The sequence below is a fragment of the Streptomyces sp. NPDC017890 genome, from assembly GCF_044328675.1.
Taxonomy (GTDB): domain Bacteria; phylum Actinomycetota; class Actinomycetes; order Streptomycetales; family Streptomycetaceae; genus Streptomyces.
In genome coordinates this window covers 1-40,841 of the sequence record NZ_JBIRHU010000013.1, presented here as the reverse complement: position 1 = coordinate 40,841, position 40,841 = coordinate 1, and the positions used below count along the sequence as shown (strand labels likewise).

The window sequence follows — 40,841 nt, the reverse complement described above, 5'->3', positions numbered from 1 at the left end:
GTCTGCGGCTCCACCACCGTCCAGGGCGCCACATCCCCCACCGGCTCGAACCGGTACTCATCGACGACATCACCGGTATTACGCACCCTCAGGCGCACGGAGGTGCTGCTGCCGGGGTCGACGGTGGCGGACGCGGGCTCCAGGGAGGTCCATAGGGTCACGCGGAGACGCTACGTGTGTTCTGTCGCGTGGTCAGGAGCCGTGCGGGCAAACCCTGTTGCCCGGCACGCCCGCTCGTGCGGCGGTCGGGGCTACTCCACGTCGTCCGCGTGGTCCGTGGCCGCTCGCTGGGCGACGACGGACGGTGCGGTCTGCGCCCCCGCCGCGAAGGCCGCGCCGTCGGCCGCCGCCGTCCGCTCGGAATCCTGGCCCGGGTCGGTCACGGTGACTCCGGCGCCGTTGTTGTTGCCGGTCTCGCGGTTGCCCCGGAGGTTCTTGTCGACGTGGCCCAGCTCGTGGCCGATGAGGTCCTTCCGGCCGGCCGCCTGCGGCCCGAGGAAGACGTGGGTACCGACCGTCATGGCCTGCGCGCCCAGGGCCACGGTCGCGCGCTGGGCCGTCGGGTTGTCGTGGATGCGGGCGGGCGAGAGGTCGTTCTGGTAGAACGCCCCCGCCTCGGAGAGCAGCGATCCGGAGAGCGGACGGCTCGGAGTGGCCAGGGCCGCGTCCAGGAGCCGGCGCTGGCCCGCCGGGCTGCTGTCCTCGACGCCGCCGTGCCCGCAGCCGGCGCCGTGCACGTGCTCGTCCTGGTCGACGAGGCGGGAGACGACCCGGTTGCCGACGGAGCGCTGGAGTGCCAGGGCCGTCGCGGGGGTCATCGGTCCGCCTCTCGCGCCGAGGGGCGCGGTCACCGCCCGGCGCGGGGCCGGACCGGTCCTCGCGGCCTTCTCGCCGGCGGCTTCCTCGTACGCGCGCACCATGCTCCCCTCCACACCTGACGGTTGGCCACCCAGCCTTACCGGTGTGCCCCGTTCCCCGGCAGGTCCGCGGGGGCAGCAAGAGGGGCAGCGACGGCGGTGGTGACTCAGGCGGAGGAGAGCTGGTTGGTGATCTCCTTCTCCCAGGCGCCCTGCAGCTCGGGCTTGTTGAGCGACTCCTCCCACTCCTTCTGCGGCAGCTTGTGCTGGACCGGGCCGGCCTTGAGGACCACGAGCAGCGCACGTGCCGGTGTACGGATCTCGGCGGGCACGTTTCTGCCCACGGGGACGTCCGGTCCGGCCGCGAGCGCGTACAGCTTCTGCGCCATGTGGTGGCGCTGGCCCTGCTTGACGGATTTCGTCACCTTGAAGAACTCCTTCAACGCGTCGCGCCGTCCGACGCCTTCGGCCGAGGACGCCCCGGGCATCTCCGTCTCACCCTGGGCCAGCGTGGGCCGGGCCCACCTGTCGGGGTGCCGCGCCTCCTCGTACCGGTTGCTGCCCGCCCTGGACCCCTTGTAGACGGCGTTGCCGAGCAGGAGGGCCGCTGCCACGCCGGCCACGGCGGGCGCGGCCGGGCCGCTGACCGCTCCGGCGGCGCCCGCGATCGCCAGGCTGCCACCGGCGGTACGCACCGAGTTCCCTCCCAGGTTGGCGACGCGCTTGCCCAGTTTGGTGTGCTGCTTGTGCCGGGCGTACCGGCCCACTTCGGCGAGGTGGGCGTGCAGTTGCCCGGTGAAGCCGTTGACCTGCCGGACGTACTTCCTGAGGTCCTCGTCCCTCTTCACCGCGAAGTCGAGCAGGTGGCGCGGCGGCTGGGCCTTCACCCGGTCCAGCGCCTCCTGCGCCTGCCCCAGCCGGTCGAGTACGTCCTGGAGCCGCGCCGTGGTGTCCGGTGCCCCGCCGGGGGCCGCCTCGACGGTGCTCCTGAGTTCGCGGTCCTTGTTGTAGGTCTTCCAGATGGCGGCGGCATCACGGGTGGCGATCAGCGCGGAGAAGAACACGGTGGCGCCGCCGGTCATCTCCGCGAGAGCGGTCACCCCGCTCAGCTGGCCGGCGTTCCTCGCCGCGGCGTTCCCCACACTGCCGACGTCCCCGACGACCATGGCGGCGTTCTGCGCCGCGCCGAGGGGCTTGCCGTTCAGGTCCTTCCTCGGCTTGTGGGACTCCGGGCCCGTGCCCTTGCGGTCCTTGAACGCGGCGGCCAGCGCACGCAGGTCGTTGAAGAGTCCCAGGGAGTCGGTCGCGAGGTTGATTCCGGCACCGACCTGCCCCTGGACCGCGCTGGCCTCCACCTGGCCGGTGTTCCCCGTGGCCAGGCCCTGCGACCGGACGCCCCCCTCCACCGGGGCGTTGATGCGGGTGGCCATCGTGTCGGGCACGTCGAGGACCTTCTTGGACTTGTCGGCCTTGGAGGTACCGAGGATCTGTCTGAGCTTCTCGTTGGCCTCCTTCAGCTTGTCCCGGGCGGCGAACAGGCCCTGTGCCCCACTTCGCTGCCGGCCCTCCGCCGCGCCCACCGCTTCCGGCTGCCGGCTCTGCTCCGCCGCGCCCACCGCTTCCGGCTGCCGGCTCTGCTCCGCCGCGCCCACCGCTTCCGGCTGCCGGCTCTGCTCCGCCGCGGCCTCCCCTGCCTGCGGCCGGCGCTTCTCCGCCGCGTCGGCCGCCCGGTCCGCCCGTTGACGCCGCTCCGCCATCGCCTCGTCCGCCTGCGGCCGCTGTTCCTCCGCCGGAGCCGCTCCTTGCGACTGCCGGCGCTTCTCGGCCGCCGCGGCCGCCAGGTCCGCCCGCCGCCGCCGCTCCGCCGTCGCGGCGTCCTCCTCCAGGGCCGGGGCGGCGGACGCGCGCTGTATCACCGCGGCCACGGCTCTGTTCCCCGCCGTGGCCTGCAAGGAGGCCAGGGCGGACTGCGGCCTTTGAGGGAGGCGCCGAGCCGGATCGGCAGCGCGCCGAGCCTGATTCCCGTGCGGGCGGTCCAACATCGGTAGCTCCTCCTGTGGGGTCGGTCCGGTCCGCGGCCCTCATCGGGCGGCCGGCACCCCTGCCCGTCTCCCCGCCCGCATCGGCGCCGTCCCCGACCGGGCTCCGACCTGACGCCGCACCCCGTTGCGGCCGGACGGATCCGCGATCCGGACGTGGCCAGGAGATGGCCAGGAGATGGCATCCTGGCGAACTGACAGCCAACACTGGCTGTTGAACCAGAAACCGCAGCCGTCCACCAGAGAAGGACGAGGAGTCTGCCCCAACGGGCACGACCCGGGGCAGCGGGAATGCCCCCACTCCGGCACCCGGGGACGTTTCGATGACGGCAACGCGCGCGTGAGGCTGAGGGGCGTCCTGTCTCGTACCCCGAGGAGAGCAGAGCATGCCGTCCTACCTGTCGCCCGGCGTCTACGTCGAGGAGGTGGCCAGCGGCTCGCGCCCGATCGAGGGAGTGGGCACGTCGGTGGCAGCCTTCGTCGGGCTCGCGCCCACCGGCCCGCTGAACGAGCCCACGCTGGTGACCAACTGGACGCAGTACGTCGCGGCCTTCGGTGACTTCACCGGCGGGTACTACCTCGCGCACTCCGTCTACGGGTTCTTCAACAACGGCGGGTCCGCCGCCTACGTCGTCCGGGTCGGCGGCTCGGCCGAGGACGCGGCCGGCGACTCCCTGGACGCGGGCTCCGCTCCCGCCGCCGTGTCGGGCGCCGCCGCACCGGCCGCGCTGCCCGCCGCCGAGCCCAGGCAGCTCGGCACGTTCGCCGTGACGGCCACCGCCGCCGGCCAGAGCGGCCCACTGTCCGTCGAGGTCGCCGACCCCGAGGGCGAGGGCCCCGCCGAGCGCTTCAAGCTGATCGTCAAGGACGGCGACAAGCCGGTCGAGACGTTCGACGTGAGCGCCAAGAAGGGCAACCGCTCCTACGTCGTCACGCAGGTCAAGGAGCGTTCCAAGCTCATCACCGTGACGGAGGCCGCGCCGTCCGCGCAGCTGGCCCGCCCGGAGAACCAGACCCTGACGCTGCCCGCGCCGCCGGCCGCGGCCCCCGCCGTACCGGCCGGGCAGGACCGCAGCGCCGGGCACCCCGGACCGGCCCAGTACCTCGGTGACTCCGCGGACCGCACCGGCTTCGGCGGCCTGGAGGCCATCGACGAGATCTCCATGGTCGCGGTTCCCGACCTGATGGCCGCCTACCAGCGCGGCGCGATCGACATGGAGGCCGTCAAGGCCGTCCAGCTCGGTCTCATCGCCCACTGCGAGCTGATGGGCGACCGCGTCGCCATCATCGACCCGCCGCCCAGCCAGAACGCCCGTCAGATCCGCGTCTGGCGCCAGGAGACGGCCGGTTACGACTCCAAGTACGCGGCCATGTACTACCCCTGGATCAAGTCCTTCGACCCGGCCAGCGGCCAGTCCCGGCTGGTCCCGCCGAGCGGTCACATCGCCGGCATCTGGGCCCGCAACGACTCCGAGCGCGGCGTGCACAAGGCCCCCGCCAACGAGGTCGTCCGCGGCGCCGTCGACCTCGAACTCCAGATCACCCGCGGCGAGCAGGACCTGCTCAACCCGATCGGCGTGAACTGCATCCGCTCCTTCCCCGGCCGCGGCATCCGCGTCTGGGGCGCCCGCACCCTCTCCTCCGACCCGGCCTGGCGCTACCTGAACATCCGCCGGTACTTCAACTACCTGGAGGAGTCGATCCTGCTCGGCACCCAGTGGGTGGTGTTCGAGCCGAACGACCACAACCTCTGGGCGCGTATCCGGCGCAACGTCTCCGCGTTCCTGGTCAACGAGTGGCGCAGCGGTGCCCTGTTCGGCTCCCGGCCCGAGGAGGCGTACTACGTCAAGTGCGACGAGGAGACCAACCCGCCGGAGTCGGTGGACGTCGGCCGCGTGGTCTGCGAGATCGGTATCTCCCCGGTCAAGCCCGCCGAGTTCGTGATCTTCCGGCTGGCCCAGTTCTCCAGCGGCAGCGGGGAGCTGGAGGAGTAGGCCGTCCGCCTGCGTCGTGGCCCCGGTACGTCACCTCGTACGCCATCGTCAAGAAGCATAGAAGGACAGAGAACACGTGAATCCCGCCCAGGGTGACTCCCTTACTTCACATAATTTCGGCCTCCAGATCGACGGTGTGATGGTCGAGTACCTCTCCGAGGTCAACGGCATCTCCATCGAGCAGGACGTCATCAAGACCTACCAGAACACGCCGCAGGGCAGCCTGGAGGTCGCCCTTCTGCCGGGTACGACGAAGGACGGCCAGTGCACCGTCGTGCGCGGCATGACCCAGTCCCCGGCGTTCACGTCGTGGATCAACGACTCGATCGCCGGTCAGATGAGCACGGCGCGTAAGAACGCCTCCATCATCATGATGGATTACCAGAGCAACCCGGTGAAGCGTTACAACATGCGCAACGCCTGGTGCAGCAAGATCGACGCCAGTGCGCTGAAGGCCGGCGAGGCCTCGCAGCTCACCGAGACCGTGACCATCGTCTTCGAAGAGCTGGTCATCGAGTAATGCGTCGTTCGGCTGCCGGGGCGTCAGCCCCGGCCCCCCAGAACGCGGCGGCGGGAGCGGACTTCCCCCGTTCGGCTCCCGCCGCCGCTCCGGCGGAGACACCGGCCGGTCCTCCGGCCGGCCCGCCCGTCGACGTGGCCCCGCGGCAGCAGTTGCGGACCGAGTTCCCCTTCGAGCTGCCGCGCGGGTACGTCGACGACTCGGGCACGGTCCACCGGGACGGTGTGATGCGCCTGTCGACGGCACGGGACGAGCTGATCCCGCTGCGCGACGTGCGGGTGCAGGAGAACCCGGCGTACCTGTCGGTGGTGCTGCTCGGCCGGGTCATCACCCGGCTGGGCACGCTGGCGATGGTGCACGACGGGATCGTGGAGAACATGTTCGCCTCCGACCTGGCGTTCCTCCAGGACTTCTACCGCCAGATCAACGCGGAGGGCCACACCCGCGCGGCCGTGCAGTGCCCGCACTGCACGGAGCCTTTCGAGGTGGAACTCGGCGGGAGCCGCCTGGGGGAATCGTGACGTACGCGACCGACCGGCTGCACGAGGAGATCGCGTACGTCGCCTACCACTTCCACTGGAGCCTGGAGGCGATCCTGGACCTGGAACACCAGGACCGCCGCCGGTACACGGACCAGATCGCGTCGCTCGTGACGCGTGGCACGGCGGAGGGCTGATCGGTGGGATTCCTGGACCGGCTGCGGGGACGCCGTGACGGCATCGGCGAAGGGCAGGGCACGCCCCCTGCCGAGGCCGCGGGCCCGGACGGGGCCGGGAGTACGGCACGTACGCCCGACCCCGCGTCGCCCGTGGCCGTCGCCGCCTGGACGGGCCTGCCGCCGATCCAGCGGGCGACGGGCGCGTCACCCGCGGGCGTCGCCGACGCCGGGTTCGGCGGGCGGCTGCCCACGTGGCAGAACCCGTCGTTCACGGGGACCCCGTCCCCCGGGGTGCTGAACCCGGCGGCGGGCGACAGCATGCTGTCGGGCGCCCTGGGCACGCCGGCCCGCCCGGCGGGTCCCGAACGTCCCGCGCAGCCGCTGCCGTCGGTGTCCCCGCCCGGCGCGCCCGCGGTACAGCGGATGCCGGTCGCACCGCTGCGGGCGATATCCGGGACGACCTCGTCGCCCACGCCCGCGCCCACGGCTTCCGCACCGGGTACGCGGACGGGCCCGGCCACCGCACCCGCACCGGCGACCGCCGTCGCGGCGACGCCGGTGCAGCGGTCGCACTCCGCCGGGCCGGCGTCGTCGGTGGCTTCGGCGTCATCGGCGGCTTCGGCGGGCGCACCGGCGCCCAGGGCGCCCCGCGGCGTCCGCGTGACGCCGGTACCGCCCGCCCCGCCCCGTCCCCGGAACCCTCTGACCAAGGCCCCGTCCGGGCCGTCGGCCGTGCAGCGCCGGGCCCTGCCCGCGACCCGCCGGACGTCGGACGCCGGGCCCTCCCCCTCGGCAGCGTCGTCGTCGGACGGCGACCGCGGGGACCCCGGCTCGGCACACCCCCGGGGCACCTCCCCGAGCCGCCCGTCCGGCGACGGGACAGCCGCGCCGACGGCAACCGACGCCCCGGCGGCGCCCTCATCGGGCCGCGACGCCTCGGCCGGCCTTCCGGTACAGCGAGCGGTGCACGGCCCCGGTGCCGCACCCGCCGCCGGTGCCCGGGGCGGCTCCCCCGCACCGGCCGCTTCCGGCGACGGCGCTTCGACCGGTACGCCGGCCCAGCGAGCGGTGCCGCGACCCGGCACCCGGACCTCACCCACCCCGGGCGACACCCCGGCACCCAGCACACCCGTACAACGCGCCGTACCGCGGACCGGCAAGCCGACGGCTCCCGCGGCAGGCAGCGACGCGACCCCCGCTGCTCCGGCCCAGCGTGCCGTACCGCGGTCGGGCACGACGCCGACCACCCGCACCGGTCCCTCCCACGGGGCCGCTCCCACCGGCGAGCGCCGGGCCACCCCGCCGGAGGCCACGGCACCCGGCGCCCCCGTGCAGCGGGCGGCGCCGCGACACCCCGGCCCGGATACCGCCACCCGCGCCAACCCCGCGCCCGCCGCCACCCGCGCCAACCCCGGGCCCACCGCCTCCCGGTCCGGCAACCGGGCGGCGTCCGCACCCGGGAACGACACGACGACCGGCACGCCCGTGCAACGCGCCGTGCCGCAGCCCGGCCCCGCACAGGGCGGCGCGGCGGGCGACCTTCCGGTACAGCGGACGGCGTCCCAGCCCTCCACCGGCGCCACCTCCGCACCCGCACCCGCACCCGCCCCCGCGCCCAAGGCCGGTCCCACCACCGGCCGGACGGCCACCCCGGCCACCCCGGCCACCCCGGCCGACAGCGGCACGACCGGCCTCCCGGTGCATCGGGCGGCGTCCCGGACCGACGGCGGCACCCCGCGCACCGGCAGCGCGGCGACACCCTCAGCGTCACCGTCATCCTCGTCAAAAGCCACCCCGGTCGGCGACAGCGCGGCCGGCGCACCCGTCCAACGGTCCGTGCCCCCGCGCGACCAGCCCGCCGCCCCCGCCGTGCGAGCGGCGTCCGCGCCCGACGGCGGCGCGTCGACCGGCGCCCCGGTGCAGCGGGCGGCCGCCCGCACCGACCGCGCCACCGCGGCCCCCGGCACACGCGACGACAGCCGCGGCGACGCCCCCCGGACCGGTACGGCACCCGGAACCCCGCCGGTACAACGCGCCGTGGCAGGGACCACACCCGCGCGGGGATCCGGCAGCGGCGGCGGCGAAGGACGGCCCACCGCGTCCCGGCCGGCCGGCACCGACCTGCCGTCAGGCGGCCACACGGGGCAGGGACATCACCCGGGCGCCCGCGGAACCACTCCGTCCGGCGGCACCATCGGGACGGCCGGAGTACAGAGGTCCGCGACGCCTCCCGCGTCGGCGAACCGTCCCACCGCGGCCACCGGCCGTCCCGTCGCCCCGACCGGCACGCAGCCCTCGGACCGAAGCGGCACACAGCCCTCGGACCGAAGCGGCACACAGCCCTCGGACCGAAGCGGCACGCAGCCCTCGGACCGAAGCGGCGCGCAGCCGCCGGTCCAGCGGCAGGCGGCAGCCCCCGGCCTGCCGAAGTCACCGCAGCCCGCGCCGGCCCGCCCCGCCCCCAACGCTCCCGACCCGGGGATACCCGGCACGGCACCGCGGTCACCCGGCGGCCCCGTCGGCCCCGCCGCCGTCACCTCTCGCACGGCGCCGCCCCCGGTGCAGCGCGCCACGGACCGGCCGGCGCCAGCGCCGAACACACCCGACGCCGGGCCGACGCCCGCCGCTCACCGCGACACCCAGGTCGCCCCCGCCCCGTCCGCCCCGCCAGTCCTGCCCGTCACTTCCGCACCGCCCCTCGTCCAACGGTCCCTCCCGGGGCCCACCGAGTCGGCCGGACCGGTCGGACCGGCCGCCGTACCCCTCACCGAGAAGGCGGCCACCCCCGCCCCGGCACGCCCGGTGCAGCGCAGCGCCACGGCGCCCCGACCCGGCCTCGGCGCCCCCACCTCCAGGCCGGTCACCGCCGTACGCCCGGACACGGGCCCTCCGGCCACCCCGCAGGCATCCCCCGCCCCCGCCCCGGCACCGGCCGCCCCGGCCCCTCGCCGTTCCCCGCTCGGCGCTCCCCTCCCCAAGGCACCGGCCGGCACCGCGCCGCTGACAGCCCGCTCCCCGGCCCCGGCCTCCAACGCCCCCCGCACCGAGGGACGCACGCCCCCGCCGGTCCAGAGGGCCACCGCCGCGACCGCCCCCTCGGCGCCGCCCCCCGTGCCCACACCGCTCTCCCCCGCCACGGCCTCGACACCCCCGGCGTTCCCCGGAGCGGCCGCTGTCGCGCCGCCCCTCGCGCCGCCCTCCCCCACCCCCGCTGGCCCCACCCCCGCGCCCCCCGCACTCCCCGCACCCCCGGTGCAGCGCGCCCACGCCACCCAGCCCACGTCCGCCAGGGCCGCCGTACCCCTGCGCCGGCCCACGCCTCCCGGCGCCACCGCCACCCGGACCGCGCTCCCCGTGGCTCCCCTCACTCCGCCCCGGCCGGCGACGCCCGTCCCACTCCCCGCCGCCGGCGCACCGGCGGCGGCGCCCGCGCAGGCCGCGTCGGAGCTCCCCGTACAGCGCGTGTTCGGCCGCGGCCGCACCACCGGCGCCCTCGCCGCGGCGGCGGCGTCCACCGTGGCCGCGAGCCTCGGCCGCTTCCGGCACTCGGCGTCCTCGCAGCACACGCCGCCCGCCGACCCGCCGTCCGGCCCCCCGGCCGACCCGCCGCCCGCGTACAGCGCGTCCCCGCCCGGCGGCCCGCCCCCGCACACGGCCGTCGCCGCCTCCTCGGGCGCGGCACCGGCCGACCCGCCGCCCGCGTACACGGCGGTCCCGGACGGCGGGTTCGACCCGCGCGAACTGACCGACTTCCAGCTCGACGAGCTGGTGCACCGGATCATCGGCCGCGTCACCCGCCTCGTCCGCACCGAACTGCGGATGGACCGCGAACGGATCGGCAGACTCCGCGATCCCCGCTGACCGGTCCCCTCCCGACCGGCGACCCCCCGACCGGCCCCCGCCGCCGACGCCGACGCCAGCCGAGCCGCCACGGCACCCGACAGAAAGGCCCACCCCCGATGCCCCGCCAGGATCCGGGCTCCACGATCTGGTTCACCCTCACCATCGACGGCGAGAGCCTCGGCTACTGGAACGGGTGCGACGGCCTGTCGACCCAGGTGGAGATCGAGCAGCGCCAGGAGGGCGGCAACAACGGGTTCGTGTGGCAGCTGCCCACCCGGGTCTCCTTCTCCAACATCCGGCTGACCCGCCCCCTCACCCCGGAGACGGCGAAGGTCGCCAAGTGGATCTCCTCCATCCAGACCGGGATCAACCGGCCCACCGCGCAGATCTCGGCGTTGCGCGCGGACGGGTCGCTGGTCGCCCGCTGGGGGCTGATCGACGTACTGCCCGTCAGCTGGCAAGGGCCCAGCCTCGACCCCAACAGCCCGGCCGTGGCCACGGAGGTCCTGGAGATCGCCCACCACGGGTTCACGGACTGACGGCGCCACAGAGCAGAGAGGAAGACCCATGGCCAAAGGCAGCAAGGGCGCCGGCAAGAGCCTCGTACGCGCCAACCTCGCGATCCACGAGCCCCCCACCGGCACGACCACCACACCCGGTGCGCTGAAAGGGAGGTTCGCCTTCGAGTTCAACCCGGCCCAGCTGGCCCTCACCCAGCGGACCCAGTGGAAGGCGACGCCGACGGCGGCCGTGCGCAAGGCGGCGAAGCCGCAGTTCATGGGCGCCGAGCCGCGGGAGATGACCCTGGAGATCTTCCTGGACTCGTCCATGAAGCCCACCGGCAACACGGTGCTGAAGAAGGTCGAGTCCCTGCTGGCCTGCTGCGAGGTGACCACCCAGAGCCTTGGCAACAAGCAGCCGTCGCCGCCCTGGGTGGTCTTCGAATGGGGGTCGTTCTCCACGGCCCGGTTCACCGCCTACGTGGCGTCCGTCGAGGCGTCGTACACGCTCTTCAGCACCACCGGCGTCCCCATCCGCGCCACCTGCCAGGTGCATCTGGTCGAGATCCCCGGCCCGACCCGCGGGCAGAACCCGACCTCCGGCGCGCTCACCGCGCAGCGCGTGCACCGGGTCGTCGCCGGCGACTCGCTCCAGTCGCTGGCCTGGCGCGAGTACGGCAGCGCCAACTCCTGGCGGGCGATCGCCGAGGCCAACGGCATCGACGACCCCTCCCGCCTGACGACCGGCACCGAACTCATCCTGCCGGCCGCCGAGGAGGTGCCTCACTGATGGTGCGTCCCGCGTTCTCCAGCATCGTCGAGGTGCGGATCGGCTCCGCGAAGCTGCCCGACGACATCGCACCGATGCTCGTCGAGGGCTGGGTCGACCAGGGCGTCGGCGTGCCCGCGGCCTTCCGGCTCACCTTCCGCGACCCCTACCACCTGGTCCTCGACAAGCTGGCGGTGAAGTTCGGCACCAGGGTGGTCATCACGCCGGTCGCCGACGGCCAGGGCGTCGGCAAGCCGCTGCTGACCGGCGAGGTCACCGCTATGGAGGCCGACTACGACGGCGCCGGCAGCTTCACCGTGATCCGCGGCTACGACTTCGGGCACCGCATGATGCGCCAGCGCCGCGTGGCCGCGTACCGCAACCAGAAGGCCTCCGACATCGCCCGCAAACTCGCCGCGATGGACGGCGTGTCCATCGGCAGGATCCAGCCGACGAAGGGCATGTACGGGTTCATCAGCCAGTCCAACGTCACCGACTGGGACTTCCTCTCACGGCTCGCCGACGAGAACAACGTCGTGATGTACGTGGACGCCAAGGGGAAGTTCCGGTTCGTCACGGCGAACCCGTCCTCCGGCGCGCCCTCCCCGAACACCAAGGGTGACCAGAGCGCCTTCGTGCTCCAGGCCGGCCACGACATCCTGCGGCTGCGCGCCGCGGTCACCGCCGCCGACCAGGTCGGCAAGGTCGAGTCGCGCGGCTGGAACGTCACCACCAAGAAGAAGATCACCGAGATAGCGCCCGCCACGACCGACCCGGGCATCACCATCGGCTCCACGCCCGGGGAGGCCGCCGGCAAGTTCAAGGCCGCCAAGCTCGTCGAGACCGCCAACCCCTACGACAAGCAGGACGAGGTCCGGCACGCCGCGAAGGCCCTCGCCGCCGACGTCACGTCCTCCTTCGCCGAGCTGGAGGTCGCCGTCTACGGCAGCCCCGACCTGCGGCCCGGCGTGCCGGTCGCGCTCAGCGACGTCGGCAAGCCCTTCGAGGGCAAGTACACCGTCACCTCGGTACGCCACCACTTCGGCGACGGCAAGGCCTACGAGTCCTGGATCAACGTCAGCGGACGCCAGTGGCGTTCCCTGTACGGCCTGGCCTCGGGCGGCAGCGGCGGCGCCGACCCCGCGAGCGCCGCCCGGCTGCCCAGCGTCGCCAACGCCATCGTCACCGACGTGCAGGACCCCCTCAAGCAGGGCAGGGTCAAGCTGCAGTTCCCGTGGCTGGACGACACCTACGTCAGCGACTGGGCGCGCAGCGTGCAGATGGGCGGCACGGGCGGCGGCGGCGTCTTCCCCATGGACGTCGGCGACGAGGTGCTGGTCGCCTTCGACCGGGGCGCCCTCGACCACCCGTTCGTGATCGGCGGGCTCTACAACGGCCGGGACCTGCCGACCAAGGTGAACGACGTGCCCCTGCACGACGGCCTGAAGAAGCAGGCCACCCGGCACACCCTGTCCGACCGTCAGGGCAACCGCGTCGACCTGCTCAGCCAGCGGACCGGCGGGCGCAAGCAGGGCGTGAGGATCGCCAGCGGCAACGACAAGCTGACCATCAACCTCGACCGCACCAAGACCGAGATCACCGTCGACAGCAAGGGATCCGTCAGCATCACCGGCAGCCGCTCGGTGTCGGTGGAGGCGGGCACGGACCTCACCCTGGAAGGACGCCGGTCGGTGACGGTGAAGAGCGGCGGGCCGCTCCTCCTCCAGGGGCGGGGCCTGGTCAACCTCAAGTCGATGGCCGGCACGGTCAACGTGAGTGCGACGGGGGCCCTGCTGATGTCGGCGGCCGGCGCCGCCTCGATCACCGCCACCGGGATGGTGACGGTCACCTCCGTGGCCAACGTGAACATCAAGGCCATCAAGGTCGACCTCATGGGTGCCGTCTTCGTCAACACCATCAAGTACCCCCTCCCGGCATGACCGGCATGACCGGCACGACAGGCACGACCGGCACAACCCGCACGACAGGCACGACCCGCACGACCCGCACGACCCGCACGACCCGCACGACCCGACAACCGCACCGGCGCGCCGGGTCCGCGGCAAGCACAGGAAGAAGAAGGCAGGTGGCTCCCTGATGGCCGAACAGTTCGTCGGCTCCGGCTGGGCGTTCCCCATGCGCATCGGGCCCACCGGCGGGATCGCCCTCGTCAGCGGCGAGCAGGAGGTGGAGGAGGCCATGCGGCTCATCCTCGCCACCGCCCCCGGCGAGCGGCCGATGCGGCCCGAGTTCGGCTGCGCCATCCACGACCTGGTCTTCGCCCCGGTCAACGAGCAGACCGCCGGCCGCATCCAGCACGAGGTGCACGTCAGCCTGGACCGCTGGGAACCGCGCATCGAGGTCCACGACGTCGAGGTCTCCACCGGCGAGGGCCAGAACGTCCTCTACATCGACGTCCGCTACTCGATCCGCGGCACCAACAACCCGCGCAGCCTCGTCTTCCCGTTCTACGTCATTCCGTCCCACGACGAGCCGGACCTCCCCGGCGCTCCCGCCGGCCTCCCGGGCTCTCCCGAAAGCGACCGCTGATGCCCCTGCCCTCCCCCAACCTCGACGACCGGCGTTTCCAGCAGTTCGTCGACGACGCCAAGCGTTACATCCAGCAGCGCGCCCCGGAGTGGACCGACCACAACGTCTCCGACCCCGGCGTCACGCTCGTCGAGACGCTCGCCCACATGGCCGACCAGATCGTCTACCGCCTCAACCGCGTGCCGGAGAAGAACCACCTCGCCTTCCTCGACCTGGTCGGCATCACCCTCTTCCCGCCCTCCGCCGCCCGCACGGACGTCACCTTCTGGCTGTCCGCGCCGCAGGAGGACACGATCCTGGTGCCGGTCGGCACCGAGGTCGCCACGCTGCGCACCGAACGCGACGAGGCCGTCGTGTTCGCCACCGAGCGCGACCTGAACGTCGTCCCGTGCACGCTCGGTCACCTGGTGGTGCAGTACCGCGGCGAGGCCGTCACCGACCGCACCACGGACCTCGCCGAGGGCAAGGACGTCATGTGCTTCGCCGAGGCGCCCGGCCCCGGCGACTGCATGCTCATCGGCCTCACCGCCGCCACTCCGCACTGCGCGCTCGCCCTCGAACTCGACAGCCGCGTCGACGGCGTCGGCGTCGACCCCCGCCAGCCGCCGCTGGTCTGGGAGGCCTGGACCGAGGACGGCTGGCAGCCCTGCGAGGTCGACCGCGACGGCACCGGCGGCCTCAACCGCCCCGGCGACATCGTGCTGCACGTCCCCGGCGGCCACGTCCTGTCCCGCAACGGCGGCCACGAGGCCGGCTGGATCCGCTGCCGCGTCACCGAACCGCTGCCCGGCCAGCCCTTCTACACCACCTCGCCGACCATCCGCTCCGCCGAGGCCTACACCATCGGCGGCACCACCGGCACCGTCCACGCCGAGACCGTGTACGACGAGGCCCTCGGCGAGTCCACCGGCCTGCCCGGCCAGCGCCTGAGGCTTCAGCACGCCCCCGTCGTCGCCGACGACCCGCCCGTCCTCCTCCAGACCGCCGCCGACGACGACGGCTGGCAGGACTGGCAGGTCGTCCCGCACTTCGCGGCCTCCCACCCCGACGACCACCACGTCACCCTCGACGCCGCCATCGGCGAGATCGCCTTCGGCCCCGCCGTCCGCGAGGCCGACGGCACGCTGCGCCAGTACGGCGCCGTCGCCCCCAAGGGCGCCGTCATCCGCGCCCGCCGCTACCGCACCGGCGGGGGCAGGGCCGGCAACGTGGCCCGCGGCGCCGTACAGGTGCTGCGCACCTCCATCCCGTACGTCTCCGAGGTCGTCAACCGCGAGGCCGCCCGCGGCGGCGTGGACGGCGAGACCGTCGAGGAGGCGAAGCTCCGGGCGCCGATCACGCTGCGCGCCCAGGAACGCGCCGTCACCCTGCGCGACTACGAGGAACTCGCCCGCCGCGCCGCCCCCGAGACCGCCCGCATCACCTGTCTGGAGGGCGAGGAGAACGAATACGGCGCCCACGCCGTCCGCGTCCTCGTCGTCCCCCAGGCCGTCCCCGACCCCGGCGGCCGGCTTCGCTTCGAACAGCTCGTCCCCGGCGACGCCCTCCTGAGCCGCATCACCCGCCACCTCGACGAACGCCGCCTCATCGGCACCCGCCTCGCCGTCGGCCCGCCCTACTACCAGGGCGTCACCGTCGTCGCCACCGTCCACGCCTTCCGCGGCGTCGACGCCGACCGCGTACGCCGCCAGACCCACGACGCCCTCTACCGCCACCTCGACCCGCTCACCGGCGGCGCCGACGGCAAGGGCTGGCCCTTCGGACGCCCCGTGCAGACCGGCGAGGTCTTCGCCGTGCTCCAGCGCGTGCCCGGCGTCGAACTCGTCGACGAGGTCGTCCTGCACCCCGCCGACCCCCTCACCGGCAAGCGCGGCGACCCCACCGACCGCATCGACCTGCAGCCGCCCTCGCTGGTCTTCTCCTTCGACCACCGCGTCCGAGTGATCGGGGACGGCGCGTGACGGCCACGACGTACCGGGGTTCCGTCGACGGACTCGGCTCCTCGCTGCCCATCGGCAGCATGCTCCCGGCCGTCTTCGCCGACGACGACCTGGCCCAGCGGTTCGTCGGCGGACTCGACGACGTCATCGCCCCCATCCTGAACGTCCTGGACTGCTTGGACACCTACTTCGACCCCGCCCTCACCCCGGCCGACTTCGCCCAGTGGCTCGGCACCTGGGTCGGCGCCGAGACCGACGGCACCGAACCCGAGGACCGGCTGCGCGCCGCCGTCGCCGCAGCCGCCCGGCTGCACCGCGTACGCGGCACCCGGCAGGGCCTGTCCGAGGCCGTACTGCTCGCGTTCGGCGTCGAACCCGACATCACCGAGAGCGGCGGCGCCGAATGGAACGCCCGCCCCCTCGGCCCGTTCCCCGGCAGGCCCCGCCCCCGTCTGCACGTCGCCCTCCGGCTGCCCGACCCGACCCCGGCCGACACCCATCGCCTGGACGCCCTCGTCGCCGCCGCCCGCCCCGCTCACATGCCCTACACGGTCGAAGTGACCGCCTCCGAAAGGACCCCGGAGAGATGACCACGCAGAACTGCGCCGAATGCGGAACCCGCGCGGAACCGGGCCAGTCCTTCTGTGACGCGTGCGGCGCCGTACTCCGCTGGGACCAGCCCGGCGCCCGCACCACGCAGCCCGCGGCCTCCTCGGCCGACCAGAACCCCGGCTGGGACGCCTTCTCCCGCCCCGGCCCCGGCGGCACGGGGGTGCCGCCCGCCCGGCACGACCGCCCGGCGCCCGCCACCGGCGGACCGGACGACGACGACACCGCGGAGACACCCCGGGTACCCAACCCGCGCCACCCGGCGGACGCGACCGGACCCGACGGGCCGGCCGGGACCGACGCGGGGCGCCGCGGCGGGGACAGGGCGTGGGACGCCGCCGGTGCCGCAGGAGCCGCCGGTGCCGCAGGAGCCGCCGCCGGGGCCCGGGGCACCACCGGACCGACGGGGTCCACCGGAACGGGCGGCGCCCCCGCCCCCGCATCCGCCCCTCCCCGCACCCCGGGCGTCGACGAGACCGCCCCCACCACCCCCATGGCGTCCGCCCCGCCCCCGAACGCCCTCACCGACACGATGTCCGACCGCGCCCGTTCCCTCCTCGTCCCCGTCGCCGAACCGGAGGCCCAGGGCCCGACCCCGCCCCCCACGGTCGCCCCGGTCCTGCCCGGCCGCCCCGACGCCGACCGGCCGCAGGTCCGCGCCCCGGGCCACCAGCCGGACATCGCCAACGGACCGCCGTGCCCCTGGTGTTCCACCCCCAACCGCCCGGACCGCCACTACTGCGTGCGCTGCGCGATGCCCCTGACCGGCACCGGCGAAGCCTCCACCGCGCCCGCCCCCTGGTGGCGCCGCCTCTTCGGCGGCCGGCGCAGCGAGACCCCCTGGGCGGGCGACCGCCCCCGCCTGCGCCGCGTCTTCGACCGCATCGGCACCTGGATCACCGTCCTCGTCGTGATCACCCTGGCGGTCCTCGGCTTCGTCTACATCCCCGACGGCGTCCAGGCCACCCGCGACCACTTCGCCAAGCGCGCCCCGGTCTCCCCGGACCGGATCACGGCCTCGCGGTCCTTCACCGGCCACAAGCCGGAACTCCTCATCGACAAGCTCAGCAACACCTGGTGGGGCCCGGGCATCTCGGAGTCCGGCCAGGGCCAGTGGATCGAGGTCAGCTTCACCGAGCCGACCCGCCTGCTGGACCTGATCATCACCCCGGGCACCTCCACCAAGCCCGACAAGCTCAACGCGTCCGCGTTGCCGCACCGGGTCAAGGCGACGATCACGACGAAGGACGGCAAGACCACGACCCGCGACATCACCCTGGACCAGGGCCCCGGCGGCCAGCGGCGCCCCTTCCGCGTCGGTGAGGTCACCAAGGTCCGCTTCACCATCGAGTCGGCCCACGCGGCCTCCGCCAACAAGCAGGTGGCCATCGCGGAGATCGAGTTCTTCGGCCGGTCCAGCGCGAACCGCACCTGACCGCACCGGAAACACCAACGGCTCCCTGACTTTCGAAAGTCAGGGAGCCGTTTCGCTTTGAGCCCCCTGTCGGATTCGAACCGACGACCTTCGCTTTACAAGAGCGGCGCTCTGACCAGCTGAGCTAAGGAGGCACTCGCGCGGTGGCCCGCGCAGAGGCTGCTCCACTGTACACAGAGCCGGTGAACGATGGGGTTCGAAAATTTTGGCGAAGTTCACAGGCCCACAGGTACTGACAGACCAGGTGAACGCCAGGTACCGTCCTGCCCAGCTTCACCTGTGTGGACTACACCACACCACCTTCCTACAACGGATCGTCCGGCACGTTCCTGCCGGTAGAAGGGGGCCCATTCACCATGGCCACTGTTACGTTCGACAAGGCGACCCGCGTCTACCCGGGTTCCACGAAGCCCGCCGTCGACGGTCTCGACATCGACATCGCGGACGGCGAGTTCCTCGTCCTGGTCGGCCCTTCCGGTTGTGGCAAGTCCACCTCGCTCCGCATGCTCGCGGGGCTCGAGGACGTCAACGGCGGCGCCATCCGCATCGGTGACCGCGACGTCACGCACCTGCCGCCGAAGGACCGGGACATCGCCATGGTGTTCCAGAACTACGCGCTCTACCCGCACATGACGGTCGCCGACAACATGGGCTTCGCGCTCAAGATCGCGGGCGTCAACAAGACGGAGATCCGGCAGAAGGTCGAGGAGGCCGCGAAGATCCTCGACCTCAGCGAGTACCTGGACCGCAAGCCGAAGGCCCTCTCCGGTGGTCAGCGCCAGCGTGTGGCGATGGGCCGCGCGATCGTGCGTGAGCCGCAGGTGTTCCTCATGGACGAGCCGCTGTCCAACCTGGACGCCAAGCTCCGTGTCTCCACCCGTACGCAGATCGCGTCGCTCCAGCGCCGCCTCGGCATCACCACCGTCTACGTCACCCACGACCAGGTCGAGGCCATGACGATGGGCGACCGCGTGGCGGTCCTGAAGGACGGTCTGCTCCAGCAGGTCGACAGCCCGCGCAACATGTACGACAAGCCCGCGAACCTCTTCGTCGCCGGCTTCATCGGCTCCCCGGCCATGAACCTGGTCGAGGTCCCGATCACCGACGGCGGCGTGAAGTTCGGCAACAGTGTCGTGCCGATCAGCCGCGAGGCCCTGTCGGCCGCCGCCGACCGGGGCGACCGCACGGTCACCGTCGGCGTCCGCCCCGAGCACTTCGACGTGGTGGAGCTGAACGGCGGCGCGACCAGGGCTCTGTCGAAGGAGGCCGACGACGCCCCGGCGGGCATGGCGGTCTCCGTGAACGTCGTGGAGGAGACCGGCGCCGACGGCTACATCTACGGCACGGTCGAGGTCGGCGGCGAGAGCAAGGACCTCGTGGTCCGCGTCAGCAGCCGCGCGGTGCCGGAGAAGGGCGCGACCGTGCACGTCGTCCCGCGGCCGGGCGAGAGCCACGTCTTCTCGTCCTCCACGGGCGAGCGCCTCACCGACTGAGGTCCCGCACCCCGGGAAACCACACACCGGGAAACCACACGGCCGGGTGAAATCACCCCCGTTGACGGAAAGAGCCCCGCGGCCTGCTGCGGGGCTCTTTCCGTTGTCGACAAATACCCCGGCACAACGGACGTTTCGAGCAGTGAGCGTCAACGCCCTACCCGTTTCCCCCCTCCACTCCACCCCCTGAACGGGTGACTAAATGTCGCCAAATCATTACCAGGCGCTACCCTCACTCGCGTGAAGCACTCCGTGAAGCACTCCACCACCCGACAGACGCGACGCGGCCGGGGCCCCGCCCACCGGATCGGCCGCTCTCTCGCCTTCGTCCTGCCCGTCGTCCTGGTGCTCTCCGGGACTCTCGCGGTCACCCGAGTCAACTGGTCGGGGGATCCCGCGGACTCGGTGCTCGCCGCGTCGGAGGCCTCCTCGAAGGCCTCCACCCGGGCCGCCGCCCGCGCACCGCACGAGGTGCTGCGCGACCGGCTGCTGACCGAGCTGCAGGAGGAGGACCCGGGCGTCGCCCTCACCCACCTCCAGCAGGCCGTGGACGAGCGCCCGTCGCTGGGCGGCCACTGCGCGTCCATCGCCCGCTCCCTCGGCCGCGCCGCGGTCAAGGTCTACGGTCCGACGCGCGCCCAGTCGTACGCGCGCCCCGTCTGCGACACCGCCTTCGCCTCGGGCGTCCTGGCCGCGCACAGCTGAGACACCGGGCCGGCTCGGGCGGCCGGGACGACCGAGCCGGCCGGACACCCTTCGGGGGCCGGCGGGGCGCCGCGTACAGTGCGGGCATGACCGATCCGAACGCCGCGTCCCGCCGCCCCGTTCAAGCCGTCGTCCTGGCCGGCGGACAGGGTTCCCGGCTGCGCCCCTACACCGACGACCGGCCCAAGCCGATGGTCGAGATCCCGGGCACGGGGACTCCGATCATCGGCCACCAGCTCGCCTGGCTCGCCGAGGAGGGCGTGACGGACGTCGTGGTCTCCTGCGGCCATCTGGCCGAGGTGCTGCAGAAGTGGCTGGAGACCGCGGACCTGCCGCTCTCCGTCACCACCGTGGTCGAGACCGAGCCGCTGGGCCGCGGCGGCGGTCTCAAGTACGCCGCCGCGCACCTTCCGCACCCGGACCGGCCCTGGTACGCCACGAACGGCGACATCTGGACCCGTTTCTCGCTGCGTGACATGGCCGACTTCCACGCCGAGCGGGACGCCGTCGCGACCCTCTCCCTGGCCCGCCCGCGGCTGCCGTGGGGCGCTGTGCAGACGGACGGCTTCGGTCACATCACCGACTTCATCGAGGCACCGCCGTCGACCTTCGAGATCAACGCCGGTGTCTACGTCTTCTCTCCCGCCTTCGCCGCGATGCTCCCGGAGCGCGGCGACCACGAACGCACGACGTTCCCCCGCCTGGCCCGTGAGCGCCGACTGGCCGGTTTCCCGATCCCGCAGGGCTCCTACTGGCGCGCGATCGACACCGCGAAGGACCTGACGGAGGCGGCACGCGAGCTGGCGGCCCTGCGCGGCCGCTGAGCACCCCGACCGCCGCCCGTACCTACGCCGAAGGGGCCCCGCACGACCATCCGTGCGGGGCCCCTTCGGCGTAGGTACGGCAGCGTGCGCGCCCGTGCCCTGTGGGCTAGCCCAGGAGGCCGCCCACGAGGCCCTTGCCCGGCTCTCCGGTGGAGGAGGAGCCGCCGCCGTCGTCGCTGCCGCTTCCGGTGCCGCCGGTCGAGCCGCTGCCGCCGCCGGTCGTGGTGCCGCCGGAGGTCGGTCCCGACGTGGTGCTCGGCGCCTCGCGGGCCGGGGAGGACTGCCGCGGCGGGGCCTGGCCCGTGGTGCCCTGGGTCTGGCTGGGGGTGCCGCCGCCGGTGGCGGTGCCGCTGTCGCGGGTCGCTCCGGGAGTGGTCGCGGCGCCCGTGGAGGGCGTGTCCGAGCCGCTGGTGGCGTCCTGGGTGGGTGAGGCGGAGGCCTCCGGAGAGGTCTTCGGCTTCCGGGTGCCGGGCTCCTGCGGGAGCGGGGTGCCGGGCAGTTCGTTGCGCGGGGACTCGCCGGGCCCGGGGACGACCACGCGGTCGGCGTCCCGGACGGCACCGCCGAGCAGCGAGCCGACGAGGAGGGTGATGCCGGCGACGAGGAAGGTGACGAGGGCGCCGCGGCGCAGGACGTAGCGGCGCAGGTCCCAGATGTCGGCGCGGGGGCCGAGTCGGCGCCAGGCGCTGCCGGCGAGCCGGCCGTCCACGGAGTAGACGGGGGCGCCGGCGATGATCAGCGGCGACCAGGCGGCGAGGTAGATGATGTCGGGCGCGTCGTAGACGGGGACGCTCTTCCAGCTGACGGTGACGAGGAGTGCCGCGGACAGGCCCGCGCCGATGACGGCGCCGACGCGCTGCCAGCAGCCCAGGACGGTCAGGACGCCCACGATCACCTGGAGGAAGGCGATGACGAGTCCGGCGCCGACGGGGTGGGCGAGGGCGAACTGACGCAGCGGCTCGGCGACGTCCCACGGGTGCAGGGTGTTGAGCCACTTGACCATGGAGCCGCGCTCGCCGCCGTCGAAGTAGACGGGGTCGCAGAGCTTGCCCATGCCGGCGTAGATGGAGATGAAGCCGAGGAAGACGCGCAGCGGCAGCAGCACGACGCCGAGGTTCATGCGGCGGCCGGGGAAGTAGGCGTGCCGCGCCGGGTCGTCGGAGTGGCGCCTGCTGCGTGGTCCGGCCGGGTCCGGGTCGTCCTCGTAGCCGTCGTCGTACTCGTCGTACTCGTCGTAGCCGTCGTGGCCGGGGGCGGCGTCGAAGTCCTCGCCGGTGTAGGCGGGTTCGTCGTAGGCGCTGCCGACGGTGCGCATGGCGGGCAGCAGCCGGGTGCCGTCGGGGGCGGGGCCGCGCTGGGCGCCGACGAGTGGGGTCTCGATGGTCTGGGTGGCGGGGCCGTCGTCGTAGCCGTCGTAGCCCGGGGCGCCCTCGTCGAATCCGTCCCGGGAGATGACCCGGGTGGCTCCGGCGTCGGCGGCCTGGTCGTCGGAGTGGTGACCGGCTCCGGCCCGCACCGCCTGGAGCAGCCGGTGGGCGCCGGTGTCGTCCGGGTCGGACCGTCCGCTCCAGACGACGGCGCGGCGGCGCGGGGCTGCCGGGGCGGCGGGCCCCGCGGTGCCCGCGCGGGGCATCCGGGCGGCGTCCTGGGTGGCGCTCAAGTGCCGCGCGATCCGCGGGGACAGGGTCCGCCGCGCGGAGGCACCGAGCTGCACGCGGAAGCTCGCGTGATTGACGATGACCTGGGCCGGATCGCTCGGCACCTTCACCATGCTCAGCGCGGGAGCGTCGTCGATTCCCGACGAGCGGTCCCCCGTGGGTGTGCGGGGTGTTCTGGTGTCCACACTCATCTAACCGAGTGACGTGACGTTAGGACACTGCCTTGACCGCCCTGATCTGTCCGGACCGCGTCAAGCTTGTCCGGGGGGCCCGGAACACCCCGTGCGGGCGACCGCGCCGAACGTCCGTTCCCCGCTCGGCGCGCCGCCACTCACTCAGCTGCGCCGCCGCGCCGCCTCGTACAGCACGATCCCCGCCGCCACACCGGCGGCCCCATCCCTCTGCCGCACTCGCACGCTGCGCGGCTTCACACGGCTGCGCCGGCCTCCGACCGGCGGTCACCGCACCCCTGCCCCGCGTCAGACCCGCCGACGCGCCGCCTCGTACAGCACGATCCCCGCCGCCACACCGGCGTTCAGGGACTCCGCACCCCCAGGCATCGGGATCCGCACCCGGTAGTCGCAGGTCTCGCCGACCAGCCGCGACAGGCCCTTGCCCTCGCTGCCGACGACGATGACGACCGGTCCCGCCAGCGCCTCCAGCTCGCCCAGGTCGGCCTCGCCGTCGGCGGCGAGGCCCACGACCGTGACGCCGGCCTTCTGGTAGGACTCCAGCGCCCTAGTGAGGTTGGTGGCGCGGGCCACCGGCGTACGGGCGGCCGTGCCGGCGGACGACTTCCAGGCGCCCGCCGTCATGCCGGCCGCGCGCCGCTCGGGCACGACGACGCCGTGGCCGCCGAAGGCGGAGACGGAGCGGACGACGGCGCCCAGGTTGCGCGGGTCGGTCACTCCGTCGAGGGCGACGATCAGCGGGTCCGCGCCCTCGTCGTGGGCGGCGGCGACCAGGTCCTCGGGGTGCGCGTACTCGTACGGCGGGACCTGGAGGACGAGCCCCTGGTGGTTGAGCCCGTTGGTCATCCGGTCGAGCTCGGGTCGCGGCGCCTCCATGAGGTTGATGCCGCCGCGTTCGGCCGCGAGCTGGAGCGCCTCGCGCACCCGCTCGTCGTTGTCGATGAACTGCTGGACGTAGAGCGTCGAGGCGGGCACTCCGTCGCGCAGCGCCTCGAAGACGGGGTTGCGGCCGACGACGAGTTCGGACGTCGACCGGCCGCCCCCGCGCCGCTGGGGCGCGCGTCCTGTGGCGCGGCGTGCCTTCGCGTTGGCGGCGCGCTGCTTGGCGTGCCCCTTGCGCATCTCGGCGGGGGGTGTCGGCCCCTTGCCTTCCAGGCCCCGGCGTCGCTTGCCGCCGCTGCCGACCTGCGCGCCCTTCTTGCCGGACATGCGGCGGTTGTTCGCGGCCATGAGTTACCTGTCTCCGCTCTCTACGGGAGTGTGCGTGGTACTTGCGTTGTATGCAGTGTGCCGCCCGGAAGGCCGGGCGGCACAATCGATCTACGGGTCCCGAGGGCCCGGACTGCGGTGACCGGCCGGGGTTCAGCGGGAGCCGAGGCTCCAGCGGGGCCCCTGCGGGCTGTCCTCGATGACCAGACCGGACCGGCCGAGCTGGTCGCGGATGGCGTCCGCGGTGGCCCAGTCCTTGCGGGCCCGCGCGGCCTCGCGCTGGTCGAGGACGAGTCGTACGAGGCTGTCGACGACGTGCCTCAGGTCCTCGCCCTGCTCCTGCTCCCCGGCCCAGTGCGGGGCCAGCGGGTCGAGGCCGAGTACCCCGAGCATCGCACGGACCTCGGCGAGGCGGGCGACCGCGGCCTCCTTGTCGTCGGCGGCCAGCGCGCTGTTGCCCTGCCGGACGGTGGTGTGCACGACGGCGAGCGCTCCGGGGACGCCCAGGTCGTCGTCCATCGCCTCGGCGAAGGCGGGCGGCACGTCCGCGGCGGGCTCGACGGTCTGCCCGGCCAGTTCGGTGACGCGCTGCACGAAGCCCTCGATCCGCGCGTACGCCGACTCGGCCTCGCGCAGGGACTCCTCGCTGTACTCGATGGTGGAGCGGTAGTGCGGGGTGCCGAGGTAGTACCGCAGCACGACCGGGCGCCACTGCTTGACCATCTCGCTCACGAGCACGCTGTTGCCGAGCGACTTGGACATCTTCTCGCCGCTCATGGTGACCCAGGCGTTGTGCACCCAGTACCGGGCGAAGGCGTCGCCGAAGCCCTCGGCCTGGGCGATCTCGTTCTCGTGGTGCGGGAAGATCAGGTCGATCCCGCCCCCGTGGATGTCGAACTCGCTGCCCAGGTACTTGTGCGCCATGGCCGAGCACTCCAGGTGCCAGCCGGGCCGCCCCCGGCCCCACGGCGTCTCCCAGCTGGGCTCGCCGGGCTTGGCCGCCTTCCACATCGCGAAGTCCCGCGGGTCCCGCTTGCCGGTCTCGCCCTCTCCCGAGGGCTGGCGCAGCTCGTCGAGGTCCTGGTTGGACAGGGACAGGTACCCGGGCAGGGAGCGTACGTCGAAGTAGACGCTGCCGTCGGCCTCGTAGGCGTGGCCGCGCTCGATGAGGCCGCGCATCATCTCGACCATCTCGGTGATGTGGCCGGTGGCGCGGGGCTCGTAGGTGGGCGGCAGGCAGCCGAGGGCGTCGTAGGCGTCGTTGAACGCGCGCTCGTTGTCGTAACCGATGGACCACCAGGGGCGGTTCTGCTCGGCCGCCTTCCGGATGATCTTGTCGTCGATGTCGGTGACGTTGCGGATGAACGTGACGTCGTAGCCGCGGTACGTGAACCAGCGGCGCATGATGTCGAAGTTCAGCCCGGACCGGATGTGCCCGATGTGCGGGGCGGCCTGCACGGTGGCACCGCACAGGTAGATCGAGACGCAGCCCGGCGTGAGGGGGGCGAAGTCACGGATCTGCCGGGCGCTGGTGTCGTACAGGCGAATAGTCACGGGTCCAGGGTAGTAGGCGCGGGGCAGTGCCAGGGGCGTACGTGCCCGCTTGTTGCCCGACCGAGTCGGTGGGGCGGGCGGAGAGCAGCCCCTCACGGCACCGCCCCTCACAGTCACTCGCCCCGCGCCCCCGCGCTCATCCCGCCCGCGCCACCAACGCCGTGGCCACCGCCATCAGCCCTTCTCCCCGCCCGGGGAACCCGAGCCCGTCCGTCGTCGCGCCCGACACGGACACCGGCGCTCCCACCGCCGCGGACAGCACCCGCTGCGCTTCCTCGCGGCGCTTGCCGACCTTCGGCCGGTCGCCCACCACCTGCACCGCGACGTTCCCGATACGGAATCCCGCCGCCCGTACGATCCGCGCGGCCTCCGTCAGCAGCGTCACCCCGGACGCACCGGACCACTCGGGCCGCCCGGTCCCGAAGTGCTGCCCCAGGTCACCGATCCCCGCGGCGGAGAACAACGCGTTGCACGCCGCGTGCGCGACGACGTCCGCGTCGGAGTGGCCGGCCAGTCCGGGCCCCTCGCCCTCCCATTTCAGTCCGGCGCACCACAGGTCGCGCCCGTCCTCGAAGGCGTGGATGTCCGTACCGATCCCGACCTGCGGGAGCAGGGGAAGCCCGTCCGTCTCAGAAGCCATCGTTCAGCCTCCGGCGCGCCAGTACGGCTTCCGCCAGCACCAGGTCGAGCGGCCGTGTCACCTTGAACGCCTCTTCGTGGCCCGGCACGACCGTCACCGTCAGCCCGAGCTGTTCGATCATGCTCGCGTCGTCGGTGACGTCGCCGGTGACCGTCTCGTGGGCGCGTACCAGCGTCTTCCGGTCGAACCCCTGCGGTGTCTGCACCGCGCGCAGCCGTGCCCGTTCCGGGGTCGCCACCACCGGCTCCGGCTCGCCCGGGACGGCGGCGGGCTCGACCTGCTTGACCGTGTCGGCGAGCGGCAGCGCCGGCACGACGGCGGGCGCTCCGTCCCGTACGGCCTCGATCACGGCGTCCACGGTGTCGACCGGTACCAGTGGCCGGGCCGCGTCGTGCACGAGGACGGTGTCGTAGTCGGCCGGCAGCGCTTCCAGGCCCAGTCGTACGGACTCCTGCCGCGACTCGCCGCCCGGCACGACGAGGAAGTCCGTCCTCTCCGGCAGCGCGTGGGCGTCGAGCAGGCTCTTGACCTCGGCGGCTCCGTCGGGCGGGGCCACGACGACGACCAGGGTGACCGCACGGGAGGCGGCCATCGCCCGGACGGCGTGGATGAGCATGGGGGTGCCGCCCAGCGCACGGAGAGCTTTCGGGGCGCCCGGTCCGAGCCGTACGCCCCGGCCGGCGGCGGGAATCACGGCCGCGGTCCGGGTGTTCGCACGGGTGTCGGGGGGCATCTCGGCGGGCGAGGGACGCGATTCGTCAGACATCGGTTCCTGTCAGGTTTGTGTGCTCGACCTAGTTGGGTATGGCCTCACCGTGCCGGGCGCGACGCCTTGACCGGACCCTTCCGTGACCCTGGTCGAGCCAGCAGCCCGGGCCCGGCACGCCAGGACCGGGGGAAAGTCTCCCGGGACGATCGCCCGAAGACGAATTCCGAGGACGGACCCGGGTACGACGAACACGATCCGGGTACGGACATGCCGCAGCGCCCGGCGACAGCAGAAATGTCATCGGGCACCGCGGCATTCAGTGCGCTGAACCGAGCGGGCAGCGGGCTGCGCCTCGCCTCAGGAGGCGAGCACCTCGTCGAGCAGGGCCTCCGCCTTGTCCTCGTTGGTGTTCTCCGCGAGTGCGAGCTCGCTCACCAGGATCTGGCGGGCCTTGGCGAGCATGCGCTTCTCACCGGCGGAGAGTCCGCGCTCGCGCTCACGCCGCCACAGATCGCGTACGACTTCCGCGACCTTGATGACGTCGCCGGAGGCGAGCTTCTCCAGGTTTGCCTTGTAACGACGCGACCAGTTCGTGGGCTCCTCGGCATACGGCGCGCGCAGCACCTCGAAGACCCGGTCCAGTCCGTCCTGACCGACCACATCACGCACGCCGACGAACTCCGCATTGTCCGCTGGCACACGTACCGTCAGGTCACCCTGGGCGACCTTCAGCACCAAGTAGGTCTTGTCCACGCCTTTGATCTGGCGAGTTTCGATAGCCTCGATCAGCGCGGCCCCGTGATGGGGATAGACCACGGTGTCGCCAACCTTGAACGTCATGTGACAGGTACCCCTTCCGTGGCTATCCAGGGTAACACGGAAACGGCGTCTTCTGAATGGCGTTTTCGCAGGTCAGGGCATATCTCGGGGCTTGACAACAGCGACAGGAACGTGCTGCGCGGGGCGAGCGGAAGAAGGTATTCGCAGGTCGGAGCGGCTCTTCGGGCCGGGCGAAACGCGCACGTCACACACATCCGGAGGCTCACCCACCTGCCCGAAGGTTCCCATATGTCCGGTTCAAGACGTGCGACTTCCGCTACTCCGTTCGGTGACCGGGGCGGGGTTCCGGACCAATCCGGAATTGATCACGAGGTGTCCCGGACCGCCCTCGGGTGATCAATTTCCTGTCCGTCCGCGCATTCCTTCGCGGAAAATCCCGCGCGCTGATCGGCGGCCCGTATCGCGGGGGGCCTCTTATATGAATGGGGGACGAGTGCGGGCCGGCAAAGCGACTCGGGAAGAGGCCCTGGAAGGGAGCCCGGGAGGGGCCAGGGAGAGGCCGGGGAGAGGCCGGGGGGGGAAGGACGCGGAAGGGTCCCGGGAAGAGCCGGGGAGGGTCCCGGGAAGAGCCGGAGAGGGGCCGGGAAGGACCGCGGAAGGGCAGCGGAAGGGCAGCGGAGGGGTGCGCCACGTACCTCGGGCCTACCGCCTGCCGGGCGAAGACCGGCGGCTTGGGGGAGGGTCGGGTGCGGCGTCCGGGGAACGGCTCGGTAGCCTGTGGCCTGCTGACAGTCACTTAGGGCGGCTTTATCCGTTGCCGCCACCCCGCTCGAGTCCAAGGAGTTGCCGCCGCCGTGAGCAGCAGCCTTCGACGCGGTGCCCTCGCCGCCGCCGCCATCGCGTTCTCGATCGCCTCGCTCGCCGCGTGCGGTGCCGGTCACAACGCCCAGACGCTGGAGATCAAGCCGGACAACGCTGCGACGACCGTCGGTGACGTCCAGATCCAGAACGCGATCGTCATCACGCAGCCCGACCCGGAGTCGACCGGCCCGGCCGTGGTCTCCGCCACCCTGTTCAACAACGGCCGGACGGACCAGACCCTCGAGTCCATCACCGTGGACGGCGTCGGCGAGCCCGTCGAGCTGAAGCCCGCCAAGGGCGAGAAGGGCGGCGGCGACGGCCTGACCGTCCCGGCCGGCGGCACCCTGATCCTCGGCGGCGAGGGCAACGCCTCGGCCGTCGTGACCGGCAGCCGTGAGGCCGTCAAGGACGGCAACGCGCAGAAGGTCACCTTCGCCCTCAGCAAGACCGGCGACGTGAGCCTGGAGGCGTTCGTCGTCCCCGCCGAGAGCTACTTCTCCGAGTGGGGCCCGAGCGACGTACCGGCCGCGCCCGGCGCGTCGGCGCAGCCGTCGCAGGAGGGCTCCGGGGAGCCGTCCGACGGCGAGACCTCGGGCATCGCGTCCGACGACGAGTCGGCCCACGGGACCGACGAGGCCACCGGCACCGGTGAGTCCGCGGGCACCGGGGCGGAGACGGACGCCGGGTCGGAGACGGACGCCGCCTCGCAGGAGGGCACGGCCGGCCACTGAGCCCCGTACCACCGCTCACACCGCGCGAAAGGGCGGGACCTCCTCGGAGGTCCCGCCCTTCGCGGTACGTCCTGTCCGGACGTCACACACGGGCGCGGAGCCGGCCGTACTCGCCGTACCGGCCGCGCCGGCCGCTCTACGGCTCGAACTTGTAACCGAGCCCCCGCACGGTCACCAGGTACCGCGGCGCGCCCGGGTCGGGCTCGATCTTGGCGCGCAGCCGCTTGACGTGGACGTCGAGGGTCTTGGTGTCACCGACGTAGTCGGCACCCCAGACCCGGTCGATGAGCTGCATGCGGGTCAGCACGCGGCCGGCGTTGCGCAGGAGCATCTCCAGCAGGTCGAACTCCTTCAGCGGCAGGTCGACCTTGGTGCCGCCCACGGTCACGACGTGCCGGTCGACGTCCATGCGGACGGGGCCGGCCTCCAGCGCGGCGGGGGCGACCTCCTCCGGCTCGCCGCGGCGGCGCAGCACGGCACGGATGCGGGCGACCAGCTCACGGGAGGAGAAGGGCTTGGTGACGTAGTCGTCGGCCCCTATCTCCAGTCCGACGACCTTGTCGATCTCGCTGTCCTTGGCGGTCACCATGATCACGGGGACGTTCGAGCGGCCGCGCAGCTGACGGCACACCTCGGTGCCCGGCAGGCCGGGCAGCATCAGGTCGAGGAGGACGAGGTCGGCGCCGTTGCGCTCGAACTCGTCGAGTCCGTCGGGCCCGGTGGTCGCGACGGCGACCTCGAAGCCCTCCTTGCGGAGCATGTACGACAGGACGTCGGAGAAGGACTCCTCGTCCTCGACGACGAGCACACGGGTCACGGAAGGACCTCCGGGGCGGGAAGCGTTTCGTACGGGGAAGTGTGGGGGGAATGAGACGCGGGACGCCCGTTGTCAGCGATTTCTCCGTGTTCCACGTGTCCGAGGTCCCTCTGTTCGACCTGGTCCACGCGGTTCCCGTGGTCATCGCGGGCGGCCCGGCGCGGTGCGCGGTCACGGGCGGCACTGCCCGACTCCGGCAGCCGCAGGGTGAAAGTGGAGCCCTGGCCTTCGGCGCTCCACACCGTGACCTCCCCGCCGTGCGAGGCGACCACGTGCTTGACGATCGCGAGACCCAGACCGGTGCCTCCGGTGGCCCGGGAGCGGGCCGGGTCGACGCGGTAGAAGCGCTCGAAGACGCGCTCCTTGTCCTTGTCGGAGATGCCGATGCCCTGGTCGGTCACGGCGATCTCGATCAGGTCGCCGCCGGGGGCGCCCACGCGGCGGGCGGCTATGCCGACGCGGGTGCGGGCGGGCGAGTAGTTGACGGCGTTCTCGACGAGGTTGCCGAGGGCTGCGGCGAGCTGGCCGCGGTTGCCGCGTACGTGCAGATCCGCCGTTCCTCCGGCGGCCATGGTGATCTGCTTGGTGCCGGCCGCGTGCCGGCAGCGGTCGATGGCCTCGGCGACCAGCTCGTCCACCCGGACGGGTTCGGCGTCGTCGAGGGGGGCGTCGTTCTGGACGCGGGACAGGTCGATGAGCTCCTGCACGAGGTTGGTGAGCCGGGTCGCCTCGATCTGCATGCGCCCGGCGAACCGCTCCACCGCCTCCCGGTCGTCCGAGGCGTCCATGACGGCCTCGGAGAGCAGGGAGAGCGCTCCGACCGGCGTCTTCAGTTCATGGCTCACGTTGGCGACGAAGTCGCGCCGTACGGCCTCGATCCGCCGGGCCTCGGTGAGGTCCTCGACGAGCAGCAGCACCAGCCGCGACCCGAGGGGCGCGACGCGCGCGGAGACGGCGAGCGCCTCCCCCCGCCCGTTGCCCCGCCTCGGCAGGTCCAGCTCGACCTGCCGTATCTCCCCGTCCCGCCGGGTGTCCCGGGCCATCTGCAGCATGGGGTCGACGGCGAGCTTGCCGCCCCGGACGAGGCCGAGGGCGTACGCCGCCGAGCTGGCCTTGACCACCGCGTCGGCCTCGTCGAGGACGACCGCGGAGGAACGGAGCACCGACAGGACGGTGTCCACGCCGGGCGGGAGTACCGGATCGGTGTGCAGGGAGGTGCGGGTGGGGCGGCGCTGGTCGCGCTCGCTCCAGCGGAACGCCAGCATGGCGATGACGCCGGTGAGCACTCCGGCGATCGCTGCCGCTGCGGCGACCGCCGCGTTCACGTCCATGCGTCCAGGTTAGGCATGCCGGGCGGCCCCGCCCCAGCCATCGGGCTGCGACCTCGAACACTCGTCGCCCAGAGTTCACCTTGGAGCCAGGGATGGTTCATTTGTGGTGCCGGAAACGGACGCGTACGGGCCGGAACGTGTAAGCGTGGGGACACGGCAGGGGTGCGAAACGTTCTGCGAAGGCCGTGCGTGCCCCCTAAACGGACGTACGAGAGGGAACCCTGATGCGGGACGCGTACCACGAGGAACTGGATTCGATCGGCGACAGTCTGGTGGAGATGGCCCGGCTGGTCGGATCGGCGATCGGACGCGCCACGACCGCGATCCTCGACTCCGACCTGAAGCTCGCCGAGAACGTGATCGAGGGCGATCAGAAGGTCGACGAGCTCCACCACGAACTGGAGGCCCGGGCGATAGCACTGCTGGCCCGGCAGCAGCCGGTGGCGACGGACCTGCGCATCGTCGTCACCTCACTGCGGATGTCGGCCGACCTGGAGCGCTCGGGCGACCTGGCCCAGCACGTGGCGAAGCTGGCCCGGCTGCGCTACCCGGAGCGTGCGGTCCCGCACGACCTGCACGCGACCATCCTGGAGATGGGCCAGCTCGCGCAGCGCCTGATGGCCAAGGCTGCGGAGGTGATCATCACCAAGGACGTCGACCTGGCCCTCCAGCTGGAGCAGGACGACGACGCGATGGACCTCCTCCACCGCACCCTCTTCCAGCACCTGATGGACGACCGCTGGAAGCACGGCATCGAGACGGCCGTGGACGTCACCCTCCTCGGCCGCTACTACGAGCGCTACGCCGACCACGCCGTCGCGGTCGCCAAGCGGGTGGTCTACCTGGTCACCGGCGAACACGCGGACGACTTCCAGGCGGACATCCAGCCGCCGACGCAGGTCGAAAAGGCCTGACGCCGGCCTGGGCGGGACCGGCCGGGGGCGCGCGTGTTCGCCCCAATGCGCCGTTGATGCGACTGGCTCCCCGGGCGTGCAATGGGCCCGAGCACCAGCCAGCCCCCAGGAGGAGCCATGGCCGATTCCCCCAGCACCAGCCCCGACCCCGCCCAGGAACGCCTCAGCGAACAGCCGCCCGAGATCCGCAGCCTGCCCCTGATCGCCGCGTGCGGCTGCGGCTCGGGCTGCGGCTGCGGCTGCCAGGCGGGCAATCCCTGCCAGTGCTGACGCGGTAGAGGTGCGGAGCGGTACGGCGTCCGGGCTAGCCCCGGACGCCGTACGGGCGCACCCTGAAGGAAAGACCCTGAAGGGGGTGCGAGGCCATGGCTCACTTCATGGACGTGCACCACGGGATGCACGGCATCACCTCGGACCAGCTCCACAAGGCCCATCAGGCGGACCTCGCCGTCGAGAAGGACGAGGACGTCCACTTCGAGCGCGCGTGGGCGGACCCGGCCTCCGGCACGGTCTACTGCCTCTCCGAGGCCCCGTCCGCCGACGCCGTCCAGCGCGTCCACGAACGCGCGGGCCACAGGGCGGACGAGATCCACGAGGTCCCGCTGACGGTGTAGGTGTGCAGACCTCCCCCTGGCCCGGGTGGCGCGTCGTCGACTTGAGTACGGGTACTCAGGCCCGGGAGCCCGCCCCCGTCCGACCCTGGAGGCAGGACGGGAACACGACGCACGGCGACTCACGGGGAGATGCGCATCCGATGAAGAGCGGCAAGACCAGCCTGATACGCACCTTCACCCGCCTGGCCTTCGCCAACCGGGCCTCGGCGGTCTACCTCGCCCTGGTCGGCGGCGCGACGGCCGTCGCCGCGCTGGAACCCCTGTTCGCGAGCAGTCCGGACGCGTCCCTCGTCTGGGTCTGGCCGGCCCTGTTCACCTTCCCGGCCTTCGGCTTCGTCGCCTGGCTCGGCGAGGCGGGCTGGGGCGGCGACGCGCCGACGTGGTTCTTCGTCGGCGGCATCGCGGTCTCGGCGCTGGTCCAGTCGCTGGCGGTGGGCGCGGCCTGGCAGGGCCTGCGGGGGCGGCGCCGGGGGCGGCTGACCACGGCCGGCTGACGACGGCAGACTGACGACCGCCGGCTGACGACCGCCGGCTGAGGCGCGGCCCGTGTCCGGAGCGGGTCGACCGCGACGTGCTGGGATGCGGTTCACAGAAACGCATCCCTGTTTCCTGGGGGCCATCATGTGCCTCTTGGAGCCCTACTTCCGGCTGGCCAGCAGAGTCTTCTGCGTCCAGCTCGCAAGCTGCCGAAGGACCGCGATCGCGCGGTGGGCTCCGTCCTGGGTGAACGGCAGGATCGCCAACGCGGGAAGGCTGGCGACCGTCACGAGAATCACCGGGACAAGAGACAGGGCAACCAACAGGACGCGCTGTACAGCACGCGAAACCAGTGACAGCCGCGGTAAGAGACTCGATGAAATCAACTGATGCTCCTGGGAGTTCGCTGGTGGACCTCCTCAGCGTGCTCCCGAGCGGTTGGTTGCAAGAAGCCGCATCGGTTGACACCTCGGTGCAACAATGTCCGGTCCACAAGGGGGACCGATATGGAAGAGAACAGCAGGTCGACAAGGCGCCGATCAGAGCTTGAACTGAGCGCTCTCCCGGAGGTTGCAGCTCTCGCAACCGAATTGACCATGATCTTCAACGACCTGGGGATCACCCGACAGCAGTACGCGGTCAGAACGAACTACGACAAGAGTTACATATCGCGCTTCCTGAACGGCCGCCGCGTGCCACCGCAGGAATTCATCGACCGCCTGCTCCTGGAGATCGAGAAGCACAGGCAGGTCCCGGTGACGAGTCACACCCGTGATCGCCTGAAGAACCTACGCGCATCCGCGTTGCGTGTGTACGACCCGGAGCTGTTCAAGCTCGAGACCTTGCGCTCGGAAGTCGACAAGAGCCGGCGAGAGATCAGACGCCTCCTGGATCACCAGGAGGCCCTTGAACTTCTCCTCGAGCGACGCCAACGGGACGCTCAAGGCCTGCGCCAGGAACTCATGCAGCTCGAGTCGGACTGGATCGCTGATCGGGTGCAGAGTGAAGCCAGGCTTCTGGCGACGCAAGGTGACAACCAGAGGTTCTCCGACGAGCGGACGGAACTGCTCCAAGAGATCTCCCGCCTCAGAGAAGAACTCAGAGACACGATCGAGCAAAGGGATCTCGCAGTGCAGCGCTGCGCCGCACTGGAGGAACAGGTCGCATCGACCGAGATCGAGGTAGCCGACAGGAGAGACCGCGACGGGGTCGATGATACGAGCGAGCCGTTGGAGAGTATTCACGCCAGGTTACGGACAGCCGACGAAAGCCAGATCTACCGCGAACTGTCAGAGGTCGCCCTTACCCGCTCCAGCGAAGAAGTGGCCAGACTCTGTGCGTGGCTGCAAAATCATCTGGCCCCCGAGTATGCGACACAACTCGCTTCCGACTACTGCAGGCAGAGACCGATCGAACCGGTGGCGCGGCTCGTCCTGGAATTCGAGCAGCTCAACGACGTGAGACGCGACAACAAGTCACTCGCCACCGCGATCATGCGGCTCATCGCGCGCCGCCCCCTCGACGATCTCGTCATGATGTGCAGCATACTCGCCGAAGCACATCAGGCATGCCCGTCACGTTGGCAACTCATCCCGCTGAACAACCTGACCTACACGTGGCTTACTCACGGCGTGAGCGGGACCGGCAGATACCAGCACCTGATCACAATCATCGACCACTTGACCGAGATCGGAGAGCGAGGCTACTCCGGCAACCTGGTGTCCCGTCTCGCGAAAACGCTCGTCAATCAAGGCCACTACGCGCGGATCATCTCAGAAGCGGGGCGACGGCGTGAAGCCGGGATATACGCGTCATCGTGGCTCCGTCGAATGAAGAAGCAGTCGAACCCCTACCAGTTCGTCCGCAGCATGACGGAGTTCTGCGAGAAGGCCGACCTCGTGGCGGACGCCGTCCTTTCCGAGCTCTGGTCTCTATACAATCCTCAAGACATCGCCCGGATCCTGCTCGCACAGACAGAGATCCAGAAATCACCGCCGAACGACGAGTTCACGAAGCGCCTGATCGAAGCAGTCACGGAACACAACCACACCGACGAAGTGATCGACTGCATGCTCGGGTCACACGATGCGCTGAGATCCCCGGACGGAGAGAGCAGCACCGCCCTGCTCCCCCCGACCGTCGCAAAACTCGTCGACTCCCTGGAGAAGGCCAAGCGGGAAGCGGTACGAGAATTCCCGATGACGTAGCCGGCCTGCTCCCAGCAGCAGTACCGGCGCCGGTCCCAGCACAGCATCGGTCCCGCTGCCTGCGACGAGCACGCAGGCGATCAGGGCGGCGGTGGACTCGTGTGCCTGGTGGTCGTCGTAGGTCGCCGTTGGCTGCTGTCGAGCGACGTCGGCCGCCCCAGGGACTGCCCAGTCCTTCGGTCCGAGTGGGCAGGCCGCCGGGGCGATATGCCATGGGGCGACCGATGACGAGCACCGGGAAACCGGGGGCCTGAATGAAATGGGCGGCTCGGCGTCCGGGCGATCGAGCCGCCGAGCACACGGTGCCGGAGGGCACGGACACCGCGTCCGCCTGGGCTACCGCCGGCCGCACTCCCCCTCCCCCAGTGAAGGCGGAAGGCCCGGTGCGGCCGGACGGCGGCTGTGTCATGGGACGCCGGGGCGGTTACCAGGAGAGGGCATCCGCCGCGTTGTCCTGCCAGTAGGTGACGGTGGCGGCGCTGTTGAAGAAGACCCCGCCCTTCGGCAGCTTCAGGGTCTTCTCCTTGCCGGTCGCGCTGCCCTTCTTGTCGGCGAGGATCACGCCCAGAGTCTTCTCGTTGCCGCCACCCTCGCCGTCGGGGGAGTACGTCAGGATGCCCGCGTAGGCGGACTGCCCCGGCTGGAGCGTCACCACCGCCTGCGGCGTGGTCTCCTGCGCCCACGGCAGCGGGGCCTGGGCGTCGGCGCCGGCCCTCAGGTAGGGGGCGCTGTAGGCGTGGCAGGGCTTGGTGCCGGTGTTGGTGGCCTTGAGCAGCAGGTGGTTGACCGGACGGGACACCTCGGTGACCGTCAGCTTCGTGTTCGCCGCGGTGCAGGTGACGACCGAGGGGGCCTTCTTCGGGGCGGCGGAGGCAGTCGTCCCGGCGGCCTGGATACCGACGAGAGCGAGGGCGGCGGCGACGACCACGGAGGAGGCGGCCGAGCGGGAGGTGAAGCGAGTGGCGATACGCATGATGGGACTGCTTTCTCCGAGTACCAGGAAGATGATCCTGTGGTGGTGGACTGGGCCGGTCGGTCCTGCCCCAGCCGTGCTGCCCGGGGCGCCGGTGGGCGTGCCGAAGCGCGGGCAGGGGGACCGAGTTGAGCGCGGCGCTCACCGTGTCCGGCGAGCTGCCGTGCTGTTGATGACCCAAGCCTGTGCCACGCGGCGTCCCATCCGCCGTTCCATCGGCAATCGCGGGACGCTGGAATGGGTGAACTGCCCCTGACCTGTAGGAACGTGACCTTTCTGGGATGCCGAATGGAATGGACGGCTGGCGGGCAGTGTCCTGCCGGGCCGTCGTGCCGCGCCCAGGGCGGAAGAGACAGCACGCGACGGGTGCCGCTCATCAATCACTGGCCCCCCTCTCGGGCCTGCGGGAAACTCCGCACGATGACGCCACGAACCAATACGCCTCCCACCTGGGACGAGCGCACGCAGCTGATCACCTTCCTGGACTACGCCCGTGACACGGCGCGAGCCAAGTGTGAGGGCGTGTCCCCGGACGACGCCCGCAGGGCCCCGCTTCCGAACTCACCACTGATGACCCTGTGCGGGCTGATCAGTCATCTGCGGTGGGTCGAGTACCACTGGGTCCAAGTGATGTGCCTGGGAGAGGAACCCGCCGGTCCGCTCACGCAGGCGAGCGACGACGATCCCGACCCCGAGATGCGGACAGCGGTCGACATTCCGCTGCCCCGCCTTCTCGCCCAGTACGAGGAGCAGAGTGACCGCTACCGTCGCCAGCTGTCCGACCACGACCTGAACTCAAGGGCCAAGCGCCCCATCAGCGACGGCCGCCACGTGGACCTCCGCTGGGTGCTCCTCCATCTCATCGAAGAAGTCTCCCGGCACAACGGGCATCTCGACATCGTGCGAGAGCTCCTCGACGGACGGACCGGCGTCTAGGCCGGTCGTGACGTTGGGCTCACGCGTCGAAGTCGTACTCCAGGATGTACGAAGCGGCGTCCAGCGTCATTTCGTTGATCTCGACGGGGCGGCCTTCGGCCGTGAAAGCGGTGCGGCAGATGAGGATGACCGGGGTGCCCGCGGACATGCCCAACTGCGTTGCCTCATCCTTCGCCGGCATCCGTGAGCGGATCTCTTCGCGGAAGTGCACCGGCTTGCAACCGAGTTCGGCCAGCCTGGCATAGGTCCCGCCCGGACCAGTGTCCTCCTGGGCAATCGCGGATCCGGCGACCAGAGACGCGGGCAGATAGCTCGTAGCGAGCAGCACGGGCTTGCCGTCCAGGACGAAGCGCCGGCGTCTCACACACACCGCCTCCTCGTCGCCCAGGTCCAGGACCGCGCCGACGCGGTCGGGCGCGGCTCCCTCGGACACGGTGACCTGGTCCACCTCGAGTGTGCGGTCCTCGATCTCCGCCGACCAGATGGAACGGCCGTTGCCCCATTGCTGTTGGGCCAGGCGCTGGATGCCCCGGCGCCGAAGCGGACGGAACGCACGGACGAACACGCCGGCGCCCTTGCGGGCTTCGGCGACGCCTTCGTCCCGAAGGACGCTCAGGGCCTGGCGGGCCGTCATCCGGGCCACGCCGTGCACGGCCATGAGGTCGTTCTCTCCCGGAAGCCGATCACCCGGACCGTACTCGCCCGACTGGATCGCCTCGCGCAGAGTGTCCGCGATCCGCTGGTACTTGGGGCGACGGTCGTCTCCGGTGTTGGCCATCCCGCAGGCCTCCTCTCCTCTCTAGACACCTTAGGCCACAGGTCGGGCGTTCGCTCGCTGCGTGTAGCGGTCAGGCCGGGCCCTGGTCGCCGAACTCGCACCACCTTGACATCTCTAGAGATGCTCGCCACAGTAGATGTCTAGAGAGGCTCCATCGTGGCCTCCGGGACGAAGGGCGAGGGTGCTGTATGGCGTCGTTCGGGATTGGTCCTTCAACTGTTGCGGTGTCCGCGGTGAATACGTCGACGCCCCAGCTCATCGGCGCGGACAGAAGCAAGTCCGACGGTCGAGAGCAGCGTTGCCTCCGCTGCGACGGCAGCGGTGGGGAGTGAGTACGGATGGCCTACACGATCGACCGCCACCCCTGTGAGGACTCACCGCGCCTCGGCGCGATGATCCTGCCCCCCGTCGGGGAGTCCGTGCCTCGGGCACGGCGCTGGTTCCGGAAGTTCATCGCTCCCTACAACCAGGCACGTTCAGTCGACGACTGTGTCCTGCTGATCTCGGAGCTGGTAACCAACGCTGTGGTCCACGGCAAGTCGGACGAGCCGTGGGTCGTCCGAGTGGAGTGGTTCCGCCAGGGCACCACCCTCCGGGTCGAGGTACACAATCCGGGGCTCCCGGCGAACGTACGGCTGAGGCGCCCCGACGCCGACGACGCGCACGGCCGCGGCCTGCTCCTGGTCGACTCCATCGCCGACTCGTGGCACGCCGGGCCCAGCCACTTCGGCGGAACGGTGGTGTCCTTCGAGATGGCCGACGCCTGGCCACCGCCGCCCTGAGCCCGTCCCGTTCACCGAGACGCCGACCCGAGCCCAGCAGTAAGCCCCCGCTCTGCGAAGTGACCGCAGGGCTGGGGCTCAGTGAGATGGGCTTACTTCTTGTTGCGCCTGGGCCTCGCCGGGGATATTGGTGACCTGAGTTTCCTCTGATCAGAGACGGTGAGCCCATGCGCCTGGTGGTCGTCGATGGTCGTCAATATCCACTGTCGAGCGGCCTTGGACGGCCCAGGGACGGCCCGGCGCTGATGCCTACTGGCTTTTGATGAACAGGCCCATTGTCAGTAGCTACGGCTAGGGTCGCGGACGCGCGGTCGGCATCCGAGGTGCCCAGCTCTGTAGTGCGGCTGCATCCCCGGTTCTGTCTGGGGGCGGCCCGGGAGCAGCCCGGGACCCAACCGACGGCCGGGCTTCGTCGATGGCCAAGAGTGAAACCTGCCAGCGCCGACCGCGCACCTCTTCGCCCTGAACCACTGGCTGAAGGTCCATCGAGAATCAATGGCTGGCTGGAAGGCCCCCGGTGACCGCTGGTAGTCGGCTGAGGTTCAGTCCTCGACACCCGCTTCAAGGAGAGAAGCGATGGTCGACCTCGGCGGCGGCTGCGGGCTCCGCCAGGGCGAGATCCTGGGTGCGGCCGTCGACGCGATCGACTTCGAGTCGGACCCGCTCCACGTGATCCAGCAAGTGAAGCTGAGCCGCAGCAAGGCCGCATCCGCCCCGCCCAAGGGTGGCCCGCGAGAACGGCATGCACGCGCTGCGGCACTTCTACGCCTCGGTACTCCTGGACGCGGGGGAGAACATCAAGGCCCTCGGAGTACCTGGGCCATTCCGACCCCGGCCTGACTCTTCGGGTGTACGCCCACCTCATGCCGAGCAGCCGCCAGCGCACCCGAAAAGCCGTGGCTGCCGTCTTCGAGGGCGCATACGCTCCCGCTCGCTGAGGCAGGAGGGCGAGATGTCCGACGAAAAGTCCACCGAGTACTTCACACTGCTCTGCGACGACCCGTCCCACGAGGTGGTGCTCGTCGATTGTGGGCCCCGCGAGATGGATGTGATCCTGGCAGTGCGCAAGGTGACCGGGCAGAGCTTGTGGCACAGCCGGGTGCTGGCGCGCCAAGTGCCCGTCACCCTCCTTGGAGGTCTGTCTGCGTACAGGGCCCAGTCCGCTGTCGCTGTGCTCCAAAGCGCCGGGGCCAGAGCGGAGTGGAAACAGGAGCCAGAGCCCGGAGAGCGCACGGCCCCGTCGGCCTGACGGCCCGGAGACGGCCGAGAGGCAGCGTAAGCCCCCTGCCTTGCGGAGAAACCGCAAGGCAGGGGGCTTACGCATGGGTACTTACTTCTTCTTGCCCTGGGCCTTGCCGGGGATCTTGGTGAGCTGGGTTCTTGCTGGTCAGGGCCAGTGGGCTCGTGCTCCTGGTGGTCGTCGTTGGTCATCATTGGCCACTGTCGAGCGGCCTCGGACGGCCCAGGGACGGCCCAGCTTTGCCGCTGTCGACTGACGGCCGGCATGCTCGATACGGCCTGTCTGAACATCAGCCGACGACAGTCAGCCAAGCTGGCGGGCGCGCCGACCGATCATGCACACGTGTGCCTCACCGCACCCCCGCCGGCCTCAGCCACGCTGCCATGCCGTCGACCAGAGAACGCCACGACGACCGCCCGCGATGACGATGCCTGAGTCCTCAGATTGGGAAGGGACGGCGCTCGACTGGTCCCGGGGCGCGAAGACTGGTGGGCAGAGTGCGCTCTCGGACGGGCACGGTGTCGAGCCGGACTCGGTCGGACGTCCAGTCGGGGAACGCTTTTCGCGTGCACAGAGACTGCTGCCGCGTGGTTGTCAGTGGCCGGCCTTAGCCTCGCGCTTTCATGAAGCGGGCTGTCCGGCAGGCGGTCAGGAAAGCAGAAAGTGCCTCTGACCAGCAAGAATGAGGATTGTCGAGGTCCTT

Annotated in this window: 36 protein-coding genes, 1 tRNA gene and 1 pseudogene; 25 read left to right on the top strand and 13 right to left on the bottom strand. The window is 71.7% G+C overall.

Annotated elements, in window-relative coordinates; genetic code table 11:
- Positions 1-251: 251 nt before the first annotated feature.
- Entirely contained in the window at positions 252-920 is a 669-nt protein-coding gene (locus ACH4F2_RS18495; protein WP_398133762.1) for a DUF4157 domain-containing protein, read from the bottom strand.
- Between the two features lie 104 nt (positions 921-1,024).
- The gene (locus ACH4F2_RS18490) at positions 1,025-2,782 is read right to left on the bottom strand and encodes a hypothetical protein (RefSeq protein ID WP_398133761.1); all 1,758 of its coding nucleotides are present in this window, start codon (positions 2,780-2,782) and stop codon (positions 1,025-1,027) included.
- 500 nt (positions 2,783-3,282) lie between these two features.
- Here ACH4F2_RS18490 and ACH4F2_RS18485 point away from each other — a divergent pair, with 500 nt between their 5' ends.
- From ACH4F2_RS18485 to ACH4F2_RS18430, 12 genes are all read left to right on the top strand, one after another.
- Positions 3,283-4,890 (top strand): phage tail sheath subtilisin-like domain-containing protein, encoded by a 1,608-nt coding sequence (locus ACH4F2_RS18485; protein WP_398133760.1) that lies wholly within the window; start codon positions 3,283-3,285, stop codon positions 4,888-4,890.
- 76 nt (positions 4,891-4,966) lie between these two features.
- The gene (locus ACH4F2_RS18480) at positions 4,967-5,410 is read left to right on the top strand and encodes a phage tail protein (protein ID WP_398133759.1); all 444 of its coding nucleotides are present in this window, start codon (positions 4,967-4,969) and stop codon (positions 5,408-5,410) included.
- Positions 5,410-5,931 (top strand): hypothetical protein, encoded by a 522-nt coding sequence (locus ACH4F2_RS18475; RefSeq protein WP_398133758.1) that lies wholly within the window; start codon positions 5,410-5,412, stop codon positions 5,929-5,931. The genes ACH4F2_RS18480 and ACH4F2_RS18475 overlap by 1 nt, the downstream gene beginning before the upstream one ends.
- Positions 5,928-6,086 (top strand): DUF6760 family protein, encoded by a 159-nt coding sequence (locus ACH4F2_RS18470; protein ID WP_007450918.1) that lies wholly within the window; start codon positions 5,928-5,930, stop codon positions 6,084-6,086. The genes ACH4F2_RS18475 and ACH4F2_RS18470 overlap by 4 nt, the downstream gene beginning before the upstream one ends.
- 3 nt (positions 6,087-6,089) lie before the next feature.
- Positions 6,090-9,929 (top strand): hypothetical protein, encoded by a 3,840-nt coding sequence (locus ACH4F2_RS18465; protein ID WP_398133757.1) that lies wholly within the window; start codon positions 6,090-6,092, stop codon positions 9,927-9,929.
- 98 nt (positions 9,930-10,027) lie between these two features.
- On the top strand, positions 10,028-10,450 hold the full coding sequence (locus tag ACH4F2_RS18460) for a phage tail protein (RefSeq protein WP_398133756.1): 423 nt from the start codon (positions 10,028-10,030) through the stop codon (positions 10,448-10,450).
- A 28-nt stretch (positions 10,451-10,478) separates the two neighbouring features.
- The gene (locus ACH4F2_RS18455; RefSeq protein ID WP_398133755.1) at positions 10,479-11,201 is read left to right on the top strand and encodes a LysM peptidoglycan-binding domain-containing protein; all 723 of its coding nucleotides are present in this window, start codon (positions 10,479-10,481) and stop codon (positions 11,199-11,201) included.
- Entirely contained in the window at positions 11,201-13,120 is a 1,920-nt protein-coding gene (locus tag ACH4F2_RS18450) for a VgrG-related protein (RefSeq protein ID WP_398133754.1), read from the top strand. Before ACH4F2_RS18455 ends, ACH4F2_RS18450 begins: the two co-directional genes overlap by 1 nt.
- 157 nt (positions 13,121-13,277) lie before the next feature.
- Entirely contained in the window at positions 13,278-13,730 is a 453-nt protein-coding gene (locus ACH4F2_RS18445; RefSeq protein WP_398133753.1) for a GPW/gp25 family protein, read from the top strand.
- On the top strand, positions 13,730-15,691 hold the full coding sequence (locus ACH4F2_RS18440) for a putative baseplate assembly protein (RefSeq protein ID WP_398133752.1): 1,962 nt from the start codon (positions 13,730-13,732) through the stop codon (positions 15,689-15,691). The genes ACH4F2_RS18445 and ACH4F2_RS18440 overlap by 1 nt, the downstream gene beginning before the upstream one ends.
- Positions 15,692-15,750: 59 nt before the next feature.
- Positions 15,751-16,260: a phage tail protein gene (locus ACH4F2_RS18435; protein ID WP_398133917.1), complete on the top strand. Its 510-nt coding sequence runs from the start codon at positions 15,751-15,753 to the stop codon at positions 16,258-16,260.
- Entirely contained in the window at positions 16,257-17,714 is a 1,458-nt protein-coding gene (locus ACH4F2_RS18430) for an NADase-type glycan-binding domain-containing protein (RefSeq protein ID WP_398133751.1), read from the top strand. The genes ACH4F2_RS18435 and ACH4F2_RS18430 overlap by 4 nt, the downstream gene beginning before the upstream one ends.
- A gap of 60 nt (positions 17,715-17,774) precedes the next feature.
- Here the strand turns inward: ACH4F2_RS18430 and ACH4F2_RS18425 are convergent.
- Positions 17,775-17,848: transfer RNA gene (locus tag ACH4F2_RS18425), tRNA-Thr, on the bottom strand.
- Positions 17,849-18,070: 222 nt separating this feature from the next.
- Here ACH4F2_RS18425 and msiK point away from each other — a divergent pair.
- The 3 genes from msiK (at position 18,071) to ACH4F2_RS18410 (ending at position 20,736) form a co-directional block, all read left to right on the top strand.
- Complete coding sequence (gene msiK, locus ACH4F2_RS18420) at positions 18,071-19,207, top strand: diacetylchitobiose ABC transporter ATP-binding protein MsiK (RefSeq protein ID WP_398133750.1); 1,137 nt, start codon at positions 18,071-18,073, stop codon at positions 19,205-19,207.
- A 252-nt stretch (positions 19,208-19,459) separates the two neighbouring features.
- Positions 19,460-19,912 carry a hypothetical protein gene (locus tag ACH4F2_RS18415; RefSeq protein ID WP_398133916.1) on the top strand — a complete coding sequence of 151 codons (453 nt, stop codon included), beginning with the start codon at positions 19,460-19,462 and terminating at the stop codon, positions 19,910-19,912.
- Between the two features lie 86 nt (positions 19,913-19,998).
- Positions 19,999-20,736 (top strand): NDP-sugar synthase, encoded by a 738-nt coding sequence (locus ACH4F2_RS18410; protein ID WP_398133749.1) that lies wholly within the window; start codon positions 19,999-20,001, stop codon positions 20,734-20,736.
- A 106-nt stretch (positions 20,737-20,842) separates the two neighbouring features.
- Here ACH4F2_RS18410 and ACH4F2_RS18405 read toward each other — a convergent pair whose 3' ends face one another.
- The 6 genes from ACH4F2_RS18405 to ACH4F2_RS18380 all read right to left on the bottom strand — a co-directional run bounded on the left by ACH4F2_RS18405 (position 20,843) and on the right by ACH4F2_RS18380 (position 27,537).
- Positions 20,843-22,585: a DoxX family membrane protein gene (locus tag ACH4F2_RS18405; protein WP_398133748.1), complete on the bottom strand. Its 1,743-nt coding sequence runs from the start codon at positions 22,583-22,585 to the stop codon at positions 20,843-20,845.
- 288 nt (positions 22,586-22,873) lie between these two features.
- The gene (rlmB, locus tag ACH4F2_RS18400) at positions 22,874-23,815 is read right to left on the bottom strand and encodes a 23S rRNA (guanosine(2251)-2'-O)-methyltransferase RlmB (protein ID WP_398133747.1); all 942 of its coding nucleotides are present in this window, start codon (positions 23,813-23,815) and stop codon (positions 22,874-22,876) included.
- A gap of 132 nt (positions 23,816-23,947) precedes the next feature.
- Positions 23,948-25,348: a cysteine--tRNA ligase gene (cysS, locus tag ACH4F2_RS18395; RefSeq protein WP_398133746.1), complete on the bottom strand. Its 1,401-nt coding sequence runs from the start codon at positions 25,346-25,348 to the stop codon at positions 23,948-23,950.
- A gap of 136 nt (positions 25,349-25,484) precedes the next feature.
- Complete coding sequence (ispF, locus tag ACH4F2_RS18390) at positions 25,485-25,988, bottom strand: 2-C-methyl-D-erythritol 2,4-cyclodiphosphate synthase (RefSeq protein WP_398133745.1); 504 nt, start codon at positions 25,986-25,988, stop codon at positions 25,485-25,487.
- Complete coding sequence (gene ispD, locus ACH4F2_RS18385; protein WP_398133744.1) at positions 25,978-26,754, bottom strand: 2-C-methyl-D-erythritol 4-phosphate cytidylyltransferase; 777 nt, start codon at positions 26,752-26,754, stop codon at positions 25,978-25,980. Before ispD ends, ispF begins: the two co-directional genes overlap by 11 nt.
- Positions 26,755-27,054: 300 nt before the next feature.
- A complete protein-coding gene (locus tag ACH4F2_RS18380) occupies positions 27,055-27,537 on the bottom strand; it encodes a CarD family transcriptional regulator (RefSeq protein WP_003953493.1) in 483 nt (160 codons plus the stop codon).
- A gap of 794 nt (positions 27,538-28,331) precedes the next feature.
- Between ACH4F2_RS18380 and ACH4F2_RS18375 the strand changes: the two genes are divergently transcribed.
- Positions 28,332-29,069: a DUF461 domain-containing protein gene (locus ACH4F2_RS18375; RefSeq protein WP_398133743.1), complete on the top strand. Its 738-nt coding sequence runs from the start codon at positions 28,332-28,334 to the stop codon at positions 29,067-29,069.
- Between the two features lie 136 nt (positions 29,070-29,205).
- Here ACH4F2_RS18375 and ACH4F2_RS18370 read toward each other — a convergent pair whose 3' ends face one another.
- Positions 29,206-29,886, bottom strand: coding sequence for a response regulator transcription factor (locus ACH4F2_RS18370; protein ID WP_043381903.1), 681 nt, complete (start codon positions 29,884-29,886; stop codon positions 29,206-29,208).
- Positions 29,883-31,217, bottom strand: a complete 1,335-nt coding sequence (locus ACH4F2_RS18365; RefSeq protein ID WP_398133742.1) for a sensor histidine kinase — start codon at positions 31,215-31,217, stop codon at positions 29,883-29,885. The genes ACH4F2_RS18370 and ACH4F2_RS18365 overlap by 4 nt, the downstream gene beginning before the upstream one ends.
- Before the next feature lie 224 nt (positions 31,218-31,441).
- Here ACH4F2_RS18365 and phoU point away from each other — a divergent pair, with 224 nt between their 5' ends.
- The 5 genes from phoU (at position 31,442) to ACH4F2_RS18340 (ending at position 35,429) form a co-directional block, all read left to right on the top strand.
- Positions 31,442-32,131, top strand: a complete 690-nt coding sequence (phoU, locus tag ACH4F2_RS18360) for a phosphate signaling complex protein PhoU (protein WP_398133741.1) — start codon at positions 31,442-31,444, stop codon at positions 32,129-32,131.
- Positions 32,132-32,248: 117 nt separating this feature from the next.
- The gene (locus ACH4F2_RS18355) at positions 32,249-32,401 is read left to right on the top strand and encodes a hypothetical protein (RefSeq protein WP_398133740.1); all 153 of its coding nucleotides are present in this window, start codon (positions 32,249-32,251) and stop codon (positions 32,399-32,401) included.
- Between the two features lie 95 nt (positions 32,402-32,496).
- A complete protein-coding gene (locus ACH4F2_RS18350; RefSeq protein ID WP_398133739.1) occupies positions 32,497-32,745 on the top strand; it encodes an SCO4226 family nickel-binding protein in 249 nt (82 codons plus the stop codon).
- A 140-nt stretch (positions 32,746-32,885) separates the two neighbouring features.
- Positions 32,886-33,239, top strand: coding sequence for an SCO4225 family membrane protein (locus tag ACH4F2_RS18345; RefSeq protein WP_398133738.1), 354 nt, complete (start codon positions 32,886-32,888; stop codon positions 33,237-33,239).
- A 489-nt stretch (positions 33,240-33,728) separates the two neighbouring features.
- Complete coding sequence (locus ACH4F2_RS18340; RefSeq protein ID WP_398133737.1) at positions 33,729-35,429, top strand: helix-turn-helix domain-containing protein; 1,701 nt, start codon at positions 33,729-33,731, stop codon at positions 35,427-35,429.
- 424 nt (positions 35,430-35,853) lie between these two features.
- Here ACH4F2_RS18340 and ACH4F2_RS18335 read toward each other — a convergent pair whose 3' ends face one another.
- The gene (locus tag ACH4F2_RS18335) at positions 35,854-36,402 is read right to left on the bottom strand and encodes a DUF4232 domain-containing protein (protein ID WP_398133736.1); all 549 of its coding nucleotides are present in this window, start codon (positions 36,400-36,402) and stop codon (positions 35,854-35,856) included.
- 420 nt (positions 36,403-36,822) lie between these two features.
- On the opposite strand from ACH4F2_RS18335, the gene ACH4F2_RS18330 reads away from it, so the two are divergent.
- Positions 36,823-37,338: a DinB family protein gene (locus tag ACH4F2_RS18330; protein ID WP_398133735.1), complete on the top strand. Its 516-nt coding sequence runs from the start codon at positions 36,823-36,825 to the stop codon at positions 37,336-37,338.
- A gap of 19 nt (positions 37,339-37,357) precedes the next feature.
- Here ACH4F2_RS18330 and ACH4F2_RS18325 read toward each other — a convergent pair whose 3' ends face one another.
- A complete protein-coding gene (locus ACH4F2_RS18325) occupies positions 37,358-38,116 on the bottom strand; it encodes a GntR family transcriptional regulator (RefSeq protein ID WP_398133734.1) in 759 nt (252 codons plus the stop codon).
- Between the two features lie 338 nt (positions 38,117-38,454).
- Here ACH4F2_RS18325 and ACH4F2_RS18320 point away from each other — a divergent pair, with 338 nt between their 5' ends.
- The 3 genes and pseudogenes from ACH4F2_RS18320 (at position 38,455) to ACH4F2_RS18310 (ending at position 40,147) form a co-directional block, all read left to right on the top strand.
- Positions 38,455-38,898, top strand: a complete 444-nt coding sequence (locus ACH4F2_RS18320) for an ATP-binding protein (RefSeq protein ID WP_398133733.1) — start codon at positions 38,455-38,457, stop codon at positions 38,896-38,898.
- Positions 38,899-39,462: 564 nt separating this feature from the next.
- Positions 39,463-39,836, top strand: a pseudogene (locus tag ACH4F2_RS18315) (tyrosine-type recombinase/integrase); the annotation flags it as partial.
- A gap of 14 nt (positions 39,837-39,850) precedes the next feature.
- Positions 39,851-40,147 (top strand): ribosomal protein L7/L12, encoded by a 297-nt coding sequence (locus ACH4F2_RS18310; RefSeq protein WP_398133732.1) that lies wholly within the window; start codon positions 39,851-39,853, stop codon positions 40,145-40,147.
- Positions 40,148-40,841 lie beyond the last annotated feature (694 nt).

Bases quoted from the DNA above. Each gene is read 5' to 3' on its own strand.
- ACH4F2_RS18495 (WP_398133762.1), bottom strand. From the start codon at position 920: ATGGTGCGCGCGTACGAGGAAGCCGCCGGCGAGAAGGCCGCGAGGACC.
- ACH4F2_RS18485 (WP_398133760.1), top strand. From the start codon at position 3,283: ATGCCGTCCTACCTGTCGCCCGGCGTCTACGTCGAGGAGGTGGCCAGC.
- ACH4F2_RS18475 (WP_398133758.1), top strand. From the start codon at position 5,410: ATGCGTCGTTCGGCTGCCGGGGCGTCAGCCCCGGCCCCCCAGAACGCG.
- ACH4F2_RS18460 (WP_398133756.1), top strand. From the start codon at position 10,028: ATGCCCCGCCAGGATCCGGGCTCCACGATCTGGTTCACCCTCACCATC.
- ACH4F2_RS18455 (WP_398133755.1), top strand. From the start codon at position 10,479: ATGGCCAAAGGCAGCAAGGGCGCCGGCAAGAGCCTCGTACGCGCCAAC.
- ACH4F2_RS18450 (WP_398133754.1), top strand. From the start codon at position 11,201: ATGGTGCGTCCCGCGTTCTCCAGCATCGTCGAGGTGCGGATCGGCTCC.
- ACH4F2_RS18445 (WP_398133753.1), top strand. From the start codon at position 13,278: ATGGCCGAACAGTTCGTCGGCTCCGGCTGGGCGTTCCCCATGCGCATC.
- ACH4F2_RS18440 (WP_398133752.1), top strand. From the start codon at position 13,730: ATGCCCCTGCCCTCCCCCAACCTCGACGACCGGCGTTTCCAGCAGTTC.
- ACH4F2_RS18435 (WP_398133917.1), top strand. From the start codon at position 15,751: ATGCTCCCGGCCGTCTTCGCCGACGACGACCTGGCCCAGCGGTTCGTC.
- ACH4F2_RS18430 (WP_398133751.1), top strand. From the start codon at position 16,257: ATGACCACGCAGAACTGCGCCGAATGCGGAACCCGCGCGGAACCGGGC.
- msiK (WP_398133750.1), top strand. From the start codon at position 18,071: ATGGCCACTGTTACGTTCGACAAGGCGACCCGCGTCTACCCGGGTTCC.
- ACH4F2_RS18410 (WP_398133749.1), top strand. From the start codon at position 19,999: ATGACCGATCCGAACGCCGCGTCCCGCCGCCCCGTTCAAGCCGTCGTC.
- ACH4F2_RS18405 (WP_398133748.1), bottom strand. From the start codon at position 22,585: ATGAGTGTGGACACCAGAACACCCCGCACACCCACGGGGGACCGCTCG.
- rlmB (WP_398133747.1), bottom strand. From the start codon at position 23,815: ATGGCCGCGAACAACCGCCGCATGTCCGGCAAGAAGGGCGCGCAGGTC.
- ispF (WP_398133745.1), bottom strand. From the start codon at position 25,988: ATGGCTTCTGAGACGGACGGGCTTCCCCTGCTCCCGCAGGTCGGGATC.
- ispD (WP_398133744.1), bottom strand. From the start codon at position 26,754: ATGTCTGACGAATCGCGTCCCTCGCCCGCCGAGATGCCCCCCGACACC.
- ACH4F2_RS18380 (WP_003953493.1), bottom strand. From the start codon at position 27,537: ATGACGTTCAAGGTTGGCGACACCGTGGTCTATCCCCATCACGGGGCC.
- ACH4F2_RS18365 (WP_398133742.1), bottom strand. From the start codon at position 31,217: ATGGACGTGAACGCGGCGGTCGCCGCAGCGGCAGCGATCGCCGGAGTG.
- phoU (WP_398133741.1), top strand. From the start codon at position 31,442: ATGCGGGACGCGTACCACGAGGAACTGGATTCGATCGGCGACAGTCTG.
- ACH4F2_RS18355 (WP_398133740.1), top strand. From the start codon at position 32,249: ATGGCCGATTCCCCCAGCACCAGCCCCGACCCCGCCCAGGAACGCCTC.
- ACH4F2_RS18350 (WP_398133739.1), top strand. From the start codon at position 32,497: ATGGCTCACTTCATGGACGTGCACCACGGGATGCACGGCATCACCTCG.
- ACH4F2_RS18345 (WP_398133738.1), top strand. From the start codon at position 32,886: ATGAAGAGCGGCAAGACCAGCCTGATACGCACCTTCACCCGCCTGGCC.
- ACH4F2_RS18340 (WP_398133737.1), top strand. From the start codon at position 33,729: ATGGAAGAGAACAGCAGGTCGACAAGGCGCCGATCAGAGCTTGAACTG.
- ACH4F2_RS18335 (WP_398133736.1), bottom strand. From the start codon at position 36,402: ATGCGTATCGCCACTCGCTTCACCTCCCGCTCGGCCGCCTCCTCCGTG.
- ACH4F2_RS18330 (WP_398133735.1), top strand. From the start codon at position 36,823: ATGACGCCACGAACCAATACGCCTCCCACCTGGGACGAGCGCACGCAG.
- ACH4F2_RS18325 (WP_398133734.1), bottom strand. From the start codon at position 38,116: ATGGCCAACACCGGAGACGACCGTCGCCCCAAGTACCAGCGGATCGCG.
- ACH4F2_RS18320 (WP_398133733.1), top strand. From the start codon at position 38,455: ATGGCCTACACGATCGACCGCCACCCCTGTGAGGACTCACCGCGCCTC.
- ACH4F2_RS18310 (WP_398133732.1), top strand. From the start codon at position 39,851: ATGTCCGACGAAAAGTCCACCGAGTACTTCACACTGCTCTGCGACGAC.